Raw genomic sequence first — 57671 nt, 5'->3', positions numbered from 1 at the left:
TTTTAACACTAAAGCTTAAATCAAATATGGTTTAAGCTTTATACAAATCCTCAATAATCCTCGGTAGCTCAATGGTAGAGCACTCGGCTGTTAACCGAGTGGTTGCTGGTTCGAGCCCAGCCCGGGGAGCCATCATTTGAACTTAACTAGCAATATAAGCTAGTTTTTTTGATTCAACTTTTTGTTCGACATTTTTCTATTTTTTATTCTGTGTTACTAAAGTATAAATTATATTGCAATAATAAAGCATAACATGATATAGTTTATTATGAATATTAAATAAATATATAACTATGCAACGATTTAATGCTGCGTAGTTGCAGTGCTTTATCAAGATAAAATCATACAAAATAAGCCTTGCAAAGGTTAAATTTAACCTTTGCTATTAGACATGTTGGACATGTGTGATTAATACACAAAATATCTTAATTGTTCTGAAATATTTACTGTAAAAGTGAACTTACTACCAAAAACATGCTTGATTATTAATTATTGAACTGGTGGTTTAGGGGGTGAAAGAATAAATATTAATAGCTTTTACTTTTTAGATTTTATAAAAGGAGGATTTTAGGGTGAGGTTAAAAACAAAAATTTTACTTGTAAGCCTATTAGTAGTTATGTTAATGATCAGTGCCATTGGATGTGGAGGAGGAACAAAGTCAGGTGATGATGCAAAAGGTCCAACTATAGTTGTAGCCTCAAAGACTTTTACTGAGAGTATTTTTTTGGGTGAAATGCTTGTTGAGCTCCTTCAATATCATGGTTATCCTGTCCAAAATGAAGTAGGTTTAGGAGAAACTGCTATATTGAGGCCAGCTCTTGTGTCAGGAGAGATTAGTATGTATTATGAATATACAGGCACAGTACTAATGACACAGATGCAGCAGCCTGGAATGTACGACCCTGAGGAATGTTATCAAGCTGTTAAGAAATGGGATTTAGAAACAAATAACATTGTTTGGTTGGACTATGCACCAGGAAATAACACTTATGAATTTATCGGAAGGCCTGGAATTAAAGCAGAATATGGCTTTGAAAAAGTTTCAGACTTTGTAGAGTACTCAAATAATAATCCGAACAATGGCTTTAAATTTGCTATGCTGGAAGAATGGTATGAGAGAGAAGACGGACTTACAAGATTTGCTAATATATATGGATTGGACAGAAGCAATATTAATCCATTTTTCCTAGCAATGGGATTAACTTATGATGCCTTGAGGGAAAAGCAAGCAGATTTTGGTATTGCTTTCTCTACAGATGGTAGAATTGCTGCTTTTGGACTAGATACCTTTGAAGATGACAAAAATTGTTTCCCAGTGTATAACCCTGCACCTACAGTTCATGGTGACATTATAGAAGCATATCCAGAAATAGTACCTATTATTAACGAGCTTTCCGCCCTATTAGACAATGAGACTTTGATGGAGCTTAATAGAAGAGTAGATGTTGATGGTGAAGAAACATATGAAGTGGCAAGAGATTTTCTTAAAAAGAATGGTCTAATTAAATAGTAAATCAGCAGCATAATGATTTTATGCCTTTATTACCTTCGTAATAAGGGCTTTTTTATATATCTGGTGCCCTGCTAAAGCAGGCGTTGCTAACATTGCAAACTATTAATTTAATGCCTGAAACAACCTGACTAGAAATTCATAGTGAATAAAATTTGCTAGTGTAGTAAAATATTGAATGTGGCGTTAGATAAATGAGAAGGTGTAAAAAATGGTCCTGATAAATGCTCTAAAAAAAGGCCTGTTTCATGGTATTCAGTTAACATATGATATTGCAAAAATTATTGTGCCAATTTATATTGTCCTAAGCTTTTTAGAAGCCGTGGGTGTGCTAGAAAGGGTAGCCCTTGTAGCAGAACCTTTAATGAAATTAGTTGGACTGCCAGGGGAAATGTCGTTGGCCCTTGTCCTAGGCAATGTTTTAAATATGTATGCGGCAATTGGAGTAATAGTTGCCGTAGGAATAGATGTTAAGCAGCTGACTATTATATCAGTAATGCTGCTTTTTTCACATACCCTGCCAGTTGAGCTTAGTGTAGCGAAAAAGACAGGGATACGTGTAGCAGGAATAGCTATACTAAGGATTTCCGTTGCATTTATTAGTGGTATATTATTAAATATTATATTGTAGAGGTGAAGCAATGGAATTTGTTTTAGAAACAGCTGCAAATGGTCTATTTGGCAGTTTAAGAAGTGTTGCCAAGATTGCCATGATAGTAATTCCCATTATGGTATTTATTGAGATATTAAAGGCTTACTCAGTACTTGAAAAAATATATTTTGTACTTGAACCTCTGCTTAAGCTTTTTAGACTTCCCAGGGAGGCTGCTCTTCCCTTGATGGCAGGGCTTATTTTTGGGATTACATTTGGAGCAGGACTAATAATCCAGGCTGTTCGTGAAGGTCATTTGTCAGGTAAGGATATAGTTATTGTAAATGTATTTTTGGCTTTATGCCACTCATTGATAGAAGATACCTTTCTATTTGTAGTTTTGGGAGCCAGTGCTGTTACGCTAATTAGCGTGAGGTTGATTTTCGCACTAATAATAACCTTTATCCTAGCCCGGTACTATGATGGCATAATGAATTTAGCAGCCAAAATTAAAGCTAACAAAACTAAGAATATGCAACAAGTAAATAAGGGATAATAAAAGGGGCCATATGGTCCTTTTTTGTATTATTTAACGCTATCCTGAAGTTGCATAAACTTTTACCAGAAGGTGATAATATGGCTAAGGTCAGAAAAGGTCAAAAGGTGATGGAAGATTAAACCTTATTCAGAGGGGTGCCTTATGTCCAGTTTAGCAAATAAAATACAAAAGTATATAAATGAATTATTAGCAAATAGTAAGGAAGGATATATTGAATTACAAAGGAGCAAGCTAGCTGAACAGTTTGTATGTGTTCCTTCGCAAATAAACTATGTTCTTGGTACCAGATTCACAATTAAGCAGGGATACGTGGTTGAATCTCAACAGGGTGGTGGAGGTTATCTGAGAATTATTAAGCTGCCTCTAACAAACGCACAGCTTTTAACCTTAATTGATGAAACCATTGATAAAAGCGTATCTGAACATGGAGCCATGGAGCTGTTAAAAAGGCTTTACAATGAAGATCTTCTAACCTTTAGAGAGATGCTTATAATGAAGTCGCTAATCCAGAGAGAAACATTAGATGAAGGATTAAAAAGAGATGAGATAAGGGCAAGACTAATAAAGGCAATGCTAATTACATTGCTTAGACAGGAATTTCAGCAAAATTAATCAGGAGGGTTTAATATGTTTTGTGATGAGTGCAAGAAAAGGCCTGCAGCTGTTCATATTACTAAAATCATAAATAATGATAAAACCGAGGTAAACCTATGTGATGAATGTGCAAAAAAATATCAGCAGGAGCTAGGCTTTAGTTTTGATTCTAACTTCTCTTTCCATAAATTCTTAACTGGCCTTTTAGAAGCAGATGGGAAAAATACAAATATTGAGAAGGAACTAACCGAATACTTAAGATGTGAAAAGTGCGGTGCAGATTATAATCAGTTTCAACAAAGTGGTAGGTTGGGATGTGCAAGGTGTTATGATAGCTTTGGAGATAAGCTGAATATACTTCTAAAAAGAGTGCATGGAAGCAATATACATGGAGGGAAATTCCCCAAAAGGTCAGGGTCTGATTTGCGCATAAAGCAGGAGATTAAAGTCTTGAGAAATAAGCTTCAAGCTCTAGTATCAGCAGAGGAATTTGAAAAAGCTGCAGAAATCAGGGATGAGATTAGGAAGTTGGAAAAAAGCGTTGAGCCGAAAGGGGAAATATAATGGATAAAGAAAAATTAATTTCCTTAGAGGATAGATGGATTGCAGAGGAAGGTTATTATTCAGATGTTGTTATTTCAAGTAGGATAAGATTAGCTAGAAATTTGTTAGATTTGCCATTTCCCCAATTAATGAAACAAGAGGATATTAATGCTCTTTTCCATATGATTACAAGCACCATTGAAGGAATACAGCCAGAATTAGAGCTGTGGCAATTAGAAGATTTGAACAAACTGGAAAAGAGAATATTAGTTGAAAAGCATCTCATTAGTCCAGAACAATCAGAAAAGGGCAAGGGAGCTGTGTTATTTAATAAAGACAGGTCAATTAGTATCATGGTTATGGAGGAGGATCACCTAAGAATACAGGCTATTTTACCTGGCCTAGACTTGTCGGAGGCTTTTAAAATGGCAGATGAAATAGATGATCTGCTAGAGGATAGGTTGGATATTGCCTTTAATGAGAAATACGGCTATTTAACCTCATGTCCTACTAATGTGGGTACTGGATTGAGAGCATCTGTAATGCTTCATTTGCCAGGTCTAGTGCTTACAAAGCAGGCTAGTAGAATATTATCTGCTCTTACCCAGGTTGGTGTGGTTGTACGAGGCATTTATGGAGAGGGAACAGATGCCTTGGGAAATCTATTTCAAATATCTAATCAAATAACTATTGGTCGAAGCGAAGATGAAATTATAAATAATTTGTACAGTATTGTTTTAAAGATAATTGATCAAGAAAAGTCTGCACGAGGTTTGTTGGTTAGAGAAGTTGAAAATGTTTTGGCAGATAAGGTATATAGAGCCTATGGAATACTGACAAATGCAAGGATTATCACTTCAGAAGAGGCATTGTCCCTATTATCGGATTTAAAGCTGGGTATTGATTTAAAGATTATAGATGGCATTGAGCCCAATATCTTTCAAAGGGTCATGATTAGCATGCAGCCAGCATACCTTCAATGCTCCATGGGTAAGGAAATGTCTCCCATGGAAAGAGATATTAGTAGATCTCAGATCATAAGAAATTTACTAACAAATAAAGCTTAAAAGAGATGGAGGAGATTAAATGTTAAATAGATTCACAGAAAAAGCACAAATGGTATTGCGCCTTGCCCATGAGGAGGCTGCAGCAATTGGCCAAAGCACAGTAGATACTGAGCATCTCTTGTTAGGTCTTCTTAAGGAAGGCAAGGGTATTGGGGCAAAGGCACTAGCTTCCCTAGGGGTAAATATAGAAAATGCTAGAGAGGAAACAATACAGCTCGCGGGAAGGGCTGAGCCTATAACACCAGGTAAGGACATACACATTGGACCAAGGGCAAAAAGGGTAATTGAGCTGGCTTCTGAAGAGGCTAGAAATCTAGGGGTAAAATATATAGGCACCGAACACCTTCTTTTAGGTTTAATAAAGGAGGGTGAAGGTGTAGCATCTAAGGTCCTTGGCAAATTTAATGTCAATGATGAAAGGCTTAGAATGCAGGTAATGAAACTTCTTGGAGGGTTTGGAGGACCACTTCCAGGAGGGAATCAAGGTTTTCAGGATCCCTTTGGAAAGCTATTTGATAATAATTCAGCTAAAAATAACCAGGCCTTTGGTCGAGGCAACTCACCGGCAGGCACTTCCACACTAGACCAATATGGCAGGGATTTAACTCAATTAGCAAAGGAAGATAAGCTGGATCCTATAATTGGAAGAAGCAAGGAAATTGAAAGGGTTATACAGATTTTAAGCCGTAGGACTAAGAATAATCCTATCCTTATAGGTGAACCGGGAGTTGGTAAAACTGCCATTGCCGAGGGATTGGCACAAAAGATTATTCATAATGATATTCCAGAACTTCTAAAGGATAAAAGGGTAATAACCCTGGATTTATCAGCCCTGGTAGCAGGGTCGAAGTATAGAGGGGAATTTGAGGAAAGATTGAAAAAGGTTATGCAGGAAATAAGGGAATCTGGAAATATTATCCTATTCATAGATGAGCTCCATACTTTGATAGGAGCAGGAGCTGCCGAGGGAGCTATTGATGCTGCCAACATTTTAAAACCAGCCCTTGCAAGGGGCGAGATTCAATGCATAGGAGCAACTACCCTGGATGAGTATCAAAAGTATATAGAAAGGGATGCAGCCCTGGAAAGAAGGTTCCAGCCAATAATGGTAGATGAGCCTTCCAAGGAGGAAGCTTTGCTTATTCTAAAGGGATTAAGAGACAAGTATGAAGCCCACCATAAGACTAAAATTACTGATGAGGCCATAGAGGCTGCTGTAAAGCTCTCAGACAGATACATTACAGAAAGATTTTTACCTGATAAGGCTATAGATTTGATAGATGAAGCGGCCTCTAGAGTACGTTTGGCCTCCTATATTGCACCCCCTGAAATTAAAGAATATGAAGGCAAGCTTGAGCTTATCCAGCAGGAGAAGCAAGAAGCAGTAAACAGCCAGGACTTTGAAAAAGCGGCCAGGCTGAGGGATAAGGAGAAACAAGTTAAAGAACAGCTAGAAGAAATAACCTCCCAATGGAACTCTAAAAAAGGTAAAAATATTATGCAGGTAACAGCTGAGGATATTGCAAAAATAGTATCCAGTTGGACAGGGATTCCTGTATCGAGCCTTGAACAAGAAGAAACAGAGAGACTGCTCAAATTAGAGGATATATTACATGAGAGGGTAATTGGACAGGATGAGGCAGTTAAGGCAGTTTCCAGGGCTGTACGTAGGGCAAGAGCCGGGTTAAAAGACCCTAGAAGACCTATTGGTTCTTTCATTTTCCTGGGACCTACGGGAGTTGGTAAAACTGAACTTGCCAGAGCATTAGCGGAAGCCTTATTTGGAGATCAAGATGCATTAATAAGGTTAGACATGTCAGAGTACATGGAAAAGCATACAGTCTCAAGGCTCATTGGTGCACCACCTGGATACGTGGGATATGATGAAGCAGGTCAACTTACTGAGGCTGTAAGAAGAAAACCTTACAGCGTTATACTTCTTGACGAAATAGAGAAAGCACATCCTGAAGTGTTTAACATTTTGCTTCAGGTCTTAGAAGATGGAAGACTAACTGATGCCAAGGGCAGGGTTGTGGATTTTCGCAATTCAGTTGTAATAATGACTTCCAATGTGGGTGCTGACCTTATTCGTAGGGAAACAACAATGGGTTTTGTCATTGAATCAGATGAGAGCAGCTTTGAAAAGATGAAGGAAAGAATCATGAATGATTTGAAGAGGACCTTTAGGCCTGAGTTTATAAATAGGATAGATGAAACTATCGTATTCCATTCCCTCAAGAGGGAGCATATTTTAGAGATAGTAGACTTAATGTTAAAAGAGCTTAATCTTAGACTGGAGGAAAAAGGCTTTTCAGTTGAAGCTACTGAGGAAGGCAAGAAAAGGTTGGCTGAGGAAGGATACGATGAAAAGTTTGGGGCCAGACCTTTAAGAAGGGCAATATTAAGATTAGTCGAAGACAACTTATCCGAAGGCTTGTTGGAAGGAAAATATCAAACTGGAGATAAGGTAATAATTAAGGTGATAGATGATAAGCTGGAGCTAGAAAAGGCATAGAAATAGCCCTGTTATTTTTCCTTTACCATCTAGATGGGTTTTGATAATCTATAGGAAAGCTATTAATGGAGGTGACAGGGCCCTTACCTTATATTTGGAATCATGACCTAGGCCTGATTTATATGAAAACAAAGACTGTATATGTATGTTCAGAATGTAAGCAGGAGAGTTCTAAATGGCATGGTCGTTGTCTGAACTGTAATTCCTGGAATACACTTGAAGAAACACTTTTGGATAATAAGAAAAAAAGCACTACAAACAGAAAAAGGGCTTCCAGCATGAGATTGTCGGAAGTCATCTCGGGCAGCAGCCATAGAATTGTAACCGGCATGAATGAATTCAATAGAGTGGTGGGTGGTGGGATAGTACGGGATTCAATTACTATCCTCACCGCCAAACCTGGTGCAGGCAAATCTACCCTTTTACTGCAGATTGCAAATGATCTTGGCAGTCAGGGGTATGTTGTTATGTACGCCTCTGGGGAAGAAAGTGAAAGTCAGATAAAATGTAGGGCTGATCGAATTTTTGATGAGGTTAATGAAAATGTATGGGTGATTTCTGACACTAGTCTTGATAATGTACTGGCATCTATTGAAACAATAGATCCGGACCTTATAATTATTGATAGTATTCAGACGTTTGTTCTAGAAGCATTTCCAGGTTCAAGGGCTGGGTCGCCAACACAAACCATGGAATGTGCAGGTGAACTATTAAAGATAGCAAAAAACCCTCAAAGACCCAGGGCAGTCATTATGGTGGGTCAAATGACAAAAGAAGATGAACTTGCCGGGCTGCGGGCTCTGGAACACTTGGTAGATACAGTAATGCTCATTGAGGGGGAAAGCGGTGAAGAGTTAAAAACTCTTACGTCGACAAAGAATAGGCATGGGGGAACAATGGAAATGGGGTTCCTCACCCTTGGCGAACGGGGCATGGTCTCCATTGATAATCCGTCAGAGTATTTTATGACAAAAAGAGAGGATGGAACCGAGGTATCAGGAAGTGCCCTGGCTGTTATGAAAGAAGGCACTCGGCCAATCATCATTGAAGTTGAAAGCCTTGTCTCCAGTTCTTTTACTCCTTATCCTTTGAGGATTGGAGAAGCGTTGCGAAAGGAGCAGATGAACACCCTTATTTCCATCCTGGAACAGCGGGGTGGCGTCAATCTTTACGATAAAAACGTGGTTATTAAAATAACGGGAGGCATTAAAATTAAGGAACAGGCTGCAAATCTTGCAGTAATCATGAGCATCGCATCCTCAGTTTTCAAACAGCCTATTCCAAACCATGTCGTCTTCGTCTCTGATGTTGGTCTTACGGGAGAACTTAAGAAAGTACCTTCTCTGGAAGTGCGGGTAAAGGAGCTTGATAGAATGGGCTTTAAAAAAGTGTTTGTGGCAAAAGATTCATCCAAAAACCTCAGAATCGGTAATATAGAAATTATTGAGGCCCAGAATCTTCAAGAAGTGCTGAAGGGAGTGTTCAAAATACTTTAAGCTGCCCTGCATACAAAGCTTTATAGTATTTTATAGTTATTTTATAGTATAGAATCAAAAGAAGGTTCAAATACTGAACCTTCGTATGTAAAACTATCTAAAATTGAATTTACCTAGAGTAAGAATTTTTGCGTTTTCCTTAACTAGAATTTCGTCAAGATTTAAATTTAAGGTGTTGCAGAGAGCTGTAATATAAAATAAAAGCTTTCCTATTTCTGTTTCAATAACATCCTGACAATCAGGACACAGCTGCCCAGCCAAATCACTATCAAGCATATTTTTTATATCTAATATATTTATATCCTCTGGCCACTGATGCTTCTTGGCCTCAATTTCTATACATCCGCATTGGGTAACTGCCTTAATTGTAGCACGGTTAACCTTAGCACTTGCCTCGTCTGTTTTTGAGATAATATCAAGAATGCTTTTGTGTCTTATTGTGAATTGGGCAACAGTTTCTTGAAAATCTTTACATATTTCTTGATCCATAATTTCACTCCTTCGCCAGGTTGATCCCTGCTTGAGTTGTCTAACCTTCCTTGGTGTTTTCATTATACTGAGAAAAGACTTGTCTTGTCAATGAAATCAAGGAATAAGATATTACCAATTGAAAATAGGTATAATTTATAAACTACAAGTAAATTGAAAACAATCCAATTATAGCCATTAAAAATAAATGTACGGGCAAATGAAAAAACATGAAAAAAGAATTATAAAATAGTATCTGGCTAATTGACATGCTTTAAATGCTTGTGATATAATATCTACTATTTGACATGAATTCATCCTAACTGGTATAATTATTGTATAATATGAGTACCCCGGGAGGTAAGTGAATGTTTAAAGTCGGCGACAAGGTAGTATATCCCATGCATGGTGCTGGAATTATTGAATCCATTGAAGAGAAGGAAGTTTTAGGAGAAAAAAGAAGTTATTATATTATGAAGATTCCCATTGGCGACATGAAGGTTATGGTACCTATGGATAATGTCCAAGATATTGGATTAAGGCAGGTTATAGATACCCAGGAGATGTCTGAAGTCATAGGGATATTACAGGATAAAAACAGCACAATGAATGTTAGCTGGAATAAGAGATATAGAGCTAACATGGATAAGATAAAAAGTGGTAATATTTTTGAAGTCGCCGAAGTAGTGAGAAATCTGACCATTAGAGATAAAGATAAGGGTTTATCCACAGGGGAAAGAAAAATGCTTGAGAATGCCAAGCGCATATTAATAAGCGAACTGGTCCTGGTTAAAAACATTGCCGAGGATCAAGTAGAAGACTTGCTGCACAAGGTGTTAGCTTAGAAAAGGGAACTAACTAACAGTTCCTTTTTTGTTTTTATATATATACTTGTTGCACCAGTTTCCAGATATTTGTATAATAGTTGCAGTAGCTTGTTAAACTATAGGAAGGAGGTGAAGTAATGTTAAAAAAGATAGCAAGAATAATCATAATGTTGATTATTGCAGCTGTGTGTTTTTCGATTACTGTCTATGTGTTGGATTTGAGTTTTGTTGATAATATCCCTCAGGAAGCAAAATGGGCCATCGGAGGTCTAGTGACCATCGTAGCAGCACTTATAGGTTTTACCATTGCCCCTTTAATCATCAATAGTATAATTCAGTTGACAGAATGGCTGGAAGTAAAACTACAAAAGACACCTACGTTTGACATAGTTGCAGGTGTTATAGGTATTATTATTGGACTTATTATAGCCAATTTATTAGGCGTTTCTTTTTCCGCGCTCCCTTTTGTTGGGGACTATATACCAATGATTACTAGTGTTGTATTTGGATATCTGGGCTGGAGTATAGGCACCAAGAAAAGAGATGAAATTCTTTCATTGGTCAATATTTTCAAGTTTGGAAAAGACAAGCAAACGAAGGTATATTCTAAAAGTGGCGGTTACAAAATATTAGATACCAGTGTCATAATCGATGGTAGAATATCTGATATTTGTAAAACTGGCTTTGTTGAGGGAACCCTGCTAATTCCTAGTTTTGTATTAGAGGAATTAAGGCATATAGCAGATTCCTCTGATGCTTTAAAAAGAAATAGGGGAAGAAGGGGTCTGGATATCCTTAATAAAATTCGCAAGGAATTGGATATCAAGGTTCAAATCTATGAGCAGGATGTTGAAGATGTAGTTGAGGTAGACAGCAAGCTTGTTAGGCTTGCTCAAATGCTAAATGGTCAGGTTGTTACAAATGATTATAATTTAAACAAAGTAGCAGAACTTCAGGGTGTAAAGGTGTTAAATATTAATGAATTGGCCAATGCTGTAAAACCAATTGTACTTCCAGGGGAAGAAATGGTAGTTCAAGTTATCAAGGATGGCAAAGAAAGCGGTCAGGGAATTGCATATCTTGATGATGGCACAATGATAGTAGTAGAAAATGGCAGAAAGTACATTAATCAAACCATTCATGTTATGGTAACAAGTGTTTTGCAAACAGCAGCGGGCAGGATGATTTTTGCAAAACCAAAGGGTGCTGATAAAAATAGTGATGGAGCCAAGTCTGCCTGGGGAGAGGTGAAAGCAGGTGCCTTACGTAACTAGTATAGTTGTAGCAGCCGGCTCAGGGAAGCGAATGGGTGCAGAGACTAAAAAGCAATATCTGTTGTTAGATAATAAACCTTTATTTATACACACATTAGAAGTCATGGAGAAGCAGGGGAAGATTACTGGAATAATATTAGTAGTGCCACCAACTGATCTTCATTTGTGTAAAGAGCTGATAAAAGAATACTCTATAAAAAAAGTCTTATATGTAGTATCTGGAGGAGATACTAGAGGGGCATCAGTATATAGTGGATTGCAAGCTGTACCTGAGGATTCAGAATTTGTGGTCGTGCATGATGGTGCACGACCTTTTTTATCCCAGAAGGTTTTGGAAAAGGTTTTGGAGGCAGCAATACTAGAAGGTGCAGCAATTGCAGCTGTTCCTGTAAAGGATACCATTAAGCAGATTAATCCTGGTGGATTGGTCCAAAAAACCCTTGACAGGAGTTCCCTGTGGACAGTTCAGACACCTCAAGCTTTTCGAAAAGACCTGCTGCTGGAATGCTATAAAAAGGCTATTGAGGACAATTTACAGGGGACTGATGATGCTTCCCTTTTGGAGGCCTATGGCTATCCGGTTACAGTGGTTATGGGTGATTACAGGAATATGAAAATTACAACTAAAGAAGATCTGGTATTCGCAGAATACCATTTAAAACAAGGGGGATTAGATTAGAGTGCGCTTTGGGATCGGCTACGATGTACATAAGCTGGTGGAAGCCAGGGCATTAATTATTGGAGGAGTAAGGATCGATTATCCTAAGGGTCTAGACGGGCATTCAGATGCAGATGTGCTTCTACATTCCATAATGGATGCTTTGCTGGGAGCAGCGGCTTTAAGAGACATTGGGTATCATTTTCCAGACACAGATGTAAAATATAAGGGTGCTGATAGCATGGTTTTGTTGAATGCTGTGAAACAAAAAGTCTGTCAGGAAGGGTATAGGGTTAATAATGTTGACGCAACTATCATGTGTCAAAAACCAAAGCTGTCTCCCTTCATTCCTCAAATGATAACCAATATTGCCAAATGCCTTGGCATATCTGAGAATTGTGTGAATGTGAAAGCCACCACAACGGAAGGCCTGGGTTTTATCGGTAAGGGAGAAGGAATAGGGGTTATGTCTGTAGCCTCTGTTGTACCAGTAGATGGTAAATGGTATAATAAATAGTCTTTATATACATATGGAGGAGGAATGCACAATGCATAACAAGGTCAGGGTAAGGTTTGCACCAAGTCCAACTGGACCTTTACATATTGGTGGTGCCAGATCGGTTCTTTTTAATTATTTATTTGCCAGGGGACAGAATGGAACGCTTGTTTTGAGAATCGAGGATACTGATTTAGAACGTTCAAGCAGAGAATCTGAAGAGAACATAAAAGCTTCATTAAGATGGCTTGGACTCAACTGGGACGAGGGAATAGACGTTGGCGGTCCGTATGAACCTTACAGGCAGACAGAAAGGCTGGACGTCTATGAAAAGTATGTAAACCAATTATTAGCATCTGGACATGCTTATAAATGCTATTGTACTGAAGAGGAATTGGAGGAACAAAGGGAAGTATGCAGGCAAAAGGGAGAGCTGCCTAGATATCTTAACCGATGCAGAAAGCTCACAGAAAAAGAACAAGGCGAGCTGGCAAAAAACCGTAAAAGTGTAGTTCGCTTTAGAGTGCCTGCAGGTGAAGTTATTAGGATAGATGACAGGGTTAGAGGCATTGTTACCTTTGAGTCTGATGGTATTGGGGACTTTATTATTGTTAAGTCTGACGGCATTCCCACATATAATTTTGCAGTTGTAATAGATGATGCTACCATGGAGATAACCCATGTTATTAGAGGTGAGGAGCACCTTACAAACACCCCGCGCCAGATCCTCATCTACAAGGCCCTTGGTTTGCCTGAGCCAAGCTTTGCCCATGTGTCCTTGATATTAGGAAAAGACAAGTCAAAAATGAGCAAGAGACATGGGGATACATCTGTGGAACAGTATATAAAAAAGGGTTACTTGCCAGAGGCCCTTATAAATTTTCTGGCTTTAATGGGTTGGGCTCCTGAAGGGGAGGAAGAGATCTTCACAATGGAGCAGTTAATAGAAAAGTTCTCATTAGATAGGGTGTCTAAAAGTCCAGCAGTATTTGACATGGAAAAACTAAACTACATTAATGGCTATTATATTCGCAATAGTTCCATTGAGTTGCTTACTAAAATGGCAATACCATACCTTCAAGAGGCTGGATATGTTCCTGCCCAAGTAGATGCTGAGTATGAAAAATGGCTCCAGGGAGTTGTGGGTGTAGCTAGAAACTATGTTTCATACATGGCAGAAATACCTGAATATGTAGATGTGTTTTTTAATGATGAATTCAAAATGGAGGATGATAAGGCCCTTGAAGCATTAAAGGGTGAGCAGGTTCCAGATGTACTAAGGGTTTTACAAGAGAAGGTTGAAAAAAGGGCCCTGCATCCAGAGGAAGTCAAGGATATACTAAAGGAGATTTGTACAGATTTAAACCTTGGGGGTAAAAAGGTATTCATGCCTATAAGAGCGGCCCTTACAGGTAAAACTAAGGGGCCGGAGATGCATGACTTAATACCTCTGCTGGGGCCAGAGAGAATTGCTAAAAGAATAAATAATTCCCTGTCACAAATATAGTTGACAATCAATCCTATAGGCCTTATAATTTGAAACAAAAAATTGGTAAAAGGTAATGCCCGGGAGGGTAATCGGTGGTACAATCTACAGAGAGGATCCCATTTGGCTGAAAGGATCTGGTTTAAGCCGGTGAATGCACCTGGAAACCTAACTGCTGAATTGTTTTATTTAATTAGGTAGTTACGCCTGGCCTCGTTATTGGCTGTACGAGTGGGATATTATTATCCAAACAGAGTGGAACCGCGGGAATCCTTCGCCTCTGATAGATTAGCGAAGGATTTTTTATTTTATTTTACTTTATTTAGTGAGCCTATATGTTTTTAGGAATAATAGAATAATAATGTAAATATACCGTTTGAAAAATAGGGGGAGATATCGTGTTTAAGAGAATTAAAAAAGATATTCAAATAATTTTTGAGAGAGACCCTGCAGCTAAAAGTGTATTAGAGGTCATCCTGAATTATCCTGGTTTTCATGCTGTTTTAATGCATCGTCTCAACCACTGGCTGTACAAAAGGAACTTTATAGTTTTATCACGTTTTCTTTCGCAGATAAGCAGATTCTTTACTGGCATAGAAATACATCCTGGAGCAAAGATTGGAGAAGGGCTTTTTATAGACCATGGAATGGGTGTGGTAATTGGAGAAACCACAGAGATAGGCTCTAATGTAACCCTATACCAGGGAGTTACCCTTGGGGGGACCGGCAAGGAAAAGGGCAAGAGGCACCCTACAATTGGCAATAACGTGGTTGTCAGCACAGGTGCCAAGGTATTAGGCTCCATAACCATAGGTGATAATGTTAAAATTGGTGCGGGCTCAGTAGTTTTAAAGGATGTGCCTCCTAACTGTACAGTTGTGGGAGTACCTGGTAGAATTGTTAAGAGAGATGGCGCAAAGGTTGCCACCTGTGTTCATGTGCAAAAAGATAGTGCCATAGATTTAAATCATGGCAAATTACCAGATCCCGTCTCTGAAATGATAGAATGCCTGGAGGAGCGTATAAGAAAACTTGAGGACCGCATAAAAGAGCTGGAGGAAACAAAAAAATGATTAAGCTTTATAATACCTTAACGAGAAAAAAGGAGCCACTGGAGACAATTGAAGCAAATAAAGTCTTGATGTATATATGTGGCCCTACCACTTACAACTTTATTCATCTTGGGAATGCCAGGCCCATAGTAGTTTTTGATACCATTAGAAGATATTTTGAATACAGGGGCTATAGTGTAACCTATGTGCAAAACTTTACTGACATAGATGATAAAATTATTAACAAGGCAAGGGAGGAGGGCATAGCTCCTCTAGATCTGGCAAAAAAATACATTGAAGAATACTTCAAGGACGCTGACAAGCTAAATGTAAAAAGGGCTGACGTACACCCGAGGGTTAGTGAGCATATAGATGATATTATTCAAATGGTTGATAGATTAATTGCTAGTGGTGCTGCTTATGAAGTTGACGGGGACGTTTACTTTGATGTAAGGGAATTTGAAGGTTATGGTAAGCTGTCTGGCAGAAGTCTTGATGAATTAAAAGCAGGTGCCAGAATTCAAGTTGATGAACGCAAAAAAAATCCACTGGATTTTGCACTGTGGAAGAAAGCAAAGCCAGGGGAACTTTCCTGGAATAGTCCCTGGGGCCAGGGAAGACCTGGATGGCATATTGAGTGCTCTGCCATGTCACTAAAATACCTGGGAAAACAATTTGACATTCATGGTGGAGGTCATGACCTGGTTTTTCCCCATCATGAAAATGAGATTGCCCAATCACAGGCCTGTGGCTGTGGTTTTGCCAGGTATTGGCTGCATAATGGCTTCATCACTGTAAATCAAGAGAAAATGTCAAAGTCTCTAGGCAATTTCTTTCTGGTAAGAGAGATACTGGAGAAGTTCTCGCCAGATGCAGTTAGATTCTACCTCCTGGCAACACATTACAGAAGCCCCTTGGACTTTGATGATGAGAAATTAGTTGTAGCCACCAAGAGCCTGGAAAAAATAAAAAACTTGAGCACAACCTTATCAAAGCTTCTGGAAAGCCCTGTACAACAGGAAGATAAAGAGTACAATATAATATATAATATAGTAGAAGATCTTGAAAGAAAATTTACTGAAGCAATGGATGATGACTTTAATACCGCCCTTGCCATTGCGGCGTTATTTGATTTTGCAAGAGAGATTAATGGTATTATAAATTCTCCGTCCTTTGTAATTACAGAAAAAACTAAAGAAGCTCTTAATAAAGCAGCAGCAGCTTTAAAACAGTTAGGGGGTAATGTTTTAGGCCTGCTCTTTGATACAAAGGATGACCCAGACAAGGCCTCAGATAGTTTGGCAAACGATCTCATGGATATACTCATAGGGGTTAGGGCCCATGCTCGTCAGCAAAAACTATGGGCCTTTGCAGACAAAATAAGAGATGAGCTTAAAGAAAAGGGTATTGTATTAGAGGACAGTCCCCAGGGGACCAAGTGGAAATTATTACAGAAGGAGCAGGGAGATGGATCTAGATCTTAACCTGGAAGCTAATGACGTTAATCCAGAATTCATGAATCCCCTTGTTTGGGCTTATATTGGCGATGCAGTGTATGAGCTTTATGTTCGAACTCACCTGGTTACACGAGGTCCATCAAAGGTTAATCAGCTGCATTGCGAGTCAATAAAATATGTCAAGGCATCAGCCCAGGCCGACTTTGCAAGAAAAATTACTGAAAACCTAAATGAGGATGAGATTAGAATAATGAAAAGGGGTAGAAACACAAAGTCTACAGTGCCAAAAAACGCTGATGTGGCAGACTACCGGTACAGCACGGGGCTGGAAAGCCTTTTAGGGTACTTATATTTGCAAAACAAAAAGGAACGATTAATGGAGATATTAAACATGCTAGAGCTAGAAAAAGAAGCATAGGTGGGATGAATTATTATGGGAGAAACCAGCTTAAATGTAGCTTTAATCAAATATACGTCAGAGCCTGAAGAAGTAGTAGCCCTGGCAGCAAAATTATGCTATTCGCCCCTTGACATTCATGAACTGAAGGGAGGCCTGGTTCCAGGTGAGCTTGAGAATTTCATAAGTAAGATACTATCCCTGGGTCATTTATCTACAATAGAGCATGTATCCTTTACCTTTGGCATTGAAGGAGTATCCAGGGCACTGCTGGCCCAGATCACAAGGCATAGAATAGCAAGCTTTAGTGTAAAGTCACAAAGATATGTATCGGAAACAGCAAATGATGAAGAAACCTTTAATTACATAATACCGCCACGTATAAAGGAATTAGGTGAGAATTATGTAAGCCAATACATTGCACAAATGAAGCAGATGCAGTCATGGTATAACAAATGGTATGAAATCCTGGGAGGAAAAAATTCTGGAGCGGAGGAGGATGCCAGGTTTATTTTACCCAATGCTGCAGAAACTAAAATGATTCTAACCATGAATGCTAGAGAGTTATATCACTTTTTTAAACTTAGATGCTGCAGCAGGGCCCAGTGGGAAATAAGGGAGCTGGCCTGGCAAATGCTTAAGGCTGTTAAGGAAGTAGCTCCAAACATCTTCTCCCAGGCAGGACCGAGCTGTGTTACTACAAAGTGCCCTGAAGGAAAAATGACTTGCGGCAATAGAGATCAGGTATTATCAAGATACCAGTCACTTCAGGTAAAGTCTTAACCTTTGACACGGAGGTATACTAAATGAATGAAGCCATTGCAGGAAAAAATTCTGTTTTAGAAGCACTTAGGGCAGGGCGCGAGATCAATAAAATATTTTTAGGTGAAAGTGTCACCAGGGATAGGGTTTTCAAAGAGATTATAAATATTGCAAAAGCTAATAAAATTCCTGTTCAAAATGTTGCTAAAACAAAGCTTGATGATCTTGCTGAAACAAATAAACACCAGGGTATTGTAGCCATGGTAGCTGTTAAGGAATATGTGCCCCTGGAAGAGATTGTGCATAGAAAACCCTTGTCAGAAGCCCCTGTAATATTAATGGTTGATGGCATAGAAGATCCCCATAACCTTGGCGCAATTATTCGAACCTGTGATGCAGTAGGTGCTGCGGGAGTGATTATACCTAACAGACGCAATGTGGGATTAACAGGAATTGTAAGCAAGGCAAGTGCCGGTGCCATAGAATATGTGCCTGTGGCACGGGTTACCAACCTGGCCCAGACAATTGTTGTATTAAAGGAAATGGGCTTCTGGGTTGTTGGCTGTGAAGCAAAGGGTGAAAAGACAATCTATGAAGTTGATTTGAAGATGCCCCTTGTGCTTGTTGTTGGCGGAGAGGGCAAGGGCATTAGCCGCCTGGTTCAAGAAAAATGCGATTTTTTAATAAGATTGCCCATGGTTGGTAATATAAGCTCCCTGAATGCATCTGTAGCAGCTTCAATATGTTTGTATGAAGCCTTAAAACAAAGAATATTTTAGGCATGGCAATAAGTAGGTGATGTGTTGGAAGAATATCTAATTATAGATGGCTATAATATTATAAATAGCTGGCCTTTATTAATAGAACTAAAAAATGACAACCTGGAATTGGCCAGGGATAAACTAATTGAAATGCTGCAGAATTATCAGGGAATACAGGATATAAATATAATTATTGTCTTTGATGCCCACCTGTCTGATGCTAAAATGCGAACAGTCTTTAATCAGGGCAGGGTGCAGATTTTTTATACAAAGGCAGGAGAAACGGCTGATGCATTGATTGAAAGAATGATTAGTGAAATTCCCTCACGCAGTAAGATCACAGTTGTAACCAATGACTGGAATGAGCAGAGAATTATCCTTGGAAAAGGTGCTTTAAGGATGACGTCTAGGGAGCTTATGCACAGGTTAACTGCTGCAGAAGAAATAATTAATTCTAAGTCCAGTAATTCACCCATAAAGATTAAATCCATAGAAGATAGACTTGAGTTGCAAATTAAAAAAAAGCTGGAAGAATGGCGGCGCAAACCACGTTGAGGAAAATAAAGTTGATTTTAGAAGCATTTTAATGTATAATTATGGCGTTGAGATGGACAAACTAATTTGTTTGCCTCCGTGAAAGTTTTTGGCAAGTTGTGTACAAGACTTGCGTATAGTTGTGATGAGGGTATTTATAAATGAATATACTTTTAGAGGGTATTTATTATAGAAATACCTTTTTATTTAAACTTCAAGTGGAGGCGATGCCATGAGTGTAAATGCTCAAAGCGATATGTATCTTAGCTACGAAGTTTTGGTTGATGAAGACATTGTGGAAATTGCTCAGGCAGGAGACGATGCAGCTCAAGAGTATTTAATTAATAAGTACAAGAATTTTGTAAGGGCCAAAGCCAGGTCGTATTTTTTGATCGGAGCCGACCGGGAAGATATTATTCAAGAAGGCATGATTGGTCTTTATAAAGCCATTAGAGATTTTCGCTGCGACAAGCTCTCATCATTTAGGGCTTTTGCTGAACTGTGCATTACCAGACAGATTATTACAGCTATTAAAACTGCCACAAGACAGAAACACATTCCTCTGAATTCTTATGTATCTCTTAACAAACCCATTTATGACGAAGACTCTGACAGAACATTGCTAGACGTTATTTCCGGCTCCAAAATTACCGACCCGGAAGAACTAATTATTAGCCAGGAAGAGTTTGGTGATATTGAGGAAAAAATGGGCGAGATCTTAAGTTCTCTTGAGTGGAAGGTTTTAATGTCATATTTAGAGGGCAAATCCTACCAGGAAATAGCATACGAGTTGAAAAGACATGTTAAGTCCATTGACAATGCCCTTCAAAGGGTCAAGAGAAAGCTAGAAAGATACCTTGAAAAAAGGGAAGCTTAAACCATAAATTGCCATCATATTTTTATTGACTTAATTCTAGCAGCATGATATAATAACTTTTGTCAGTCAACGAGAAACAATGACTGACATTTATATGGAGAGGTTCCCGAGTTGGCCAAAGGGGGCAGACTGTAAATCTGCTGGCTCAGCCTTCACTGGTTCGAATCCAGTCCTCTCCACCATATTTAATTTAATAGCATTAACAACATTCGTTGCGGGGTGGAGCAGCTGGCAGCTCGTCGGGCTCATAACCCGAAGGTCGTAGGTTCGAATCCTTCCCCCGCAACCAATTTTTATTTTAAGGCATTTTAGCGGGGACATTCCCCGATTCCAGAATCTAGCTATAATGGGGTGTGTCCTCTTTCATTATGCGCCCACATAGCTCAGCAGGCAGAGTGTCGCCATGGTAAGGCGAAGGTCGCCGGTTCAAGTCCGGCTGTGGGCTCCATTGAAATCAAAGGATTTTAAGTTTTGGATAATCTGCAAATTATCCAATGTAATGCAATTGTAATGTAATTAGGAATGTTTTCTTAACAAACCGTCCATTTTATGGGCGGCTTTTTCTTTTTTCTTAGGCGTTACATGAGCGTATATATTTGCTGTTGTTTTTATATCTTTAAGCCTTAACCCATGGAGTTTTATGTTTTCACTTAGTTCAATCTTAGATAGCACTTTCTTTGGAAGTTTTTAGAAAACATATATGTCCCCTTAAACCTCCAAGGATTATTTAATTATTTTCTTTAGGATAAATTCATCGTGTTTTGTTACCTCTGCTTCAATACGGTCAAGCTTATCTGAATTCTGTTTAAATCCATCAAATAGGGCTTTTAGTTTATCCCCATGGTCATGTTCTATTTTTAAGACAACTTTTTTAACATCCTTTAGTTCGTTTTCTAAATTAGTTATTCTGTTATCCAAACTGTCTATTCTGTTATCCAAACTGTCTATTTTACTATCTACCTGCTGGAACTGCTTGTCTACCTTTTCAAAGCCTTTCTGCATTTCAATGTAAAGCTTTTCCATTAAATCATAAATCTTCTCACTATCCATTAACGATTATCCTCCTTTAGAATTGAGTAGAATTGAGGGTCAGGCTTGACAAATTGACATTTTATAATGCAGGGATATAGCAAATTACTAACAATCCGGCTTTTAGATAAACTAAAAGCCGGATTGTTATAGATGTAAACTTTGCTCTTAGGACTTTGCTGGTATAAGCAGCACTGGGATTGGGGAGTAACGGGTTACCTGCAGGCTTAGGCTTCCCATAAACAATTCTTTTACAAAGCCCTTGCCCTGGCTTCCCATTACTACAAGGGATAGATCCTTATTATCCTCAATGGTTTTCATAATCACATCAATAGGCCGCCCCTTGGCAAGCTGGTAATCTACATTGGCAGCTCCAGCAGCCTCTAACTTGGTTTTTATAGACACTAAATCATTCTCAACTGCTTTAGTGTTTCTATCTTGAATATCCTTGATTACTTTAGGATCTAATTCAGGAACTGAGTGAATTAAACCGTCAATATCTACTGTATCCTGTACATGGAGTATAGTAACTGGTACCTTTAAATCTCCAACAAGTTTTTCTACATAATCTAGTGCCCTTACTGCTGTTTTTGAAAAATCAGTTAGGTACAATATGCGATTAAACATTCTTTTGCAGGCAAGGGTGACTTCATCCTTGCTTATTGTAGTCTTAACTAGAAAGACAGGTATCCTTGTCATGGTAAGGACTTCAGAGGATACACTTCCTATAGTAGCTCTCTTTAAAATTCCCTTGCCATGGGTGCCCATGAATATTGCAGATGCCTTTTGCTTTTCTGCCTCCTCTGTTATTACCTGGGAAGGTATACCATGAACAGTTTTTATAACTGTTTTAATGCCGGCTGCATCTAAAATACTTCTCTGGTTTTCTAGCTTGTCCAATATAGCTTGTGAAGTAGGATGGTTCTCATCTATGATAGGTTTTAATCTTTCTAATTGAACCTCTTCAGTTTCAAAAGGAATAGTTTCATAAACTACATGCAGCAGCAGTGCCTCTTCAACTCCTGCGTTTTTAAGTTGGCCCACACAATTAATTAGAGCATTAGATGCATCTGATAAATCACTACAAATTAATAGTTTTTTAAACATACTAATCCCCCCTTGTTTATTTATTATTTGCCAAATTCGATAAATTGGCACCAAAAACCTTTTTCTTCACAAAAAATTTAAAAAATCTTCAAAATTGCTTTATCATTGTGTCAGGGGTTAGATGAGAATTTTTAATATGAATTGACATATGTATGATAGGGTGATATAAATATTTTAGGATCCCAAAATAAAAATTGGGTCCCAAAAAAGACCAAAAGGTCTAAAAACTAAAATTGTGCGTCTGGACATTAATAAATAGTGGAGGTGGTTCATATGTCTGATAAAGGGCAGCAGCCAGGGTATATGGAACGTATAAAGCGACTTAAGAATAGAGTCCTCGAAACCCGCCCAGAGATGGACCTGGAAAATGCAAGGATACTTACTGAGGGTTTTAAAGAGGCTGAAGGTGAACCGCTAGTGGTACGAAAAGCTAAAGCCTTCCGTAAACAATGTTTGGAAAAAACTGTAACCATATGGGATGATGAGTTGATTGTTGGCTGTTCTGGAAGCAAGATACGAGCTGGCATCTTGTGTGCAGATTCCTGTTGGTCAGTACTTAATGATGAATTGGAAACAATTAGTGAGCGCAAGTATGATCCCTTTTATCTCAAACCTGAGGATCGAAAAGTTTTCGAAGGGCAGATCAGGCCATATTGGAAAGGCAAATCAAATTATGAAGAGTGGCTTGCCCAGATTCCTGATGATACCCGTGAATTGCGGGATAATGGAGTGGTTTATATTGACCGTAAGGCTGTTCGAGGATGGGGAGAAACCACTGCCGGTTATGAATGGCTTATTAAAGAAGGGATAGCTGGAATAATAAAGGTAGTAGAAAAGAGGAGAGCAGAACTGGATATAACCATACCTGGCCATTACGAGCAGGACTACTATTTAAAAGCCCTGCTCATTGTGGCCGAGGGTATAATGAAATTAGCCGAGCGCTATGCTGCTGAAGCTGACCGCCTGGCTTCCATAGAAGAGGACCCTCAGAGAAAAAGAGAGCTCCAGGAAATAGCACAAATATGCCGTTATGTTCCTGCAAATCCTGCAAGAACCTTTAGAGAAGCCCTTCAATCCTTTTATCTCTATCATATATGTATTTTTATGGAACAAAATGCTGCCAGCTATAACCCGGGAAGAATGGATCAGTATCTCTGGCCTTACTACAAGGCCGATCTAGATGCTGGGCGTATTACACCTGATGAGGCCCAGGAGCTTCTTGATTGCTTGTGGATAAAGTTTAGTGAGCCATGCCTTTTCCAGGATGCAACCACGGCAGAGTTTGCCGCAGGGTATCCCATGTTTCAGAATGTGTGTGTTGGAGGTGTAGATCATACCGGCAGGGATGCAGTAAATGACCTTTCCTATATGATTCTCCAGGCAACAATGGATGTCCAGTTATACCAACCATCACTTTCAGTACGTTATAGCTTGGCCAAAAACCCCAACTCCTTTTTGAGAAAGGTTGTTGAACTGGTGAGCCTTGGAACAGGTTTTCCAGCGTTTCATAATGATGATCTGGGAATTATGATGCTTATGAACAAGGGTATTCCCTTAAGAGAGGCCTTAAACTGGAATCCCTGCGGATGTGTGGAAACCAACCTTGAAGGAAGATTGCGTCAGTATACTGCCCTTGCAGATATTAATCTGGGCAGCATGGTTGAATTTGCCCTTTTAGATGGGAAAAATAGAAAAAGCGGGAAATACATTTCTGCAAGAACCGGCAGCCCACTTGATTTCAAGACATATGATGATTTTCTTGCAGCAGTAAAGACCCATATAAAATATGCTGTAAAAGCAGTAGTAAAGGGAAGCCATGTCATAGACGAAATTGGTATGAATCGCCCATGTCCTGCCCTTTCATTGACTTTTAAAGAGTGCATCCAAAGGGCAAAGGATTATGCCTGGGGCGGAGCAAAATACAATACTGGGAATGGAATTATTCTTATTGGTGTGGCCGACCTTATCAATAGCCTTGCAGCAGTCAGGTATATTGTTTTCGAGAAGCAGCAGGCTACCATGTCAGAACTATTAGCTGCCTTGGACAAGGATTTTCAAGGGTATGAAAGGCTTTACAAGCTATGCCTTGATGCTCCCAAGTATGGAAACGACGATCCCATGGTAGATGATATAGCAGGGGATATGTTTACTTTTATTGCAGATGAGATTGAACAATACAGCAGCAAATATGGCCGTATGACACCTGGCATCTTGCCTGTTTCTGGAAATACTCCCTTTGGCCTGGAGGTTGGCGCCCTTCCATCTGGGCGCAGAGCCTGGAGTCCCCTTGCTGATGGGGTTAGCCCCAGTGGAGGTACAGATTTTAACGGCCCTGGTTCCGTCCTCAAATCAGTTGCAAGAATTCCCCATGCTAGGTTTGTCCAGGGGACATTGTTAAATATGAAAATTGAGCCAGCAATGTTAAACACGGAAAATGGAATAACCCAGATGATGAATTTGCTCAAGAGTATGTGCAGCCTTGGCGTATACCATGTGCAGTTTAATGTAATTGATCAGGAAAAGCTGATTCGTGCCCAGCAATACCCTGATGAATATAAAGGGCTGCTGGTTCGTGTGGCAGGCTATACAGCTTATTTCGTAGAATTGGGTAAGGATGTGCAGGATGAGATAATTGGACGTACCATACACCATGGGATTTCTGTGGGGTGAACTAATGAAGCAAACCAATACGATGATGGGGACTGTTCTAAGAATTGAACGGTCATCCATCCATGACGGCCAGGGCTTGAGAACGGTGGTTTTCCTAAAGGGGTGTCCTCTAAAGTGCCTCTGGTGTTCAACTCCTGAGTCCCAGAGTCCCGATCCTGAACTAGGATATGCTTGTAATAGCTGTGTGGGATGTGGTACATGTGTCGCATCCTGCCCCGGGGGAGCTCTTTCTAGCACAGAAGATGGTTCAAAAATAAAATACACAAGCTCAAGCTGCAGGAAGTGCTTTCATTGTGTCATAAACTGTCCGCGTAATGCTTTAAAAAAGTATGGCACCTGTATGTCCGTAGAAGAAGCAGTGCGTGAAATTACAAAAGATGAAATATTCTTTTTTCATTCAGGAGGCGGTGTTACTTTAAGTGGTGGTGAGCCTTTAAGCCAGGCAGATTTTGTATCGGAAGTCTTACGAAATTGCAAGGGGCTAGGAATTCACACTGCCATGGAAACCAGCCTTCAGGCCTCCTGGGAAAAGGTAAAGTCAATTTTACAGTGGCTGGATGTTATCTATGTGGACATCAAGCATATGGATCCGCAGCAGCATAAAAAGTTGGTTGGCACTGATAACTCTTTAATTCTTGATAATCTTCGAAGGATTGACCAGTCGCCTTATCCGGTGCATGTAATTGTGCGTGTCCCAATGATCCCTGGCATCAATGATTCAGATGCCAATCTAGCAGCAACTGCTGGGTTTTGCAAAAATCTCAAAAAGCTTAAAGAAATAGAACTGCTGCCTTACCATCGCCTGGGAATGGAAACTTACAGGCATCTTCAATTAGAGTATGCCTTAAAAGATATAATGCCGCCATCACAGGAGGAAATCCTGGAACGAGCTAAATTTTTGTCCCTGCAAAAGCCTGGTGTTCCCATAAGGGCAGGTGGCGGATTTATCAAGGACAGTGGGAGGTAACAATATTTAGTTGTGGAGTGATATAATGGGAAGTCCAGATACAGGTCAGTCCCTTATGGATATGGCCTATGAAATCATCAAGAAAAGAATAATAAATCTGACTTATCCGCCTGGTTCATCTCTAACAGAAGCAGGCCTAGCCCAGGAATTACAAACCAGCAGAATGCCCATTCGTATGGCAGTCAGGCGTTTGGAAAATGAAGGGTGGCTTATTGCTGACTATCGCAAAAAAATTCGGGTTAAAGACATTACCAGGAAGGATGTTTTAGAAATATATCAAATCCGCAGCCTTTTGGAAAGTAATGCACTGGAGATGATATTTGATCTAAAAAAAACCTGGGAATACTCCCATAGAATTGAAGAGAAGGTTGTGCGCATTAAGGCTTCTCAAAAAGATCTCTATGAATGGGAGCTGGCTGATACTGAGATGCACATGGAAATTGTCAGCATTTATGAGAATGAACGGATTAATCGCATCTACAGAAGTAATCAAGATGAACTAATTCGTATTGGTCTAATGTCCCAAAAAAGAGAAGGACATGTTGAAGAGATTATAGCTGGCCTCTACAAATTTGTGGAAGCAATTCGACAGGAAAATCTGTCAGAGGCCATGGAAATACTTCGCAGGGACCATCTTGAAGCCGGGCAGGAACTGGCTCTGGCCAAGGTCTTTTAAGAGTAATAAGTATTTTAATTATGAATGCATATAAAAATCAGGCAATGAGAGTCTGATTTTTATTGTTTCTGTTGGCAATATGAAGGATAATGTAAATTATTAAGAAGAAAGAGGAAAAAAATAATATATATGATGGTATTTAGTATCCTAAAGTTAGAAAAATAGAGAATGGGAGGTTAGTAATTAATGACCGAAAATGCAGGCATCTCAGGTTTTCTAAAGAGAAAAAATATTGAATTTACAATAAAACGCTATGGTGTTGAAGCATTGGGTGCCATGGCTCTGGGGCTTTTTAGTTCTTTAATAGTGGGTTTAATCCTTAAAGTGTTGGGGGAAAGAACAGGATTGGAGATTTTAATTACTTATGGAACAAGTGCCATGGCAATGGCAGGTCCGGCAATTGGGGTGGCAGTTGCTTTTGGTTTAAAAGCCCCTCCCTTGGTTTTGTTTTCCTCTACTGTTACTGGGATGGCTGGTTATCAATTAGGTGGGCCTGCAGGCTGTTTTGTGGCGGCAGTTATTGGTGCTGAGTTTGGGAAGTTGGTTTCCAGGGAAACGAAGATTGATATTATTATTACACCTATTATGACAATTATTACAGGCGTTGCTGCCGGTACATTTGTTGGTCCTGTAATTGGCCAGTTAATGTCTTCCTTGGGAGTACTTATAATGAAAGCAACTGAGTTGCAGCCTGTCTTAATGGGGACTATAGTATCTGTGTTAATGGGCATGACTCTTACCCTGCCTATTTCTAGTGCTGCTCTGGCTATTATGCTGGATTTAAGAGGAATAGCTGCTGGGGCGGCTACTGTAGGTTGTAGTGCACAAATGATTGGTTTTGCTGTGGCTAGTTTTCGTGAAAATGGATGGGGTGGTATAGTATCACAAGGTTTAGGGACTTCCATGCTCCAAATTCCTAATATTGTAAAAAACCCACTAATATGGATACCACCCACCTTAGCCGGTGCAATTATTGGGCCATTATCCACCACTATTTTCCGTATGGAAAATGTAGCAGCTGGAGCAGGAATGGGAACAAGTGGGCTTGTGGGACAATTTGGAACCCTGGATGCAATGGGCTTTAGTACAACTGTTCTTTTGAAAATAGGACTTCTGCATTTCATTTTGCCCATAGTCTTGACCTTGGCAATATCTGAATTTATGCGAGGGAAAGATTTGATTAAGCTTGGTGATATGAAGCTGCATAATTAGCAATAATAAACCGCCAACAAAGTGTTTAAAAACTTTGTTGACGGTTTTTGTTTGTAAATACAATTCTCAAAAACTGAATTTAGAATTAGAACATAGGCATTGAAAGTATTAATAATAATATTTACATTATTTTATAATTGTGCAATTAGCAAGAAAATTTAGAATTTTACACTTGTTATCTTATGCAATGTGCTGGAGGAAAATATGCATCCAAGCCAAAATTAATATATAGACTTTTTAAATTATTTAAAAAATATTAGCCTGCAGGTGGAGTGATGAAAAAAATTGTTATAGCATCAAGTGGTTTAATGGATTTATTTACGTCATATGATGTGGCTTCTTTGATAGAACTAGGCATTAAACAACAGCATGCTTATGCTTCAGTTAGAAAATTCATGATAACTGATGGAGATTCTGGTACTGCAGAAGCTCTGGTCAAAGCAAGGGGAGGAATGCTTTACCATGAACAGGTAACTGGGCCCCTTGGTGAACCTGTGAGAGGAAGCTATGCTCTATTAAATGATGGAGAGACAGGTGTTGTGGAAGTAGCATCTGCCTCAGGAATGTCTTTAATAAAAGATTATAGAAACCCCATGTACACAACATCTTACGGAACTGGAGAACTAATCTCTGCTGCCGTACAGCAAGGATGTAAGAAAATATACGTAGGATTAGGAGGTTCTGCAACTAATGATGCAGGTGCTGGTATGCTGCAGGCCCTGGGAGTTAGATTGTTAAATGCAAGGGGGGAGCAAATACCCAAGGGAGCAATAGGACTAAAACAATTGGCTGCAATTGATGTTTCAAAGGTATCCCGACAAATAAATAATGTAAGTTTTATTGGTTTATGCGATGTAAATAATGCCCTATGTGGAATAACGGGCACATCTTTTTCCTTCGCAATTTATAAAGGAGCTTCACTTGAGGCAGCAAAAGTATTAGATGAAACCCTGCTGAATTTTGCTTATGTAGTAGAACGCCAGCTTGGGAAAAGGGTTAAGGATATTCCAGGAACAGGTGCAGCAGGGGGAATAGCAGCTGGGCTTATGGCTGTTTTGGGAGCAAGGCTGTGTAGTGGAGCTGAAACAATTGCTGATTTATTAGAAATGGAAACCCTGATGAAAAAGGAGCACATTGATTTAGTAGTAACGGGCTGCGGCAAATTACCAGACAGCAAGGTTAACAGCAGTATTCCCAAAGTAATAGCCAGATTATCAAAAAAATATAAAATACCAGTTCTAGGTATTATGCAGGAAGGTATGGAGGAAGATCCAGGTATTGTGGACATGGAGAAAACTGCATTTTTTCCAGTTTCCAAAAGCCTGCTAAAAAGACAAATTGAAAATAGTATTGTTAATTCAGTTAAAAAAGCAGTGGAAGCAATAAAATATGGAGAAAGCGGGAGGTTGGCTTGATGAATGTAGTAGACAGATTAAATAAAGCTATGAATTTTGAAGAAACCTATCCAGTACCTGTAGCCCTATGGGATGTGGCACCCTGGATGCCAAGTATGTTTGGTGTTAATTGCAAGGAGTATTACTTAAATCCAGACATTAAATTAAATATATTAACTAAACTGCAGGAGACTTTTCCAGAAGCAATTTTGTTTCCGGGAATATTCCCTGACTATGGAGTTGTAGTTGAAGCCTCGGCATATGGCTCAGAGCTATTATGGTTAGATGACGATGCACCTTATGCCCATGGATGCATTCATGAAATAGATGATATTCTAAAATTAAAGCAAATAAATCCCAATACTGATGGTTTGATGCCAAGGGTCCTGGAAGAATGGTCATATTTGAGGAAAAATGCCAAGGCTTTTTTAAGTAAAGACTATGGATATTTTGAGGGACACGCCTTTATCATTGGACCAGTGGAAACTGCAGCGATGCTTAGAGGGTATGACAAATTTTTTATTGATTTTTTTATTAATACTGCCATGGTTCATAAGCTATTAGATATTGTTACAGAGGGATTAATAAGTTGGATAAAAGCCCAGGAAAAATGCAATGGAAAACTATCTAGACTGTTTGTTGTTGACCATGTAAGCACCCAGCTTTCGCCAGCCCACTTTGATGAGTTTTTTATGCCTTATTTAAAGAGAATATTCCAAGAATTTAATTATGCCAATTTAAGGCTCTGGCATAATGAGGGCAGGTCAAATCATGTTTATGACAAGCTGACTCAAATAGGTTTCAATATTTATAACTTTGGAGCTGATCCTGTAGCTCAAATCAAAAAGGCAGTGGGCGATAAATTATGCTTGATGGGAAATTTAGACCCTGTTAAGGTAGTCCAGAAAAAATCTTATCAAGAAATATATGATTGTGCTGTTGAGGCTATAAAGCAGGGAGGGAATGGTGGAGGATTTTTATTATCTGGTGGAGGAGGTTTAGCGCCCAAAACAAAAGTAGAAAATGTAAGAGCCATTATTGATGCTGCACAAAATTTCAAGAGAAATTAAGACTAAATTCAGGGAGGTTGTTTATAAATGAGAGGAAATATGCTAAAGGCAGTTGTATTGGCATTAGTGTTGAGCTTAGTAGCATTTTTGGCTGTTGGTTGTGGTGGCAAGGACAATAACGCTGACAGTGGTAGCAATAATGATGAAAAAAAAGTAACCCTGACCTATGGTGGAATCCAGTCAACGGAAGATAATGCTACAAAGGCAATGTACAAGATGGCGGAAATAGCTAAAGAAAAAAGCGGCGGAACAATTGAAATACAAGTATATCCCGCTTCCCAGCTTGGAGATGCAATCAGTCAGATTGAAGGAGTTATGATGGGTTCTCAAGACATGTTTATTGATGCAGCTTCATTCATTGCCCAGTTTGTGCCTGACAAGCAGGTAGACAGTTTATTCTTTGCCTTTTCCAGCGAAGAGCACTTTAAAAAGTATCTAAATAGTGAATTAATGACCAGGGTTGAAGAGACATTTTTACAAGAAAGAAATGTTAGGGTTTTAAATCAGGGATATTTAAGAGCTCCCCGTGTAATGGTTTCAAATAAACCAATTAACTCTATAGAGGACATGAGTGGGCTCAAAATGAGGGTGCCAGAGATTAGAACATATCTTGAGTCAGTGCGTGCACTAGGAGCAAGTCCAACTCAGATTGCCTGGGGTGAAGTGTATCTAGCCTTATCCCAGGGAGTAGTAGATGCGGCCGAAGGCCCATTGGATGCAGTTTATTCAATGAAGTTTTATGAAGGGGCACCTTATGTTACAATGACTAACCATATTCGAGATAACCTGGCAGTTTTAATAAATGAAAACAAATTTAACAGCTTAAGTGATAATCAAAAGCAGGTCTTAATTGAAGCAGCTGCTGAAGCAGGGCACTGGTATACTGAGCAGGTAAGCAGTAATTTAGATAAAGTAGTAGAAAACTTAAAAAATGAAGGAGCAATAATCATCGAAGATATTGACGTTGAGCCCTTTGTTGCCCTCATGTTTGAAGCAGCAGATAAACTTGAACAAGAAGGGGTTTGGAGTAAAGGATTGTTCAAGCAAATTCAAGAATTAAAATAGAGTGCCTCTATACTGGCAGGGGGGATAATAGTGAAAAGCTTAAAAAACTTACTAAAAAAAATAATAGAAGTTGGAGCACAAATACAGGTTACCTTGGGAGCATTTTGTTTAGCTTTAGTTATAATAACCATTACTACTGGTATAATTAGTCGCTATGTTTTTAACTCTCCATTTGCCTGGACTGAAGAGTTAGGGGTATTCCTATTCGTTTGGATAGCTTTCCTTGGGGCGGCTGTTGCAGTTGCAAAAAACAAGCATGTGGCAATAGATTTATTGCCACAAAAGCTTTCCCCAAAAACTGCTGTTGTATTAGAGTTTATTCTAAACATTTTTATTTTAGTGTTTTTAATTGTAATGATCTTTGGAGCTTTTAAATTATATGGAGCTACAGGAAGGCACTTTAGTGTGGCCTTAAATATACCTAGAAGTATATATTACTTGGCTCCTCTCACCTCGGGAATATATATGGTTTTAGTGTATATTTACCGAAATTTAGAAATTCTCGAAAAAGGCAGTACAGCAGTTCAACATGGTTCCAGAAGTGCCGAATTATAACCTGTAGAAAAGCAGGGATGTTCCAGGGAGAGGAGGTTATATTTTGACTATAGTATTGGTACTAATATTTTTATTTCTGCTCTTTATGATTTTAGGTGCTCCCATTGCTTTTGCCCTGGGAGTTGCCTCCTTAAGCTATCTTATATTAAATCCAGCTGCACCTATAGAAATCATTAGTCATAGAATGACCGGATCGCTTTTTAGTTTTATTTTACTAGCATTACCAGCATTTTTGCTTTCAGGTAGAATGATGAACTGTGCCGGTGTAACTGATAGGATTTTTGATTTTGCCGTTGGCTTGGTTGGTCGTTTTCCAGGGGGAATTGCCCATTCCAATGCGTTAGCCAGTATGTTGTTTGCTTCAATGTCTGGTACAGCTATTGGTGATACTGGGGGATTAGGGCAGGTTGAATTAAAGATGATGAAAAAGGCAGGGTACACTACTGATTTTGCATCAGGACTTACTGCTGCTTCTGCAGTAATTGGACCTATAATTCCTCCAAGTGTTGTAATGGTTGTCCTGGGTGCTACAGCTGAGATTTCTATTGGAAGGCTCTTCCTGGCTGGCATAATACCTGGTATATTGTGCGGGCTTAGTATTATGGGTTTAGTTTACTGGAGAGCCAAATATACTGAAGAAGGAAGAAGCTGGCCTATTACAAGGGTACCCTGGGGGCAGGTATTAAGAGCCTTTCTAAAGTCTTTTTTCCCCTTGTTGACGCCAGTAATTATTTTGGGAGGAATATTACTGGGTATAGTAACTCCCACAGAAGCGGCTGTCTTAGCTATAAACTATGCCATAATACTGGGTATAGTTTACAGAGAATTAACCCTTAGGAAGTTATGGGATACATTAAAAGAAGCTGTGGAAATGACAGGAGTTTTCATGTTCATTTTCGCAATTGCAGGTTTCTTTAGCTGGATATTAACCCTGGGCGGCCTGCCGCAGCTAATAGCATCTACATTAACAGGTATTACAACAAGCGAGGTAGGGCTGCTCATTATTATCGCCTTACTAGCTTTAGCTGTAGGAGCATTCTTGGATACTACTGCTGCTATCCTGCTCATGACACCAATCATACTACCAGTAGTGCATATGGCAGGTATTGATGTTATTCACTTTTCAGTAGTTTTTATATTGGCATTAGTAATTGGAATTATCACGCCACCCTTTGGCATATGTCTTTTTGTAATGAGTGATGTGGCACAAATACCAGTTTCTAGAGTTACAAGAGCTGCACTTCCATATTTAATACCATTAAGTATAACATTATTATTAATTATTTTATTCCCGCAGCTTTCCACATGGATACCCTCACTATTCTTTAAATAAATAGAATAAAGCCATGGAAGAAGCCTCTCCTTTAATAGAATTAATTATCCTGTAAAATTTTTAAAGCTAAAAAACTGCTTTAAAAGGATTATTTATAATTGCAAGGAAAATAATAGTCATATTAAAGGAGGGGTATTATGCTGTTAAACCACGAACTGGCACAAGAAATCGTTGATAAGACAATGAAAATTATCAAAATTAATGTTAACATTTTTGACGACAAAGGCTATATAATTGGTTCTGGGCAAAAAGAGCGTCTGAATACCTTTCATGAGGGTGCCTATGAAGTTATAGGAACTGGACTTAGTGATGAGTTTCCCCTGGAGAAAGCAAAAAAATACAAAGGCGTTCAACCGGGAATCCTGTATCCCATAGAGTTTAATAATAAAATAATTGGAGTAGTTGGGATGACAGGTGATCCGGAAGAGATTAGAAATTATGGTGCCCTGGTTAAAATGACTACGGAAATGATGTTTAGACAGGATTTTTTAACAAAGCAGCTTAGAGCTGAAAAAAATGCTCGGGATAACTATATAAAAGATATTATACTAGGACAATTCGGTTCTGATCTGGATTCTTTTATTGAGCGAGGCCGCAACTTTGAGATAGATGTTCTTTTAGAAAGGCAGGCTGTTGTAATTGACCTGGTTAGTGGCCAGAATAACAGAAGCTTATTGAGCAGTGAATTGGAAAGACAAATACATAGTGATGAAATTCTAAGGATTTTAGAATACCAGTTTTCGCACAAGGAAAACCTTATTGTATATATGGGCAGCGGAAGGTATGTAGTTTTAAAAAGAGTGGATGATAAGCAGCGCAGCAAAGCTGCATTTATAAAAAGCATGAATGAGCTGTCTAATAAATTAGGTGAGCATAATTTTAATGCTGTAATAGGAATTGGTTCAACGCAGATCCACTGGCTGAATCTGAAGGCCTCCTATGTAGAAGCATGTGACGCAATTAAAATTGGCATGAAGGTGAATGATGAAGCAAAGGTATTTCATATTCAAGATTTGTTATTAGAAAAAGGCCTGGACACAATGGATGATAATATAAAGAGCAGTCTGATTACTTCTTTTTTGGCAAATGCTGAACATATTGAAGCCAAGCAGCGGCAGGAGATGGAAAAAACATTAATAGCTTTGTTCGACAGCAACTTAAATGTTAGTGAGGCTGCCAAGAAGCTATTTCTTCACCGCAACTCCCTAACATACAGGCTAAAAAAGCTGTCAGAATCTACAGGACTTGATCCATTATCCTTTTATGATGCTGTAAAGATTTACACAGCTTTAATACTAAGCAGGTTAAAATGATAGGGTTGGGTTATAGTTGAATGCTGAACTCTTAATCTGCATTTATTTTTATTATGTTAATTGTAATACATATTAATAGTAAAACTCTTGACATTTTTCAGAAATGTAAACTACAATGAAATAAACAGAATATTAAACGGATGAAAGGGTTGGGAAATTGGTGAATTGTGCCAGCCGAAGGGGCAAGAGTCTATGGCTTGAAACTCTCAGGTTCACAAGTATATACGTGATGGGACCAGCTCGGGACGTGCCTCTGGAGAGACTTGTAGTGCAAGCGCCGAAGGATTAACTCTCTCAGGCAAAAGGACAGGGGAAGGCAAAAGAAATGGTATGCAGAATACGAAGTACTTTGTGTATTTGCCTTTTAGTCCTAAATTCAGGGGTCAAGGTGTACAGCCTTGATTTTTTTATTTTAATAAAAATCAAGGTTCTTATAACTATTTAGCGAGGGGAGATACAATGGAACAAAGCCTTGGTAATCAGTTAATTGCTGTTGTGGGAAAGGAAAATGTGGAAGAGAACAAAGGCAAGGTGGTGGTTTATCCAGCAAACACAGATCAGGTTAGCAGTGTGCTTAAGCTGGCCTCTAATGCTAACGCCCAGATAACCATCAGGGAAAAGCCCAATCATGATCTGAGTGAGGAAAATGCAAAAAAACTGGTCCTTGATTTAAGTAAGCTTAATGCACTAATTGAAATTGACAGGGATAATGTAACTGCAGCTGTGCAGACAGGAATGACCCTTAATAGCTTGCAATGGCAGCTCCTGGAACAAGGCTTTTATTTTCCGCCTGTGTCTATTTGGGATTATGACAGTTTTTTGATAACAGCCCTTGCCAACAACACCATAGGCTTTAATTCTGCCAGATATGGCAGGTGGAGAGAATTTGTCCTGGGCATGGAAGTTGTTTTATACTCAGGCGAGGTAATTGTCCTTGGTGGTAAGATTATCAAATACGTTTCTGGCCTTGACTTGATGAGCCTTTTCATTGGCTCCAAAAATCAATTAGGTATAGTCACCAGGGTAATAATTCGCCTGCTGCCTAAACCTGAGGCAAGAAAGATGTTAATATGCGGATTTGATTCCTTATCTGATGCCATTGGTGCTGCCCAGAGTCTTGCAGCCAGGAGGTTAGATCCAGCTCGCAATGAGGTAATTACCCCTGGGCTGGCAGGAAAAATTGGACTGCCAGGGATAAATCCTGGTCAAACAGCAGTCTTAACTGAGCTAGAAGGCTTTGCAAAATCACTTGATCGTCAAAGGGCAGAAGTTGAAGTTGCTTATAAAAAGTTTGGAGTAAAATCCATTGCAGTTATTGACCAGGAAGATGAGAGTAATCTTATCTGGCAGAAATATTTTGGGGCTGCTGACCTTTACAAGGGGCAAACCTCTTATGATATAAATGTGCTTCCCTCCAAGCTGGAAAGCATGGCTCAATTCCTGGAGAATAAAACTAAAGAGTTAGGCCTGGAGCTTGAGTTAATAATTCACAGCGGACTGGTTAATATTGATCTTTTTGTGGAGGGTGATACCAACAAGCTGGAGGCTTTTGACCAGGACCTGCTTAAAACTGTTCGTATGCTGGATGGCAAAATAGCCCATGAAAAAATTGGAATTGGTTCACATATCAAAACAATAGATAAATTGGAACATGGTCTGCGTGAGCTTTTTGCCCCTAAACAACTATTGTTGAGTAAGGAAGGTGGTTTAGTATGATTTCATCAGCTCTCATGGAAGAACTAAAAAGTATTGTAGGGCCAAAAAACGTCTTGTCAAAAAAGGATGAGTGCTTTGACTATGGTTATGACGCCACCTTAACAGAGTATTCTGCTGATGCAGTGGTCTTTCCAACTAGCACTGAAGAAGTTGCACAGATTATAAAGCTGGCAAACAAGCACTTACTTCCTGTAATATCAAGGGGAGCAGGAACAAACCTTAGCGGTGGCACTGTACCTCATAAGGGAGGTATTGTATTAAATTTAACAAGGATGAATAGGGTGTTGGAAATAGATACCCAAAACAACCTGGCTGTAGTTGAACCAGGCCTTGTTAATGCTGATTTTCAAGAGTTTCTTGCTCCTTATGGATATTACTATTCACCGGATCCAGCCAGTATGAAGGTATGTACAATAGGAGGCAATGTTGCAGAAAATGCAGGTGGTCCAAGGTGCTTAAAATATGGTGTTACCAGAGAATACATTAGAGGACTGGAAGTGGTTCTGCCTTCAGGTGAAGTGGTTGTTACAGGAAGTAAAAATAAATTTACCAATGATGGATATGACTTAACCAAGCTGATGATAGCTTCTGAAGGTATTTTAGGAGTGTTCACCAAAATAATAGTGAGCATTACACCAATATGGGAAGCTAAAAAAACCATGCTGTGTTCCTTTGATAGAATAGAGGATGCCAGCAATACTGTTGCTGATATTGTTGGTGCAGGTATTGTTCCAACTACCCTGGAAATGATGGATAATTTGTTAATTAACTGTGCTGAGGACCACACAAAGGTAGGCTTGCCAAGGGATGCCGCAGCCATATTGTTAATAGAAGTGGATGGTTATAAAGAAGACCTGCCTGGGCAGGTGGAAACAATACACGGGGTGTGCAAAAAAAATAATGTTCGAGAATTTAAGGTGGCGCAGTCTGCTGCAGAGGTTGATCAGCTGTGGCTTGCAAGAAGAACTGTAATTGGGGCCGTTGCCCGCAAGAGGCCATCCTACTCACTACAGGATGTTACAGTCCCAAGAAATAAAATGCCGGCTATTGTAAATAAAATAGTGGAGATCTCCCAAAAATATAACTTGCCCATAGGAGTTCTGGCCCATGCAGGTGACGGAAACCTGCACCCCCTTGTGCTCTTTGATGAGAGAGACAAGATAGAGGTAGAAAAGGTTCACCATGCTGAGGGGGAAATATGCAAGGCTGCTCTAGAACTTGGCGGTACTTTAAGTGGGGAACATGGTATAGGTACTCTAAAGCTGCCGTATCTTGAGTGGGAGTTTTCCAAAGAGGCAATTGAGCTGATGAAGGGGATAAAAAGGCTGTTTGATCCAAACAACATTTTAAATCCCGGAAAAGTTTTGGGGGTGTAAAACTGTGAGCATATTAAACACCGAAGAAATCTATGAGAAATTAAACAGCTGCAATAAGTGTGGATTTTGTCAGGCAACGTGCCGTGTATATAAGGAGACATTAAGCGAGTTTAACTGTGCCAGGGGCAGACTTAAGCTAATAAAGGCAGTTGCAGATAGTATCCTGGAAAGAAACAAATTCTATGAAGATGCAGTTAACAGCTGTACTCTCTGTCTTGAATGTACCAAAACATGTCCAAGTGGCGTGCCAACGGCCCAGCTAATACTAGCTGCCAGACAGGATCTTGCTCAAACAAGGGGCTTGAGCTTTCCCAAAAAAATAGCCTTAAAACGCATTCTGGCCAATAATTCTTTAAGGAAAATCTCATTTAAATCCGCAAAAATGGTAAAAGGCTTAAAGAGGCTCCACGGTTTTAGGGGTATTGATGTGGCAGGTCTGCCTGTGGCTGAGGTGGCATTTTTGGATACTATAGATAAACTCCCAAGGCTTAAAAACCCTAAATCCAGGGCAGCTTTCTTTGTAGGGTGTATGTTTAATCACTCTCTTGCTGATACGGCACATAATCTGGTAAAGGTTCTCCATGCCAATAATGTGGAAGTAATTATACCCAGGGAGCAGCTGTGCTGCGGAACACCACAGCTTGTCTATGGCGAGGTGAAAACCTTTAATACCCTGGCAAAGCATAATATAGATTTGTTTAACAAGTTAGATGTTGACGCCATTGTTACAGGCTGTGCGTCCTGTGGCGGCATGCTGAAAACCTATAAAGACAATCTTGATAAAAAGAATAATGAAGAAGCAAACAATCTGGCATCTAAGGTCAAGGATATTAATGAATATTTAGTTGATGTATTAAAAATAGATTTGTCAGGCCTCCAGGGATTATATGGAAAGGTTACCTATCATGACCCATGCTATCTTATACGTGCCCAGGGTATTACGGCTCAACCAAGGAAATTATTAAAAGAACTGCCTGGAATAGAATATATTGAAATGCAGGGTGCCAATAACTGCTGTGGTGCTGGAGGCATGTTCCAGGGCTTTTACCCGGAAATAGCAGTTCCAATTACCCAGAAAAAGATTGACAGTATTGTAAAAACTGGAGCAGATACAGTTATTACATCATGTCCGGCCTGCAAGAACAGAATTCAAGGCAGCCTAAATCTTGGGGGACACAAACATAAAGTTCTACACATTGTAGACCTCCTTGCAAGGGCTTATGAAAATGAACAATATATGGCGGCAGTACGGTAGGGCAATAATAAGTAAAGTAAATTAAAAGGGAACATTTAATATGCAGCATAAATATAGGATAAGTCAGGCATAAGGCCTGACTTATCCTATATTTAAATGTATTAAACTGATTTTCTTGCTGAAAAAAGCCCAATGAAGCTTCCAGATAAACCAAAAGCTATACTCAAGCCAATTATGAGCATACCCAACTTAATAATTAAATCATTAACTAACGGTAGGGGAATAAAAGCTAATGAGCCATAAATCTGGGCATAAATAAGATTTAAACTCCAGCCTGTTAGTATGAAAGCCAGTATTCCGCCAGAAGCTGACAGAAGAAGTCCTTCTAATAAAAAGGGCAGTGCAATAAATCCCTCGGGAGCACCTAATAAACGCAGAGTATTAATCTGTTCTTTTCTTGAATAAATCCCAAGACGTATAATGTGAGATGTTATTATTAATGTTGCAGTACTTACAGTGATAATTCCAAGATAACCAATGAGGCTTAAAACCTTAACTATTTGTTCCAGCTGTGACAGAACCTCTTTATTATCTCTTATATATTCAATGTCTGGAAGCTGGCTGATTCCTTCTAGAACCTCATTGGTTTTACCTAATTCTATATTAACTTCTATAAAAGTACTAAAGGGATTGTCCTCAAAGACTTCCAGGACATGAGCCTCTGAGCCCAGTATACTAACCATTCTGTTATAGGCTTCCTGCTCATTTACTATGCGGGCCTGTCTAACCCCTGAAATTTTGCCTATGCTCTGGACTAATTGGGCCGCTTCAGGTTCACCAAGACTGTCATTATAAAAAACATTGATTTCAGCTTCCCTCTGAACAGCCTCTACCACATTACTGCTTATCCACCATCCCGAAACAATAATGCCCAGAATAAAAAATATCAAGCCAATACAGATGAAGGAAAAAAAGCTGGGTATTAAATTTAAACCAATTGATGTTTTTACTTCTTTTAAAAAATAGTCCCAGTTGCGCATAAGATACTTCAAAGCATTAACATCCTTTCATGTCTTTTACAATACTTCCATTATTAAGGGCAATACACCTGTAATTGTGCCTATCATCCAACAAGTGAGTTGCATGGGTGGTTATAATAACAGAAGTTTTATCATCCCTAAATGATGATAAAAGATCTAGAATCTTTACTGCATTGTCATGGTCAAGGTTGCCTGTGGGCTCATCGGCAAGAATTAAACTGGGCTTTCTAGCTGCTGCCCTGGCAATAACAACACGCTGGCGTTCACCCCAGGATAAGTTATCTACAAGGGAAAAGGTTTTATGCTCAAGGCCTACCTTCTCCAGTGCCTCTTTGGCATTGACTTTCATTAAGCCAGAGGAGATTTCCAAAAACCTCATGCCAATTAACACATTCTCAAAAACAGTCCTGCCATTTATTAGCTTAAAGTCCTGAAACACAGGTCCCATTAGTCTCCTTAATGATCTGACAGCGGCTGGCCCTGCTTTATCCATGGGTTTATCTAGGACCTGCAGGCTTCCCCTTGTTGGATATTCAATGGCCATAAAAAGCTTTAGCAAGCTTGTTTTGCCTGAACCACTTGGCCCTAGAATATAAACAAGTTCTCCAGGGTCAATTTCTAGGGATATATCCTTTAGTGCCTGGGTTCCGTCTGGATACTCAAGGTATACATTTCTGGCAATAATCATTAAAATGCCTCCTAGATTCCTCCTATTGATTGAAGAAAAAGCCTGGAATAATAATCAGTTCAAGGGATCCATCCTTAATCTCTATAGACTGTATTGCGCTGCTGCCTATCAATGGCTGAAAATCCATTAGCAGTCTGGTGTCCATAAAAAGTTCATTTAAAGAATTTTGGTCAAGGGGGAAGCCATAAAAGCTTCCATGAACAATATTAAGCATGATAGCTGATTTGTTTATAACCTCAAAGGTGCCTTGTAAAGTAAGGTTCTTTTCAGGTAATTCCATTACCACCTTCCCTGGCAAAAATTTAAATTCAATGTCAGGAAGTTCGGAATGGCTGGCTATGATATCATTAAAGGCAGTCTGTGAAATGGTACCCTTGATACCCCTTAAGGTAAAGGTGGTTTTTAATCCATCTTCAGGGAGGCTGCCACTTTCAATGGCTGATGCCAGATCATGCAGGGTTTGTATAAAAAACGGCTTGATTTCATTCCAGGACAAGCGCATATCAATTAACTGCCTTGAGAGCTGCTCCTGCTGTCCGCCAATGGATTGGAGAAGTTTTTCCATGTCCTCCTTGAGATGAATTGTTTTTAGTAGGGTTTCTGCTAGTTGTTCTTCCTTTTCAGCCAGTTCAAGGAGCATTTCCTCATAACTGTTTCTTTCAGCTATCAAAAGTTCCCTGGTTTCATTAATGGAGTGCAATAAATTATATGTATTTTTACTTAATTCTCTTATAATGCTTAATCTTCTCAAAAAATCCCCCAGGCTGCTTGATTCCAGGATAATCTGCAAATAGGAAGCTGGTCCCATTTTCTGGTAGCTTTTAAGGACTTGTTTTAAAGCATTACGATTATTTTCATAAACAAGCTGCTCTGCATTTATCTTGCCTTGCAAACTGCTGATTTCATCTCTAACCTTTGAAATTTCAGCAGTGAGATTCATCTTTTCTCTTTGGGCATTTTCTATTTGTGATAGTAAATTGAGAATTGTATTTATAGTTTCTGCCTCCTGATAAAAAAGCTTGTCCAGATCCTCTTCTACAGCAGTTATGGGAGGCTTTTGCTGGGCATTGTTTTGAGATGTAAATGTTAGTACAAGGAAAAATATTAAAATAGTGGCTAACAAAATTTTAAAAAAAGAAGGCCTGGCAGACATATTTACCCCTTTAACCCCATATTGTTCCTACTTAAATATTGTGAGTTGTTAAATTCTACTTTTATCTTTGAAATTCCTTTATTTAACCCAAGTTTACAGTCCTTCTTACATCCTGGGCATCTTCTAAACGTGTCTAATAATTTACCTTTACCAGTTGATATTCTATTTCCTCCCATTCCAGCCTATTTAATAAGGTTAATATGCAAAGAAGATAATTCACAGAAATTTCATCACCCATGGGTGAAGTAAAAAGGTATAATAATAATTAATATTTTTTATATTTGATTTCTTCCTATACAGGAGATTATTCAAAAATTGAAACTTTTTATGGATAAAGGTGATTTTAACATATCTATAGAAGATAATTTAATAGGGTTTAGTTGCAGTAAGTAAAAAAGGAAAACCCCCAAGAAATTACTTAAAAAGGAGGGAGTCAAGATGCCAAAGGTAATGATTGTTGATGATCATGAGTTGGTGCGGCTAGGCCTAAAAGGTTTGTTGGCTAACCATGATAATCTAACATTTGTTGCTGAAGCAGGTACGTTAAAGGATGCAGTTGCAAAAGCAGCACAGGTTAGGCCTGATGTGATTTTAATGGATGTAAGGCTGCCTGATGGCAGCGGTGTAGATGCATGCAAGGCCATTCATGAACAGTTTCCAGATGTGAAAATTATAATGCTCACTTCTTTTCCTGATGATGAAATAGTAATAGATTCTATCATGGCAGGTGCTTCGGGATTTGTATTAAAGGAGATTAAGGGGAATTCTTTAGTAGATGCAATACAAAGAGTTGCCAAGGGTGAATCCCTTTTAGATCCTAATATAACAGGAAAAGTATTAAATTTTATTAAAGACAGCAGCAAAAACAATGATAATCTGGACAAGTTATCACCCCAGGAGCTAAAAGTACTAGAACTAGTTTCAGAAGGAAAAACCAATAAGGAAATAGGATGTATCCTTTATTTAAGTGAAAAAACTGTAAGAAATCATTTGAGTAGGATAATGAAAAAACTAGACTTGAGCAATAGGGCCCAGGCAGCTGCATACTATGTTGAGCATAGGAAACTCTTCACCACACCCAACATGTCCTAAAAAACAGGTACAATTGTACTAACACATTTGCCTAAATGCATCTAGGATAAATTATCCTAATTGCATAAATTAGTATAAGTAATAAATAATAGGATATTTGGGTAAAGGTCTTTAAAGATTTTTAATAACTGATTTTAATTTAGATTAAAATTCTCCATTAGACTGGATGTGATCAAGTGACAAATAACCCAAATAAAAATAATAAAATATGGCAGTTTTTTAGTTCTATGAAGGTAGGGCTAATATTATTACTGATTCTTACTGCTGTTTCAATATATGCTGCTACATTCTTGGAGCATCAGCCCGCCATGGAAAGAGTATATAGCTCGTGGTGGTTTATTGGATTGCTGGGTATAACAGGGCTTAACCTGCTGGTGTGCAGTATTAATAGATTTCCCAAACTCTGGGAGCAAGTGTCCAACATTAAATCAAATGTAGATTTAACATATTTAAAATCCTTGCACAAACAAACAACTCTGCATTATGCAGCAGCACCAGAAAAAGCAGGCCATCTAGAAAACTCATTAAAGAAAAAAGGATACAGAACCAGGGTTGAAGTTAAAGATGGAGGTTTTTTAATTAGTGCAGACAAGGGACGCTTTGGGTACCTGGGATCTTTGGTTACACATGTAAGCTTAATATTAATTCTCCTTGCAGGTCTGATTGGTATATTAGGAGGTTTTTCAGATTTTCAAGGTGGCTTTCCAGGTGAAACAATACATTTACAGGATCAGGGCTTTGATGTTCGCATAGATGACTTTGAAATAAGATACAGGGACGATGCCCATAGAACCATAGAGCAGTACTACAGCACATTAACAGTTATAGATAGAGAAGATGACAGTGAGATTAAGCAGGAAACAATTTATGTTAATAGACCCTTGAGATACAAGGGAGTTAACTTTTATCAGTCAACCTATGGCTGGGGAGTAGATATTGAATTCCATAACCCTGCCACAGATGAAAGAAAAACAATGTTATTAGTGCCGGGTCAATCAGGTTTCTATGAGGGTCTTGGAATTCATATTTCCATTCTTCGTTTTTTCCCGGACTTTACCATGACAAGGGATGGTACTCCCATAACAAGAACCCAATATCCAGCTAACCCAATGGTAGCCTTTCAAATATTTAGTGGGGATGGACAGCTGATTGGGCAGCAGTATTATATTGAACCCTTAAACCAGGTAATGGAGCTGTTTCATGGGCATACAATGGAGTTTACTGGTTTCAAGAACTATACCGGCTTTCAAATTATAAAACAGCCTGGTAAACCACTAGCTCTAGCTGCTTCTATCCTTTTGACCTTGGGATTAATAATGAGTTTCTACATGTATCCCAGAAGAGTCTGGTTGTATTCTGGTAAAGATACCAACGGGCAAATTATTTTTGCAGGTACAAGTCGTAGAAATAAAGTGGGTTTTGAGCTTGAATTTGAAAAGCTGCACAAGGAATTATCCAAGATAGGGGAGGTCAAATAATGGAACTTGTAATTTTTTGGGAGGAAATGTTTTTTAATGCTACATTTATTCTTTATGTAGCAGCAACTATAGCTTATTTTCTCTATGTTGTAAATAATCGAACAAATGCCGGCAAGGTGGCAAAGTACCTGGCTGTAATTGGTATTACTGCCCACACCATAGCCCTGGTTTTAAGAACCATCGAGGCAGGCAGGGCACCTTTGAGCAATCAGTTTGAATTTGCTAATGTCTTTGCATGGGGTATTGTGCTGTGTTATTTGTTCATTGAGTTTCGTTACAAATCAAAATTCCAGGTCTTTGGTGCCTTTGTAATGCCCTTTGCCCTGCTGATAATAGGTTATGCATCAACCCTGCCCAAGGACATCAGGCCCCTCATGCCAGCATTACAAAGCTGGTGGCTTAAGCTCCACGTAGGAACTGCAATTTTCTCCTATGGTGCTTTTGCAGTTGCCTGCGGTCTTGCACTGATGTATCTATACAGGTCATACAGCGAGGAAAAGGGAAAGCTGGGAATTGTAGTCCAGAAGTTTCCCGATCTGACTATTCTTGATGATTTTATATATAAAACAATTGCCTTTGGTTTCTTATTTCTTACCCTATGTATTTTAACAGGTGCTATCTGGGCAGAACAGGCCTGGGGCAGGTATTGGGGGTGGGATCCAAAAGAAACCTGGTCTCTAATAACATGGTTTGTTTATGCAATATATTTGCATGCTAGATTTACACGGGGTTGGGGTGGTAGAAAAGCCGCCTGGTTTGCAGTTTTTGGTTTTGCTTGTGTCCTATTCACTTACATTGGAGTAAATGTTTTTCTGCCGGGCCTGCACAGCTACCAATAGTAAATAATTTAATTTGAAAGGGAGGACCAATGAATGAAAAAAGGTTTGGTTTTTACAGTCATGCTGTTGTTTCTTTTGTTTTCTATAACTGCTTGTGGACAAAATGAACCTGTCAGCATGGATCAAGACAAGGGAGGAATCTCATCACTAGAGGTAACAGAATTAATATCGGATGAGTGGAAGTCCTCTTCCCACAGCTATGCAATAGTAGCTACTGCAGATAGAGGAATCGGTTGTGCTAAATGCCACGATGGTGTTGGCTTTGCTGATCAATTAGAATATACAGATAAAGCTTTTGAACCACCACATCAAACAGGTATTGATTGTCAGGCTTGTCATACAGGGTTTGGCAAGGAAAGAATGTCCACTGGGTTGACAGAGCTGCCTTTTATGAGTGAACCCTTTGAGGCCGGATTGGGAGCAGTATGTGCATCCTGTCACAACAGTAATAGGAATCCATCTCATTTATTTGCTCAATCAGAAGCAGGTGAACTTCAAAGATACACTTATCCACATTATGGTATGAATGCTGCATTGTTAACGGGAAAAGGCGGAATGGAGATACCTGGAAGAGAGTATATAGTATCCATAGCCCATGCAACAATAGAGGATAGTTGTGTAGCCTGCCATATGCCAGAAACTGAGGATGGATATAGGAAACATACATTTGCAATGGATATGGCTTACTATGACCAGACTTGTGCAAGCTGCCACACTGATGTATCAGGTACATACAATATTGGTGGTTTGCAGGATGAGATTAAAGTAATGCTTGATAAGCTTGAGCTGGCAATTCTGGATGCTGCAGGAGCATCAAAAATTGATGCAGCCGGCGGTGCGTTCATATTTTATGACAATAATGGAGAGGTAATGACAGATATTCCCCACGAAGCCTATGTAGCCACCTACAACTGGCGAATTGTTAAAAAGGATGGAAGCTATGGGGTTCATAACCCCTTATATGCAAAATCTCTCCTTAAAGAATCTTATAATTATTTAACTGGTAATGAATTATAGTAATCTCTATAAAAGCCTGTTAACTAAATGCACTAAATTCAAGTGAGGTGATACTTTTGAACTGCAGCAGAAGGAAATTCCTTAAATATTCTGGGTCATTAGGTCTGCTGGCATTTGTGGGTGCCAGCAGTATACCCAATCTGATTACAAGGGGCAGTATGGCAGCTGCCCAGGGAAATCCAAATGCTAGATATGGTATGTTTATAGATTTGGAAAAATGTATTGGCTGCAATGCCTGTACCATGGCGTGTATCAGGGAAAATCAAATGCCTGAAGGAATAACACCCAACAGGGTTTTAGAAATGACAATAGGTGAAGGTCCTAATGCTAGACCTTACTACAAGCCTCTTTTATGCATGCACTGCGAGAACCCAGTTTGTGCCCATGTATGCCCTGTAAAGGCAACATATAAAAGGGCAGATGGTTTGGTAGTTCAAGACAATACCAAATGTATTGGGTGTAAGTACTGCATGCAGGCCTGCCCATATAGGGTTAGGATGTTTAACAAGCAGCCTCCCTTTTCCTATAAAAAAGAGCATCCCCTGGGAGTACATGTAGGAGGAACAGTTATTAAATGCACCTTCTGCCAGCACCGGATAGATGGGGGTAAATTGATAACTGCCTGTAATGAATGGTGTCCTACTGGAGCTAGAGTTTTTGGAGATCTTAATGACCCAAAAAGTGATGTTTCCAGACTAATTGTTGAAAGAAATGGAATTCAATTGAAAAAAGAAAAGTTAACTAGACCTCAAATTTATTATGGGTTGCTATCCTAGACATGTGGATGGGAGGAAATAATTGATGGTTGGGAAAAAGTATTCTCAAAGTTTGATAATTGGATTGGTGCTGCTTTTTGTTGTTCTTGCTGTGAGTATGTATCTAGGGTCTGCTGTTTTTTTAAAAGGTCATACTGTATTTGGCACTACAGATCAGGTAGGCTGGAATATTTTAATAGCCGCCTACATATTTTTAGCACTTACTGCAAGTGGGCTATGTTTAACAGCTAACTTTTTTGAAGTCTTAGAAATACATCGATTTCAGCTTTTGCAGAAAAGGGCGCACTTTTTAGCCATATCTATTTTAATACCTGCTTTAGGCATGCTAGCCATGGATATAGGTAGGATAGACAGGATCTTTTATTTCATTACTTCTCCTAATTTTGCCTCTCCCATGTGGTGGATGGGTGCAGTATATGCAGTTTATCTGGTGCTTTTAATTTTTGAATTCTGGGCTATACATCACAATTACAAAAGGATTGTAAAGGCTGCTTCCATAATAACCTTAATTGCTGCTGTATCAGCAACTAGTATTTTAGGGGGAATTTTTGGAGTAATTCTAGATAAGCCCTTGTGGTTTGGTAGTGGAACCCCTGTATTTTTTGTCTTTTCTGCAGTTATATCAGGGATAGCTGCCATGATATTAGGAACAATCATGACATACAAGGTGAAGAAAAAAGTCATTGAAGAGGACCTGCAGCGTGCCATTAAAGAATTATCCACGATATTAACAGTATTGTTAGCAGTAGCCTTGCTTTTCACAATATGGAGATTAATTACTGTATACTTTGCTAATGTGCCTGATACTTCATATGTTATCGGTAGTCCCTACGGAATGCAGTTTTGGCTGCTTTATGTTGGTGTGGGTATCTTAATTCCCTTTATCCTCTTGCTAAACCCATCGACCAGGAATGAAAGTTATTTTGCTGCGGCCGGATTAATGGTTTTAATAGGCATGTATGTAGATAAGCATATTTTAATAATTAGTGGGCAGTTGAATCAACCATTTGGAATACCTGTAGAGTATTACACAAGTACACTTCATGAGTGGGCAATAATTTTTGGGGCTTTGGCTGTATCAATTTTGATATACATATATGGAAGCCTGAATCTATCATTAGGCTCTTCTGGTAGTCCTGAAAGTAAGGCTAATAATAAGATTGCTGCTTCCATCCATAAAGAAAGTCAGCAAGTTTAAAGCATTAGAGCTGCTATAATATCATAGCAGCTCTAATTTTTGAAATATATCTTCAATTCTTCTAAATACAGCAGCCCATGACTTGTTATTGATTGCCATGAGCATTTTGGAATCCAGGGTGGTACCATGGCTTAATAATTCATTCATCTCCCGTGCTGCATTTGTTATCCAGCTCACTTTCCCTTGGGTAAAAAATGTGGGAATTAAAGCCACCGCCGGCTCCAAAAATAACAGCCTGTTGATAGTTGTTATTGTGAGCTTCCTGCAAAAGGGACTGTAAATAGACACCACATAAATAATATCCACAGAACATATGTTTTGATTTTGGCCTGCTTTAATGTTAAAATAATGCTAGGCCAATAAATTGGCAAGTTTCACTCTAAGGGGTAATGGAGAAATGAACCTTGAAAGAAAGGTTGAAATCTTGTCAGAAAGTGCAAAGTACGATGTGTCCTGTTCCTCAAGCGGCAGCAAAAGAAAAAATACCAAGGGCGGCTTAGGAAATGGTGCTTATGCAGGAATTTGCCACAGCTGGTCAGAAGACGGAAGGTGTATCTCCCTGTTAAAGATACTGTACACCAACTATTGTATCTATGACTGTGTTTACTGTGTCAACAGACACTCTAATGATATTCCAAGGGCAGCTTTTACTCCTGAAGAACTTGCTGAGCTTACCATAAACTTTTACAGACGCAACTATATTGAAGGTTTATTTCTAAGCTCAGGCATCATTAAGAATCCTGACTATACAATGGAGCAGCTTATAAAAGCTATGAGGCTATTAAGAGAGAACAAGGGCTTTAACGGCTACATCCATGTAAAGGCTATTCCAGGTGCCGATAGCAGATTAATCTCACTGGCAGGGCAATATGCTGATAGGATGAGTGTAAATATTGAACTGCCTACTGGAAAGAGCTTGAGTATGCTCGCTCCCCAGAAGAATAAGTCTTCCATAATAGGCTCAATGGGGCTTATTTCCACTAGAATTAAAGAGGTTAGAGAAGAGAGGAAGACTTTCAAAAAAGCTCTCCCCTTTGTGCCTGCTGGTCAAAGCACCCAGCTTATAGTAGGAGCTACTCCTGATGATGACCTACATGTACTGAATTTAACCCAGGGTTTATATGGAAGATTTGGCTTAAAAAGGGTTTATTATTCAGCATATGTCCCGGTGAATACCCAAAGCTCATTATTACCAGCAATAGCAAGCCCGCCCATGGTTCGAGAAAATAGACTGTATCAGGCAGACTGGCTGCTGCGGTTTTATGGTTTTAAAGCCGAAGAAATCCTTGACGAAAAGCATCCTAATCTGGATCTTAATCTGGACCCTAAAAGTGACTGGGCTTTAAGGAACCTGCATCTTTTCCCAGTTGAGGTAAACAAGGCAGACTATGAGATGCTTTTGAGGGTGCCGGGTATTGGAGTAATTTCTGCCAGAAAAATACTAGCTGCCAGGAGGGTAAAAGCCCTAACCTTTGACGGTCTAAGCAGAATTGGAGTGGTTTTAAAAAGGGCTCGCCACTTTATCACCTGCCAGGGGAAATACTATGGGGAAAGGGGACTTAACGAGGAGCTCATTAGACTATCCATTACAAATACCAAGAGGACCTTTTCCCAGGCATCTAATCAGCTTACTATCTTCACTGAAGAGTTCTTAGGCTGCTAACAGCTATTCATTATTTAGGAAGTGGTTACATGATAGTATATATTTATGATGGCACCTTCTCTGGCCTGCTGACTGCTGTCTATGAAGCCTTTTACCAGAAAGAAAAGCCTGGGCAGATATTAAAGGAATGGGACTATAGTCAGAATCTATTCTCCCAACCCATTTATATCTACTCAGACAATGATAAAGCCGATAAGGTCTTTAATGCTATTAAGGAAAGGATCTCCTTCACCGCTTTAAAAAATGTTTACTATGCTTTTCTCTCTGAAACAGACAATGGGGATACGCTTATTTATAATTATTTAAAGCTTGGCTTAAAAATGGGCAAATATGTAGATGGAAATTATTCTCATGAGACTGTCTCCAGGCTTCATGAGATCTGCAAGAAAGTAGCCAGGGAAAAGCATAGAATGCTGGGACTTATCAGGTTCAGGTTGATTAGAGGGGATGTCTATTACGCGTCAATGGAACCGGATCACAATGTTATTGCTTTAATAGCTCCTCATTTTGCCAGGAGGATGTCAGATCAAAACTGGATTATCCACGATATTAAAAGAAAGACAGCCATAGTTTATAACCAAACTGAATGGGTAATGACAGAGCTGGAGGTTACTCAAGCCTTACCAATAGATGAAGAAGAATATCTCTATCAAAAGGTATGGAAAACATATTTTGATAAGATTGCTATAAGAGAAAGAAAGAATCCCAGACTTCAAAAAAGCTTTATGCCTTCCCGTTATTGGAAGCATCTTATAGAAATTTAATGGAGTATAAAAAACTATTTAATGCCCCTGTAGAAATATTTGTTTAATTATTGCCAATACTAAAAGTATAATTGTGGAGTTGCCTGTATGGCAATTTTGAAGGGAGCCTAAAAAGATGAACAGAAAGAAAAAGAGCTTCACGAAAGAGGCTTTATTCAAAGCTAGAGATATAAAGCACATTTACTCAGAAACCTTTGTGAAACCTATGGACCCCTGTGCCAAATTGGAAAAGCCTAATAACAAGAAAAATGCTTAACTCTTAATACAATATAGTATTGGGGAGGGTAAAAAGATTGGCAAAGAAAAATATATTGGTATTGACTGGAAGTGCGAGAAAAAATGGAAATAGTGATAAGATGGCTAATAACACCAGTAAGCCCCTATAACTTTTTAAAAGTGAAGTGCAAAAAATGCAAATAAGCATATCCGAGCTTGGAGTTAACTTGGCAAAAAAGCAGAAGAACTTTACAATGTAAAGTTAAGTGCACTAGAACTTCAAGCAGGAAACAACACGTATTCGTTTGATACTTGGGATAAAAAACACGCTGCGGAAACATTGTTAGATGTGGACTGTTTGTGGTATAATGGAAATATATGGCTGAAAATTTTATGCCTTAAATAAGGTGGTAATTTATATGGATTTTAAAGAATTAGATAAGTTAAAAACTGAACTTGACAAACAGAGACCACTTTCACTAGAACTAATGGAAATAATAGATGAAAAATTTAAAATTGAATGGACATATAATTCTAACGCTATAGAAGGCAATACTCTAACCTTACAAGAAACTTCTTTCTTTCTGCAACATGGTCTAACTTCGAAGGGCAAGACATTAAAAGAATATCTTGAAGTTAAAAATCATGCTGATGCAATTGAATTTATTGAAGAGATCATTAAGGAGAATAGAAAGATTTCTGAAGGATTAATAAAAGAGCTGCATGCCCTTTTGCTAAAAGGGATTGATTATATTATGGTTGGACCTAGTGGAAGTAAAAGAAAAAAGCATATAACTCCAGGAATGTATAAAAAGGAACCTAACCATGTTCTTACTATGAATGGCGATCTACATAAGTATTGTGAGCCAATTTTGGTGCCTGAAGAAATGGAAAAGTTGATCTATTTTATTAATAATAGCAATAAACATCCCATAGAGATAAGTGCTATAGCCCATCATCGCTTTGTAGCCATACATCCATTTGATGATGGAAACGGTAGGGTTGCAAGAATTTTAATGAATTTAATTCTAATGAAAAATGGTTATGTTCCAGTAGTTATTAGAAATGAAAATAGAGAGGAATACTATAGGGCCTTAATGGAAGCTGATAAAGGTAATTTAACTGAATTTATCAATCTAGTTGCTAATGAGGAAAAAAAGAGTTTAGAGCTTATTCTAAACGTTATCAGAGATTTCAATAACTAGTACTTTCAATGGTTACAAATGAGATATAAGTCCTGACGCATAAGATGATTAATACGACATTGTAAAGCTAGCTTGGGATAGGGTATAATTATAATGGAGGTGATAAATGTGAAAAGCTACCCCATAATCATTGAACAGGATGAGACTGGTTATATTGTATCTTGTCCTGCTTTTGAAGGTTGTTATTCACAAGGAGATTCAATAGATGAAGCCTTGAAAAATATAAAAGAAGCAATAGAGTTATGCCTTGATGATGAGGAAAAAGCTATTAGCAGTATAATTGTTGGCAGTGTGGTGTTAGAGAGATGACGCCAAAACTTCCTGTGGTTTCTGGGCTGGAATGTATAAAAGCTCTTGAAAAAATTGGCTATAAAACAGTTAGACAAAAAGGTAGTCATATAAGGCTAAAGAATATAAATGGTAGGTTACCTTCAATAACTATTCCTGATCACAAAGAACTTCGTCCTGGACTTTTAAAAAGAATCCTAAAAGATGCAAACCTCACAATAGAAGAATTTAGAGAGTTGTGTTAATCAAAAATCTATATGTCACATTCTCTATATGAGGCGTCACAAAAGATATTTTGGATTTCAGGTATCATGTATTTCTGCCAAATTTTCCAACTGTAAATTTGGGATTCTGCTGAATTCGTAAGCATTATTTGTCCTCTTTCCTCAAGTTTAACACGTATTTTCCCCGTAATAAAAAGCTGCCTTATCAGAAAAAGGAAAAGCCCTGCATTTGGCAGGGCTTAATCGTTAATTATCTTATTTAAATCAAAACTGCAATTATTTTATTTCTATAGAGCCGAAAAGATTTTTAATGAACTGACCCAAATCCCAAAAAGAGGTTTCAGGTCAGTTTTTTAATCTAGGACCTGTAGAAATTACCAGGTATACAAGGAAAGGAAAATATGGTAGGTTTATGGTAATGAATCCTAAAAGTACTCCCGGACAAATTGCACCAACCTGGTAAGTTCCAATTTGTCCGGGAGTGGACCCTACTTTACCAAAGGCAAAGGTCAGGTTTAGCTTTATTTTAAACCTTCCCCGGCCTGAAGTAAAGGAGAGATTAAAGGCTGGGGGAGGTGGTGTTTATGAGGGTTAAGCTTTTATATTAAGATGCAAGAGATTTATCATTAGAGTTTTTAATATTTAAAACTATATATTAAATCTACAAAGCGAACTTTTATAATCTAAAAACAAATAAATATAACAAATGTTTATGTTTTTGGGAGGTTGATGAATATTGAGCTTTTAAACAAAATAATATCGCTATTTTTTGGTATTTTATCAGTTTTTTTACCGCAGTTTGGAAAAATATCGTTATTATATATTTTAGCTGGCTTACTTTTTGGAGGATTAGCTCTCTACAACATTAAGGGCATCGAAGAAAGGGCCTGGGTTATTACTATTATGATTATTAGCATTTTTGGAATTTACCGTTGTATAGCGTTTTTTGTCCTTTTTTCAACAAGAGCTGTAAACTAAAAAATAATATTTTGAACCAATAAATATAGAGGGAGTGGTTTATATGTTTAAAAAAATTTCAGTGCCACTATTAATATTATTAACTGTGTTTTTTGCCTTAGGATTAAGTTCAGTTGTAGCTGCTGCTGAAGTTGTAGATGGTTTACATAATAGTTATATATACTCAGCAAAAGATTATATTTTATATCTAGAAAATGAAAGCAAAAAAGATCAAGAAGCTGTAGAAGTATTAAAGCAATTTAAAGCTCTTAATCACTATCAACAGGAATTATTTGTCAAGGCATTACAACCAGAAACCTATATAAAGATTGTTGAAAAGGTATTAAACTCAAAAGAAGGAGAAAAACTGTTTATTACAATAGACAATGTCAAAATTCCTATTAATTCTAATAAATCGTATAAAGATAAAAGTGATTTTGTCCCTATGTCTAACCTAAGGTGGGTTAAAGTAGAACAAAAAGTAGCTTTATTTGGGATTAATCTAACAACTTTTTACACATCAGTCCATTTTGAACATAGTGGAACTAATGCAACTAGAGCATTATCAAGCAGCCAAGGTCATAGCAATTATAATCCATTTATGATGGTAACTCCTCGGGGGGTTAGTACTCCATATATATCCGGTGGGCTTGCCTATGCGACTGGGTCATGGACTATAGGTATTACACCTACTGGTGGACTTTTTTATAGTGAGGATGCAGAGCTATCTGTTAGGGCAAATGCTACTGACCAATGGAAAAGAATGTGGTCTACTATTCCTGCATGGAATACAGGTTGGGTCTGGGCTAGTAATGTTTATTAGATAGTATATTAAATTAATATAAGAAGCTCAAATCCTTTATAATATGATTTGAGCTTCTTAATAATATCTAAATTTGTTTTCTATTAATATGGTATTTCTCTCTTTAAAATAGGAAATATAATAATTAAAAAGGCTAAAATCAGTAATAGCCAGTTAATAGAAAAAAGTAGAGTTTCTTTTGATTTGACAGCACCAACTCTGATAGATAGGAACAAATTTATTAATGTGTAAATAAAGTAAGCCATGGCAAACCACAATACCCATAGGTTCCCATAAAAGGCTATACCTAAGACCTCATAAATTGGCTTTAGGATAAATTGTGTTAATCCTAAACCTATTACTAAAGATAGGAAAATTTTAATTAAGGTGTAAAATGTAGTTTTCAAATTAACCTCCAAAAATAAATTATTTTTATGAACCTACTATAACTTACTATATTATTACATATTACTGGACGGTGTTCACCAAAGATCTAGTGGATGACAGCACTAACCTTACATGTGTTAAACATTAAACAAATAAACTGTCCAGGGAATGGAAACTCGTGGATCATCTATCTCATCGCAAAAAGAGGCTTGAGTTCAGGTCGTCGGCCGGTAGTTCTATGCAAGTTTCGTTGTAGAGTTAATTATCGCTGTATAGCCTAAAAGAGCTTAACAAAACTTAGAAATAAATACAAGGAGTGGTCTAATTGAAAATAACAAGAGGAAAAAAATATTATTGGTGGTACAATCCTACTTTTCTATGTTTTTTTCTTTTATATACTTTCTAATTTAAAAGGCTATTATGATAATCTTGTACAAAAACAGCATTCTCTGAATATTGATTTGAAGATATAAACAATAAAGATTATGCATTCGAGCAATTGCTGAAGGCGTAGAACCTTATATGAAGTATTACTTTGAAATTAATGATACTTACTATTATGTATTAAGAGATATAGTTTATTCATTGGAGGGGGAAAAGATAGTAGAACTTCTTCCAAAATCGGAAGGATATTTTACACATGGGGATAATTTATATTATGCTTAGCTTTACTTCAGTTGTTATCGCAAATAATATAACCAATTTTGAACCAGAACATATGGAACCTATGGGCTTTAGGACTGTTACCAAACAATATACAATGACAGGATCGGAACTTTAATCTCTTGTTAACTCCGCAAATGCTACTAATATGACTGTCAGATTGGCTACTGCAGCAATTATTGGACTCCCTGGATGGTTGGTAACCAATCCTGTATATACTCTTCTTTGTTATTTTATGTCTATTGCCTCGGCATTGCAGATAGTTGAGATAACTAATGTTGATACTCAGATATTAGATATGGCAAATAATGGAACGATTTCTTCTCTACCTTCAGTAAGAGTAAATGTTACTTATAGAGAAACTTATGGTTTAAGGACAGGTCAGGTCTATGAAGCCACTCCTACACTAATAAGGCTACGCCCGTAATAGCGAGCAACATCTTTTAATATTTAACCCTATACTGGTATGTTATATTATACATACCAGTTTTCTTTTCAAATGTTATTAGAATACAATAAGGATATATCTAAGATTAAATGTTAAATTTTTTCTTGTGTAATAGGGAGGTCAGAATGTGATGATTAATAAAGCTTCAACTAAGGAGTATTTTATAGGATTTGTTAAGTCTTTTATTATATTAACATTGTTTTTTTAATTTTTAATAAAACCACAGAGCTTCAATTTGTTACACTAAGACCTATGGAACTTACATATATGATTGCTAGTTCAATTATGTTTGCTTTAATGCATGGTTTTTGCTATGTTACAAAAACTGAAATCCTACCATTTCAAGAAAAAGCCGTATTTATGAATTTGCTAAAGGAAGTTTTACATAAGAAAAAATACACTATTATTTCTCAGGAAGATTCAGAGCAGATATTTAGAATTATTGCAAAACCTAGATGGGAAAATAGGTTGTTATGCAAAAAAGTTATGATAGATATTTATGCTAATGAAGCGAAGATTACAGGAGCTACATGTCTAGTTAATGGGCTGATAAATAAGCTATAGTAAGTTAGACATGACTAACCTGCTAGATAAACTTTAATATAAGCAGAGCAGAGTTTAAGTTGCGTCAATTACAAACACAGGCAAAATTAAATTAGTTGTTAACCCTTATTGGCGTCCATGGGTATTGTTTAGGATTTTCATTAACATAGTCAATTATCTTTTGAATACCCTTTTGCATCTTTGCTTTAACAACATACTCGTAACCATTTTCCTCACAATACTCAAGAGTATCTTGGTCAAAGAAGCCACGGTCTGCTCTTATACGCTTTAAATACCAGGATGTAGGCAGCATACTAATACAGCGTATAAAGAAATCGAGAAAGTTATGGTTGCTGTGATGATTTCCACTTTCTAAGGTAAGGTTTAGTAATTCATGGGTTTGCGCTAGCATTCCTACTTTCTCTTTAAAAGAAGGTCTACCATTTAGTTTTCCAAGGGCAAAACTGGTTTCACCTTTTAAATAGTAAATGCAAAGAAGACCTATCTGGTGATAGCTTATTCTATATTAATTTTGTTAAACAAAAGTATTTTTATACGATATTGACATAGTAACAAAAATTACTATAGCTTTTTTGTAAAATGATTTCGCAGTATTTCTAAGAGGCATAATAGAATTATATGTAAACCATAATAAATTTTACTTTTATAGTAACAAGACACTTTTTAATTGTATCTATAATGTAATCAGGAAAAAACGGTATTAAGGGGTGAGTATCTAACATTGAAGAAATATAGTATCAAAGAAATCTTAGAACTTATAATAATATTTTGTCTTTTTACCTATATAGTTGGTGCTGTAACAGAGTATTTCTTTGCAAGAAATTTTCTTTTGTTTAGAAGCAACATTAGGGAAGCTGATATTCTTTTTGAAATGAATTCCAGGGAATATGGGGTTGGTACTACACATATTATATATTTAAAAGAAAATGAATTAGGTTTTATTAGTACTGGTCCTAGTAGATATAGTTTTACTAGACATGGATACTCACTTTTTAATAAATATAATAAATTTATAGTTGATGCTGCTAGCGGAGAAACTAATGTAACTTTGTCAGAGAATGTAAAATATTTTGGTGATAGATATTTCCCTGGTTTCAACGTAGAAAGTAGGGATCTATTCTTATATTCAACATATGTTAATGCAAAATATGGCGATCCCAATTTTAAACATGTATATTGGGGAGTTAAACATAATGATGTTTTCATGTTTAATGGAGAGGAAATAAGTCCCGAATTTATTTACTATTTAGATGAAGCCTTTGGTGGTGTGTATGTTTTTTATTTTGAGACTAATGAAAGGCTGGATACGCCTATTGATTTAACATTTGGGTTTCTATTGAGATAGGGTGTATCATAAGTATAAACACAATCCATGCAAAGTAGTACAAAAACACATGATTCACAGTATATGTATGAGGTGTCACAAAAGATATAGTGGAATTTAGAGATCATGTATTTTCTACCGGTTTTCCAACTGTAAATTTGGAATTCTGCTGAATTCGTCAGTATTATTTGTCCTCTTTCCTCAAGTTTAACACGTATTTTCCCCGTAATAAAAAGCTGCCTTATCAGAAAAAGGAAAAGCCCTGCATTTGGCAGGGCTTA

At 38.2% G+C, this 57671-nt stretch carries 60 protein-coding genes, 4 tRNA genes, 1 riboswitch and 1 other annotated feature; of the genes, 54 read left to right on the top strand and 10 right to left on the bottom strand.

The window, feature by feature from the left end:
- The first annotated feature begins 57 nt into the window (after positions 1-57).
- From K364_RS0118010 to radA, 9 genes are all read left to right on the top strand, one after another.
- Positions 58-132: transfer RNA gene (locus K364_RS0118010), tRNA-Asn, on the top strand.
- 440 nt (positions 133-572) lie between these two features.
- A complete protein-coding gene (locus K364_RS0118005; protein ID WP_028309184.1) occupies positions 573-1511 on the top strand; it encodes an ABC transporter substrate-binding protein in 939 nt (312 codons plus the stop codon).
- Between the two features lie 211 nt (positions 1512-1722).
- Positions 1723-2142, top strand: a complete 420-nt coding sequence (locus K364_RS0118000) for a nucleoside recognition domain-containing protein (protein WP_028309183.1) — start codon at positions 1723-1725, stop codon at positions 2140-2142.
- Positions 2143-2152: 10 nt separating this feature from the next.
- Complete coding sequence (locus K364_RS0117995; protein ID WP_028309182.1) at positions 2153-2659, top strand: nucleoside recognition domain-containing protein; 507 nt, start codon at positions 2153-2155, stop codon at positions 2657-2659.
- 144 nt (positions 2660-2803) lie between these two features.
- Positions 2804-3274, top strand: coding sequence for a CtsR family transcriptional regulator (locus K364_RS0117990; protein WP_028309181.1), 471 nt, complete (start codon positions 2804-2806; stop codon positions 3272-3274).
- Between the two features lie 15 nt (positions 3275-3289).
- Entirely contained in the window at positions 3290-3820 is a 531-nt protein-coding gene (locus tag K364_RS0117985) for a UvrB/UvrC motif-containing protein (RefSeq protein ID WP_028309180.1), read from the top strand.
- Positions 3820-4866: a protein arginine kinase gene (locus K364_RS0117980; RefSeq protein ID WP_028309179.1), complete on the top strand. Its 1047-nt coding sequence runs from the start codon at positions 3820-3822 to the stop codon at positions 4864-4866. The genes K364_RS0117985 and K364_RS0117980 overlap by 1 nt, the downstream gene beginning before the upstream one ends.
- Positions 4867-4885: 19 nt before the next feature.
- Positions 4886-7381 (top strand): ATP-dependent Clp protease ATP-binding subunit, encoded by a 2496-nt coding sequence (locus K364_RS0117975; RefSeq protein ID WP_028309178.1) that lies wholly within the window; start codon positions 4886-4888, stop codon positions 7379-7381.
- 122 nt (positions 7382-7503) lie between these two features.
- Positions 7504-8877, top strand: a complete 1374-nt coding sequence (gene radA, locus K364_RS0117970; protein WP_028309177.1) for a DNA repair protein RadA — start codon at positions 7504-7506, stop codon at positions 8875-8877.
- 93 nt (positions 8878-8970) lie between these two features.
- On the opposite strand, the gene K364_RS0117965 is transcribed toward radA, so the two are convergent.
- Positions 8971-9366 (bottom strand): nucleoside triphosphate pyrophosphohydrolase family protein, encoded by a 396-nt coding sequence (locus tag K364_RS0117965; RefSeq protein ID WP_028309176.1) that lies wholly within the window; start codon positions 9364-9366, stop codon positions 8971-8973.
- Positions 9367-9713: 347 nt separating this feature from the next.
- On the opposite strand from K364_RS0117965, the gene K364_RS0117960 reads away from it, so the two are divergent.
- The 15 genes from K364_RS0117960 (at position 9714) to K364_RS0117890 (ending at position 20374) form a co-directional block, all read left to right on the top strand.
- Positions 9714-10190: a CarD family transcriptional regulator gene (locus tag K364_RS0117960; protein ID WP_028309175.1), complete on the top strand. Its 477-nt coding sequence runs from the start codon at positions 9714-9716 to the stop codon at positions 10188-10190.
- 119 nt (positions 10191-10309) lie between these two features.
- Positions 10310-11446 carry a PIN/TRAM domain-containing protein gene (locus K364_RS0117955; RefSeq protein WP_028309174.1) on the top strand — a complete coding sequence of 379 codons (1137 nt, stop codon included), beginning with the start codon at positions 10310-10312 and terminating at the stop codon, positions 11444-11446.
- Positions 11430-12125: a 2-C-methyl-D-erythritol 4-phosphate cytidylyltransferase gene (ispD, locus tag K364_RS0117950; RefSeq protein WP_028309173.1), complete on the top strand. Its 696-nt coding sequence runs from the start codon at positions 11430-11432 to the stop codon at positions 12123-12125. The genes K364_RS0117955 and ispD overlap by 17 nt, the downstream gene beginning before the upstream one ends.
- 1 nt (position 12126) lies before the next feature.
- The gene (gene ispF / locus K364_RS0117945; RefSeq protein WP_028309172.1) at positions 12127-12621 is read left to right on the top strand and encodes a 2-C-methyl-D-erythritol 2,4-cyclodiphosphate synthase; all 495 of its coding nucleotides are present in this window, start codon (positions 12127-12129) and stop codon (positions 12619-12621) included.
- A 31-nt stretch (positions 12622-12652) separates the two neighbouring features.
- Positions 12653-14107, top strand: a complete 1455-nt coding sequence (gene gltX, locus K364_RS0117940) for a glutamate--tRNA ligase (protein WP_035270061.1) — start codon at positions 12653-12655, stop codon at positions 14105-14107.
- A gap of 46 nt (positions 14108-14153) precedes the next feature.
- Positions 14154-14371, top strand: a binding site (T-box leader).
- Between the two features lie 113 nt (positions 14372-14484).
- Positions 14485-15159 carry a serine O-acetyltransferase gene (gene cysE / locus K364_RS0117935; protein WP_028309170.1) on the top strand — a complete coding sequence of 225 codons (675 nt, stop codon included), beginning with the start codon at positions 14485-14487 and terminating at the stop codon, positions 15157-15159.
- Entirely contained in the window at positions 15159-16622 is a 1464-nt protein-coding gene (gene cysS, locus K364_RS0117930) for a cysteine--tRNA ligase (protein ID WP_028309169.1), read from the top strand. Before cysE ends, cysS begins: the two co-directional genes overlap by 1 nt.
- Positions 16606-17013 carry a Mini-ribonuclease 3 gene (locus tag K364_RS0117925; protein ID WP_028309168.1) on the top strand — a complete coding sequence of 136 codons (408 nt, stop codon included), beginning with the start codon at positions 16606-16608 and terminating at the stop codon, positions 17011-17013. Before cysS ends, K364_RS0117925 begins: the two co-directional genes overlap by 17 nt.
- 15 nt (positions 17014-17028) lie before the next feature.
- The gene (thyX, locus tag K364_RS0117920; RefSeq protein ID WP_028309167.1) at positions 17029-17775 is read left to right on the top strand and encodes an FAD-dependent thymidylate synthase; all 747 of its coding nucleotides are present in this window, start codon (positions 17029-17031) and stop codon (positions 17773-17775) included.
- Positions 17776-17798: 23 nt separating this feature from the next.
- Positions 17799-18533 carry a 23S rRNA (guanosine(2251)-2'-O)-methyltransferase RlmB gene (gene rlmB / locus K364_RS0117915; protein ID WP_028309166.1) on the top strand — a complete coding sequence of 245 codons (735 nt, stop codon included), beginning with the start codon at positions 17799-17801 and terminating at the stop codon, positions 18531-18533.
- 24 nt (positions 18534-18557) lie between these two features.
- Positions 18558-19070, top strand: a complete 513-nt coding sequence (locus tag K364_RS0117910; protein ID WP_028309165.1) for an NYN domain-containing protein — start codon at positions 18558-18560, stop codon at positions 19068-19070.
- A 211-nt stretch (positions 19071-19281) separates the two neighbouring features.
- A complete protein-coding gene (gene sigH / locus K364_RS0117905; RefSeq protein ID WP_028309164.1) occupies positions 19282-19926 on the top strand; it encodes an RNA polymerase sporulation sigma factor SigH in 645 nt (214 codons plus the stop codon).
- Positions 19927-20022: 96 nt separating this feature from the next.
- Positions 20023-20108 (top strand) — tRNA-Tyr (locus K364_RS0117900).
- 31 nt (positions 20109-20139) lie between these two features.
- Positions 20140-20215 (top strand) — tRNA-Met (locus K364_RS0117895).
- Positions 20216-20298: 83 nt separating this feature from the next.
- A tRNA-Thr gene (locus K364_RS0117890) sits at positions 20299-20374 on the top strand.
- Positions 20375-20649: 275 nt separating this feature from the next.
- On the opposite strand, the gene K364_RS0117880 is transcribed toward K364_RS0117890, so the two are convergent.
- Both K364_RS0117880 and K364_RS0117875 read right to left on the bottom strand, forming a co-directional pair.
- Positions 20650-20976: a hypothetical protein gene (locus tag K364_RS0117880; protein WP_028309163.1), complete on the bottom strand. Its 327-nt coding sequence runs from the start codon at positions 20974-20976 to the stop codon at positions 20650-20652.
- 147 nt (positions 20977-21123) lie between these two features.
- A complete protein-coding gene (locus K364_RS0117875; RefSeq protein WP_028309162.1) occupies positions 21124-22062 on the bottom strand; it encodes a universal stress protein in 939 nt (312 codons plus the stop codon).
- A 273-nt stretch (positions 22063-22335) separates the two neighbouring features.
- Here K364_RS0117875 and K364_RS0117870 point away from each other — a divergent pair, with 273 nt between their 5' ends.
- From K364_RS0117870 to K364_RS0117810, 13 genes are all read left to right on the top strand, one after another.
- The gene (locus K364_RS0117870; RefSeq protein WP_028309161.1) at positions 22336-24732 is read left to right on the top strand and encodes a glycyl radical protein; all 2397 of its coding nucleotides are present in this window, start codon (positions 22336-22338) and stop codon (positions 24730-24732) included.
- Between the two features lie 4 nt (positions 24733-24736).
- Positions 24737-25699 carry a glycyl-radical enzyme activating protein gene (locus K364_RS0117865; RefSeq protein WP_028309160.1) on the top strand — a complete coding sequence of 321 codons (963 nt, stop codon included), beginning with the start codon at positions 24737-24739 and terminating at the stop codon, positions 25697-25699.
- Between the two features lie 25 nt (positions 25700-25724).
- Positions 25725-26375 (top strand): GntR family transcriptional regulator, encoded by a 651-nt coding sequence (locus K364_RS0117860; RefSeq protein ID WP_035270056.1) that lies wholly within the window; start codon positions 25725-25727, stop codon positions 26373-26375.
- A gap of 186 nt (positions 26376-26561) precedes the next feature.
- Positions 26562-27587 carry a PTS sugar transporter subunit IIC gene (locus K364_RS0117855; protein ID WP_028309158.1) on the top strand — a complete coding sequence of 342 codons (1026 nt, stop codon included), beginning with the start codon at positions 26562-26564 and terminating at the stop codon, positions 27585-27587.
- Positions 27588-27862: 275 nt separating this feature from the next.
- The gene (locus K364_RS0117850) at positions 27863-29002 is read left to right on the top strand and encodes a glycerate kinase family protein (RefSeq protein WP_035270053.1); all 1140 of its coding nucleotides are present in this window, start codon (positions 27863-27865) and stop codon (positions 29000-29002) included.
- Positions 29002-30051 (top strand): uroporphyrinogen decarboxylase family protein, encoded by a 1050-nt coding sequence (locus K364_RS0117845; RefSeq protein WP_028309156.1) that lies wholly within the window; start codon positions 29002-29004, stop codon positions 30049-30051. Before K364_RS0117850 ends, K364_RS0117845 begins: the two co-directional genes overlap by 1 nt.
- Positions 30052-30078: 27 nt before the next feature.
- Entirely contained in the window at positions 30079-31116 is a 1038-nt protein-coding gene (locus tag K364_RS0117840; RefSeq protein ID WP_051534191.1) for a TRAP transporter substrate-binding protein, read from the top strand.
- A 30-nt stretch (positions 31117-31146) separates the two neighbouring features.
- Entirely contained in the window at positions 31147-31671 is a 525-nt protein-coding gene (locus K364_RS0117835; protein ID WP_028309154.1) for a TRAP transporter small permease, read from the top strand.
- A gap of 43 nt (positions 31672-31714) precedes the next feature.
- Positions 31715-33004 (top strand): TRAP transporter large permease, encoded by a 1290-nt coding sequence (locus K364_RS0117830; protein ID WP_051534190.1) that lies wholly within the window; start codon positions 31715-31717, stop codon positions 33002-33004.
- Positions 33005-33141: 137 nt separating this feature from the next.
- A complete protein-coding gene (locus tag K364_RS0117825; RefSeq protein ID WP_028309152.1) occupies positions 33142-34317 on the top strand; it encodes a CdaR family transcriptional regulator in 1176 nt (391 codons plus the stop codon).
- 243 nt (positions 34318-34560) lie between these two features.
- Positions 34561-34637, top strand: a riboswitch (glycine riboswitch).
- Positions 34638-34776: 139 nt separating this feature from the next.
- On the top strand, positions 34777-36033 hold the full coding sequence (locus K364_RS0117820; protein WP_028309151.1) for an FAD-binding oxidoreductase: 1257 nt from the start codon (positions 34777-34779) through the stop codon (positions 36031-36033).
- Positions 36030-37409 (top strand): FAD-binding oxidoreductase, encoded by a 1380-nt coding sequence (locus K364_RS0117815; protein WP_028309150.1) that lies wholly within the window; start codon positions 36030-36032, stop codon positions 37407-37409. The genes K364_RS0117820 and K364_RS0117815 overlap by 4 nt, the downstream gene beginning before the upstream one ends.
- A 4-nt stretch (positions 37410-37413) precedes the next feature.
- On the top strand, positions 37414-38664 hold the full coding sequence (locus K364_RS0117810) for a (Fe-S)-binding protein (protein ID WP_028309149.1): 1251 nt from the start codon (positions 37414-37416) through the stop codon (positions 38662-38664).
- Positions 38665-38765: 101 nt separating this feature from the next.
- On the opposite strand, the gene K364_RS0117805 is transcribed toward K364_RS0117810, so the two are convergent.
- The 4 genes from K364_RS0117805 to K364_RS26815 are packed head-to-tail and all read right to left on the bottom strand — an operon-like array spanning position 38766 to position 41661.
- Positions 38766-39656 carry a cell division protein FtsX gene (locus tag K364_RS0117805; RefSeq protein ID WP_028309148.1) on the bottom strand — a complete coding sequence of 297 codons (891 nt, stop codon included), beginning with the start codon at positions 39654-39656 and terminating at the stop codon, positions 38766-38768.
- 4 nt (positions 39657-39660) lie between these two features.
- A complete protein-coding gene (locus tag K364_RS0117800; protein ID WP_028309147.1) occupies positions 39661-40332 on the bottom strand; it encodes a cell division ATP-binding protein FtsE in 672 nt (223 codons plus the stop codon).
- Between the two features lie 22 nt (positions 40333-40354).
- Entirely contained in the window at positions 40355-41485 is a 1131-nt protein-coding gene (locus K364_RS0117795; RefSeq protein WP_028309146.1) for a coiled-coil domain-containing protein, read from the bottom strand.
- 2 nt (positions 41486-41487) lie between these two features.
- Entirely contained in the window at positions 41488-41661 is a 174-nt protein-coding gene (locus K364_RS26815; RefSeq protein WP_156946519.1) for a hypothetical protein, read from the bottom strand.
- A gap of 262 nt (positions 41662-41923) precedes the next feature.
- Between K364_RS26815 and K364_RS0117790 the strand changes: the two genes are divergently transcribed.
- The 6 genes from K364_RS0117790 to nrfD all read left to right on the top strand — a co-directional run bounded on the left by K364_RS0117790 (position 41924) and on the right by nrfD (position 47885).
- Positions 41924-42577: a response regulator transcription factor gene (locus tag K364_RS0117790; RefSeq protein WP_028309145.1), complete on the top strand. Its 654-nt coding sequence runs from the start codon at positions 41924-41926 to the stop codon at positions 42575-42577.
- Positions 42578-42753: 176 nt separating this feature from the next.
- Positions 42754-44055, top strand: a complete 1302-nt coding sequence (resB, locus tag K364_RS0117785; RefSeq protein ID WP_028309144.1) for a cytochrome c biogenesis protein ResB — start codon at positions 42754-42756, stop codon at positions 44053-44055.
- Entirely contained in the window at positions 44055-44894 is an 840-nt protein-coding gene (gene ccsB / locus K364_RS0117780) for a c-type cytochrome biogenesis protein CcsB (protein ID WP_028309143.1), read from the top strand. Before resB ends, ccsB begins: the two co-directional genes overlap by 1 nt.
- A gap of 33 nt (positions 44895-44927) precedes the next feature.
- On the top strand, positions 44928-45911 hold the full coding sequence (locus tag K364_RS0117775) for an ammonia-forming cytochrome c nitrite reductase subunit c552 (RefSeq protein ID WP_028309142.1): 984 nt from the start codon (positions 44928-44930) through the stop codon (positions 45909-45911).
- 56 nt (positions 45912-45967) lie between these two features.
- A complete protein-coding gene (gene dsrO, locus K364_RS0117770) occupies positions 45968-46687 on the top strand; it encodes a sulfate reduction electron transfer complex DsrMKJOP subunit DsrO (protein ID WP_242841746.1) in 720 nt (239 codons plus the stop codon).
- Between the two features lie 25 nt (positions 46688-46712).
- Positions 46713-47885, top strand: coding sequence for an NrfD/PsrC family molybdoenzyme membrane anchor subunit (gene nrfD, locus K364_RS0117765; protein WP_028309140.1), 1173 nt, complete (start codon positions 46713-46715; stop codon positions 47883-47885).
- Between the two features lie 21 nt (positions 47886-47906).
- Here nrfD and K364_RS27105 read toward each other — a convergent pair whose 3' ends face one another.
- Complete coding sequence (locus K364_RS27105) at positions 47907-48176, bottom strand: hypothetical protein (RefSeq protein WP_207640880.1); 270 nt, start codon at positions 48174-48176, stop codon at positions 47907-47909.
- A 106-nt stretch (positions 48177-48282) separates the two neighbouring features.
- On the opposite strand from K364_RS27105, the gene K364_RS24680 reads away from it, so the two are divergent.
- From K364_RS24680 to K364_RS0117715, 8 genes are all read left to right on the top strand, one after another.
- Positions 48283-49548: a putative DNA modification/repair radical SAM protein gene (locus tag K364_RS24680; protein WP_035270051.1), complete on the top strand. Its 1266-nt coding sequence runs from the start codon at positions 48283-48285 to the stop codon at positions 49546-49548.
- Between the two features lie 29 nt (positions 49549-49577).
- Positions 49578-50312, top strand: a complete 735-nt coding sequence (locus K364_RS0117750) for a TIGR03915 family putative DNA repair protein (RefSeq protein ID WP_028309138.1) — start codon at positions 49578-49580, stop codon at positions 50310-50312.
- 115 nt (positions 50313-50427) lie between these two features.
- The gene (locus tag K364_RS26805) at positions 50428-50568 is read left to right on the top strand and encodes a hypothetical protein (RefSeq protein ID WP_156946517.1); all 141 of its coding nucleotides are present in this window, start codon (positions 50428-50430) and stop codon (positions 50566-50568) included.
- Between the two features lie 379 nt (positions 50569-50947).
- Positions 50948-51733 (top strand): Fic family protein, encoded by a 786-nt coding sequence (locus K364_RS0117735; RefSeq protein ID WP_028309137.1) that lies wholly within the window; start codon positions 50948-50950, stop codon positions 51731-51733.
- A gap of 108 nt (positions 51734-51841) precedes the next feature.
- Entirely contained in the window at positions 51842-52042 is a 201-nt protein-coding gene (locus K364_RS0117730) for a type II toxin-antitoxin system HicB family antitoxin (protein WP_242841745.1), read from the top strand.
- Complete coding sequence (locus K364_RS0117725; protein ID WP_028309135.1) at positions 52039-52266, top strand: type II toxin-antitoxin system HicA family toxin; 228 nt, start codon at positions 52039-52041, stop codon at positions 52264-52266. Before K364_RS0117730 ends, K364_RS0117725 begins: the two co-directional genes overlap by 4 nt.
- 708 nt (positions 52267-52974) lie before the next feature.
- Positions 52975-53223, top strand: coding sequence for a hypothetical protein (locus tag K364_RS0117720; RefSeq protein WP_028309134.1), 249 nt, complete (start codon positions 52975-52977; stop codon positions 53221-53223).
- A gap of 43 nt (positions 53224-53266) precedes the next feature.
- Complete coding sequence (locus tag K364_RS0117715) at positions 53267-54025, top strand: hypothetical protein (RefSeq protein ID WP_028309133.1); 759 nt, start codon at positions 53267-53269, stop codon at positions 54023-54025.
- Between the two features lie 83 nt (positions 54026-54108).
- On the opposite strand, the gene K364_RS0117710 is transcribed toward K364_RS0117715, so the two are convergent.
- A complete protein-coding gene (locus K364_RS0117710) occupies positions 54109-54411 on the bottom strand; it encodes a hypothetical protein (RefSeq protein ID WP_051534189.1) in 303 nt (100 codons plus the stop codon).
- 791 nt (positions 54412-55202) lie between these two features.
- Here K364_RS0117710 and K364_RS26795 point away from each other — a divergent pair.
- Complete coding sequence (locus K364_RS26795) at positions 55203-55481, top strand: hypothetical protein (protein ID WP_156946516.1); 279 nt, start codon at positions 55203-55205, stop codon at positions 55479-55481.
- A 288-nt stretch (positions 55482-55769) separates the two neighbouring features.
- Positions 55770-56066 carry a hypothetical protein gene (locus K364_RS0117695; protein ID WP_028309131.1) on the top strand — a complete coding sequence of 99 codons (297 nt, stop codon included), beginning with the start codon at positions 55770-55772 and terminating at the stop codon, positions 56064-56066.
- 91 nt (positions 56067-56157) lie between these two features.
- Here K364_RS0117695 and K364_RS0117690 read toward each other — a convergent pair whose 3' ends face one another.
- The gene (locus K364_RS0117690) at positions 56158-56535 is read right to left on the bottom strand and encodes a transposase (RefSeq protein WP_340622520.1); all 378 of its coding nucleotides are present in this window, start codon (positions 56533-56535) and stop codon (positions 56158-56160) included.
- Between the two features lie 252 nt (positions 56536-56787).
- On the opposite strand from K364_RS0117690, the gene K364_RS0117685 reads away from it, so the two are divergent.
- The gene (locus K364_RS0117685) at positions 56788-57411 is read left to right on the top strand and encodes a hypothetical protein (RefSeq protein ID WP_028309129.1); all 624 of its coding nucleotides are present in this window, start codon (positions 56788-56790) and stop codon (positions 57409-57411) included.
- The last annotated feature ends 260 nt before the right edge of the window (positions 57412-57671 follow it).

Origin of the sequence: Desulfitibacter alkalitolerans DSM 16504, from assembly GCF_000620305.1 — a bacterium.
Taxonomy (GTDB): domain Bacteria; phylum Bacillota; class DSM-16504; order Desulfitibacterales; family Desulfitibacteraceae; genus Desulfitibacter; species Desulfitibacter alkalitolerans.
Note: the sequence above shows the minus strand (reverse complement) of the source record. Positions and strands in the feature narration are given on the sequence as shown.

Coding starts and splice junctions, on each gene's coding strand:
- K364_RS0118000 (WP_028309183.1), top strand. CDS start 1,723: ATGGTCCTGATAAATGCTCTAAAAAAAGGCCTGTTTCATGGTATTCAG.
- K364_RS0117995 (WP_028309182.1), top strand. CDS start 2,153: ATGGAATTTGTTTTAGAAACAGCTGCAAATGGTCTATTTGGCAGTTTA.
- K364_RS0117990 (WP_028309181.1), top strand. CDS start 2,804: ATGTCCAGTTTAGCAAATAAAATACAAAAGTATATAAATGAATTATTA.
- K364_RS0117985 (WP_028309180.1), top strand. CDS start 3,290: ATGTTTTGTGATGAGTGCAAGAAAAGGCCTGCAGCTGTTCATATTACT.
- K364_RS0117980 (WP_028309179.1), top strand. CDS start 3,820: ATGGATAAAGAAAAATTAATTTCCTTAGAGGATAGATGGATTGCAGAG.
- K364_RS0117975 (WP_028309178.1), top strand. CDS start 4,886: ATGTTAAATAGATTCACAGAAAAAGCACAAATGGTATTGCGCCTTGCC.
- radA (WP_028309177.1), top strand. CDS start 7,504: ATGAAAACAAAGACTGTATATGTATGTTCAGAATGTAAGCAGGAGAGT.
- K364_RS0117965 (WP_028309176.1), bottom strand. CDS start 9,366: ATGGATCAAGAAATATGTAAAGATTTTCAAGAAACTGTTGCCCAATTC.
- K364_RS0117960 (WP_028309175.1), top strand. CDS start 9,714: ATGTTTAAAGTCGGCGACAAGGTAGTATATCCCATGCATGGTGCTGGA.
- K364_RS0117955 (WP_028309174.1), top strand. CDS start 10,310: ATGTTAAAAAAGATAGCAAGAATAATCATAATGTTGATTATTGCAGCT.
- gltX (WP_035270061.1), top strand. CDS start 12,653: ATGCATAACAAGGTCAGGGTAAGGTTTGCACCAAGTCCAACTGGACCT.
- K364_RS0117925 (WP_028309168.1), top strand. CDS start 16,606: ATGGATCTAGATCTTAACCTGGAAGCTAATGACGTTAATCCAGAATTC.
- thyX (WP_028309167.1), top strand. CDS start 17,029: ATGGGAGAAACCAGCTTAAATGTAGCTTTAATCAAATATACGTCAGAG.
- rlmB (WP_028309166.1), top strand. CDS start 17,799: ATGAATGAAGCCATTGCAGGAAAAAATTCTGTTTTAGAAGCACTTAGG.
- sigH (WP_028309164.1), top strand. CDS start 19,282: ATGAGTGTAAATGCTCAAAGCGATATGTATCTTAGCTACGAAGTTTTG.
- K364_RS0117880 (WP_028309163.1), bottom strand. CDS start 20,976: ATGGATAGTGAGAAGATTTATGATTTAATGGAAAAGCTTTACATTGAA.
- K364_RS0117875 (WP_028309162.1), bottom strand. CDS start 22,062: ATGTTTAAAAAACTATTAATTTGTAGTGATTTATCAGATGCATCTAAT.
- K364_RS0117870 (WP_028309161.1), top strand. CDS start 22,336: ATGTCTGATAAAGGGCAGCAGCCAGGGTATATGGAACGTATAAAGCGA.
- K364_RS0117865 (WP_028309160.1), top strand. CDS start 24,737: ATGAAGCAAACCAATACGATGATGGGGACTGTTCTAAGAATTGAACGG.
- K364_RS0117860 (WP_035270056.1), top strand. CDS start 25,725: ATGGGAAGTCCAGATACAGGTCAGTCCCTTATGGATATGGCCTATGAA.
- K364_RS0117855 (WP_028309158.1), top strand. CDS start 26,562: ATGACCGAAAATGCAGGCATCTCAGGTTTTCTAAAGAGAAAAAATATT.
- K364_RS0117850 (WP_035270053.1), top strand. CDS start 27,863: ATGAAAAAAATTGTTATAGCATCAAGTGGTTTAATGGATTTATTTACG.
- K364_RS0117845 (WP_028309156.1), top strand. CDS start 29,002: ATGAATGTAGTAGACAGATTAAATAAAGCTATGAATTTTGAAGAAACC.
- K364_RS0117840 (WP_051534191.1), top strand. CDS start 30,079: ATGAGAGGAAATATGCTAAAGGCAGTTGTATTGGCATTAGTGTTGAGC.
- K364_RS0117825 (WP_028309152.1), top strand. CDS start 33,142: ATGCTGTTAAACCACGAACTGGCACAAGAAATCGTTGATAAGACAATG.
- K364_RS0117820 (WP_028309151.1), top strand. CDS start 34,777: ATGGAACAAAGCCTTGGTAATCAGTTAATTGCTGTTGTGGGAAAGGAA.
- K364_RS0117815 (WP_028309150.1), top strand. CDS start 36,030: ATGATTTCATCAGCTCTCATGGAAGAACTAAAAAGTATTGTAGGGCCA.
- K364_RS0117800 (WP_028309147.1), bottom strand. CDS start 40,332: ATGATTATTGCCAGAAATGTATACCTTGAGTATCCAGACGGAACCCAG.
- K364_RS0117795 (WP_028309146.1), bottom strand. CDS start 41,485: ATGTCTGCCAGGCCTTCTTTTTTTAAAATTTTGTTAGCCACTATTTTA.
- K364_RS26815 (WP_156946519.1), bottom strand. CDS start 41,661: ATGGGAGGAAATAGAATATCAACTGGTAAAGGTAAATTATTAGACACG.
- K364_RS0117790 (WP_028309145.1), top strand. CDS start 41,924: ATGCCAAAGGTAATGATTGTTGATGATCATGAGTTGGTGCGGCTAGGC.
- ccsB (WP_028309143.1), top strand. CDS start 44,055: ATGGAACTTGTAATTTTTTGGGAGGAAATGTTTTTTAATGCTACATTT.
- K364_RS0117775 (WP_028309142.1), top strand. CDS start 44,928: ATGAAAAAAGGTTTGGTTTTTACAGTCATGCTGTTGTTTCTTTTGTTT.
- nrfD (WP_028309140.1), top strand. CDS start 46,713: ATGGTTGGGAAAAAGTATTCTCAAAGTTTGATAATTGGATTGGTGCTG.
- K364_RS24680 (WP_035270051.1), top strand. CDS start 48,283: ATGAACCTTGAAAGAAAGGTTGAAATCTTGTCAGAAAGTGCAAAGTAC.
- K364_RS0117750 (WP_028309138.1), top strand. CDS start 49,578: ATGATAGTATATATTTATGATGGCACCTTCTCTGGCCTGCTGACTGCT.
- K364_RS26805 (WP_156946517.1), top strand. CDS start 50,428: ATGAACAGAAAGAAAAAGAGCTTCACGAAAGAGGCTTTATTCAAAGCT.
- K364_RS0117735 (WP_028309137.1), top strand. CDS start 50,948: ATGGATTTTAAAGAATTAGATAAGTTAAAAACTGAACTTGACAAACAG.
- K364_RS0117725 (WP_028309135.1), top strand. CDS start 52,039: ATGACGCCAAAACTTCCTGTGGTTTCTGGGCTGGAATGTATAAAAGCT.
- K364_RS0117720 (WP_028309134.1), top strand. CDS start 52,975: ATGAATATTGAGCTTTTAAACAAAATAATATCGCTATTTTTTGGTATT.
- K364_RS0117715 (WP_028309133.1), top strand. CDS start 53,267: ATGTTTAAAAAAATTTCAGTGCCACTATTAATATTATTAACTGTGTTT.
- K364_RS26795 (WP_156946516.1), top strand. CDS start 55,203: ATGACTGTCAGATTGGCTACTGCAGCAATTATTGGACTCCCTGGATGG.
- K364_RS0117695 (WP_028309131.1), top strand. CDS start 55,770: ATGATTGCTAGTTCAATTATGTTTGCTTTAATGCATGGTTTTTGCTAT.